Origin of the sequence: Plantactinospora mayteni (assembly GCF_016862935.1) — a bacterium.
In the GTDB taxonomy this organism is placed as follows: Bacteria; Actinomycetota; Actinomycetes; order Mycobacteriales; family Micromonosporaceae; genus Plantactinospora; species Plantactinospora mayteni.
On the sequence record NZ_BONX01000045.1, the window covers coordinates 1 to 57,671 of the forward strand.

34 protein-coding genes (1 of these 34 running past the window's edge) are annotated in these 57,671 nt (G+C 71.8%); 13 read left to right on the top strand and 21 right to left on the bottom strand.

What is annotated here, in order from left to right; genetic code table 11:
• The first annotated feature begins 8 nt into the window (after nt 1–8).
• Entirely contained in the window at nt 9–2,060 is a 2,052-nt protein-coding gene (locus tag Pma05_RS29815; protein WP_239313395.1) for a TOMM precursor leader peptide-binding protein, read from the top strand.
• 131 nt (nt 2,061–2,191) lie between these two features.
• Here the strand turns inward: Pma05_RS29815 and Pma05_RS29820 are convergent, their stop codons facing one another.
• Nucleotides 2,192–2,383, bottom strand: a complete 192-nt coding sequence (locus Pma05_RS29820) for a thiazolylpeptide-type bacteriocin (RefSeq protein WP_203860818.1) — start codon at nt 2,381–2,383, stop codon at nt 2,192–2,194.
• Between the two features lie 152 nt (nt 2,384–2,535).
• Between Pma05_RS29820 and Pma05_RS29825 the strand changes: the two genes are divergently transcribed.
• A complete protein-coding gene (locus Pma05_RS29825) occupies nt 2,536–3,834 on the top strand; it encodes an amidohydrolase (protein ID WP_203860819.1) in 1,299 nt (432 codons plus the stop codon).
• Nucleotides 3,835–3,915: 81 nt separating this feature from the next.
• Here Pma05_RS29825 and Pma05_RS29830 read toward each other — a convergent pair whose 3' ends face one another.
• The 4 genes from Pma05_RS29830 to Pma05_RS29845 all read right to left on the bottom strand — a co-directional run bounded on the left by Pma05_RS29830 (nt 3,916) and on the right by Pma05_RS29845 (nt 11,347).
• Nucleotides 3,916–5,799, bottom strand: a complete 1,884-nt coding sequence (locus tag Pma05_RS29830) for a copper resistance CopC/CopD family protein (RefSeq protein WP_203860820.1) — start codon at nt 5,797–5,799, stop codon at nt 3,916–3,918.
• A 201-nt stretch (nt 5,800–6,000) separates the two neighbouring features.
• Complete coding sequence (locus Pma05_RS29835; protein WP_203860821.1) at nt 6,001–7,371, bottom strand: multicopper oxidase domain-containing protein; 1,371 nt, start codon at nt 7,369–7,371, stop codon at nt 6,001–6,003.
• Between the two features lie 144 nt (nt 7,372–7,515).
• Entirely contained in the window at nt 7,516–9,819 is a 2,304-nt protein-coding gene (locus Pma05_RS29840) for a YncE family protein (protein WP_203860822.1), read from the bottom strand.
• Nucleotides 9,820–10,270: 451 nt separating this feature from the next.
• A complete protein-coding gene (locus tag Pma05_RS29845; protein WP_203860823.1) occupies nt 10,271–11,347 on the bottom strand; it encodes a radical SAM protein in 1,077 nt (358 codons plus the stop codon).
• A gap of 396 nt (nt 11,348–11,743) precedes the next feature.
• Here Pma05_RS29845 and Pma05_RS29850 point away from each other — a divergent pair, with 396 nt between their 5' ends.
• Both Pma05_RS29850 and Pma05_RS29855 read left to right on the top strand, forming a co-directional pair.
• Nucleotides 11,744–13,582, top strand: a complete 1,839-nt coding sequence (locus Pma05_RS29850; RefSeq protein WP_203860824.1) for an ABC transporter ATP-binding protein — start codon at nt 11,744–11,746, stop codon at nt 13,580–13,582.
• A complete protein-coding gene (locus Pma05_RS29855) occupies nt 13,575–15,416 on the top strand; it encodes an ABC transporter ATP-binding protein (protein WP_203860825.1) in 1,842 nt (613 codons plus the stop codon). The genes Pma05_RS29850 and Pma05_RS29855 overlap by 8 nt, the downstream gene beginning before the upstream one ends.
• Here the strand turns inward: Pma05_RS29855 and Pma05_RS29860 are convergent.
• Nucleotides 15,404–18,049 (bottom strand): helix-turn-helix transcriptional regulator, encoded by a 2,646-nt coding sequence (locus Pma05_RS29860; RefSeq protein WP_203860826.1) that lies wholly within the window; start codon nt 18,047–18,049, stop codon nt 15,404–15,406. The genes Pma05_RS29855 and Pma05_RS29860 overlap by 13 nt on opposite strands.
• 874 nt (nt 18,050–18,923) lie before the next feature.
• On the opposite strand from Pma05_RS29860, the gene Pma05_RS29865 reads away from it, so the two are divergent.
• The gene (locus Pma05_RS29865; RefSeq protein WP_239313348.1) at nt 18,924–19,316 is read left to right on the top strand and encodes a hypothetical protein; all 393 of its coding nucleotides are present in this window, start codon (nt 18,924–18,926) and stop codon (nt 19,314–19,316) included.
• An 11-nt stretch (nt 19,317–19,327) separates the two neighbouring features.
• Nucleotides 19,328–21,811 carry a DUF4132 domain-containing protein gene (locus tag Pma05_RS29870; protein WP_203860827.1) on the top strand — a complete coding sequence of 828 codons (2,484 nt, stop codon included), beginning with the start codon at nt 19,328–19,330 and terminating at the stop codon, nt 21,809–21,811.
• A 30-nt stretch (nt 21,812–21,841) separates the two neighbouring features.
• Here the strand turns inward: Pma05_RS29870 and menC are convergent, their stop codons facing one another.
• From menC to Pma05_RS29885, 3 genes are all read right to left on the bottom strand, one after another.
• Nucleotides 21,842–22,948, bottom strand: a complete 1,107-nt coding sequence (gene menC / locus Pma05_RS29875; protein ID WP_203860828.1) for an o-succinylbenzoate synthase — start codon at nt 22,946–22,948, stop codon at nt 21,842–21,844.
• On the bottom strand, nt 22,945–23,826 hold the full coding sequence (locus tag Pma05_RS29880; RefSeq protein ID WP_239313350.1) for a GNAT family N-acetyltransferase: 882 nt from the start codon (nt 23,824–23,826) through the stop codon (nt 22,945–22,947). Before Pma05_RS29880 ends, menC begins: the two co-directional genes overlap by 4 nt.
• A gap of 227 nt (nt 23,827–24,053) precedes the next feature.
• On the bottom strand, nt 24,054–24,893 hold the full coding sequence (locus Pma05_RS29885; RefSeq protein ID WP_203860829.1) for a M55 family metallopeptidase: 840 nt from the start codon (nt 24,891–24,893) through the stop codon (nt 24,054–24,056).
• Between the two features lie 127 nt (nt 24,894–25,020).
• Between Pma05_RS29885 and Pma05_RS29890 the strand changes: the two genes are divergently transcribed.
• The gene (locus Pma05_RS29890; protein ID WP_203860830.1) at nt 25,021–26,016 is read left to right on the top strand and encodes a LuxR C-terminal-related transcriptional regulator; all 996 of its coding nucleotides are present in this window, start codon (nt 25,021–25,023) and stop codon (nt 26,014–26,016) included.
• Nucleotides 26,017–26,177: 161 nt separating this feature from the next.
• On the opposite strand, the gene Pma05_RS29895 is transcribed toward Pma05_RS29890, so the two are convergent.
• The 3 genes from Pma05_RS29895 to Pma05_RS29905 form a co-directional block, all read right to left on the bottom strand.
• Entirely contained in the window at nt 26,178–29,963 is a 3,786-nt protein-coding gene (locus Pma05_RS29895) for a S8 family serine peptidase (protein WP_203860831.1), read from the bottom strand.
• Nucleotides 29,964–30,269: 306 nt separating this feature from the next.
• A complete protein-coding gene (locus Pma05_RS29900; protein WP_203860832.1) occupies nt 30,270–30,785 on the bottom strand; it encodes an HAD domain-containing protein in 516 nt (171 codons plus the stop codon).
• Nucleotides 30,786–30,877: 92 nt separating this feature from the next.
• Nucleotides 30,878–31,276 carry a nuclear transport factor 2 family protein gene (locus Pma05_RS29905; RefSeq protein WP_203860833.1) on the bottom strand — a complete coding sequence of 133 codons (399 nt, stop codon included), beginning with the start codon at nt 31,274–31,276 and terminating at the stop codon, nt 30,878–30,880.
• Between the two features lie 120 nt (nt 31,277–31,396).
• Here Pma05_RS29905 and Pma05_RS29910 point away from each other — a divergent pair, with 120 nt between their 5' ends.
• Nucleotides 31,397–32,056, top strand: coding sequence for a hypothetical protein (locus Pma05_RS29910; RefSeq protein WP_203860834.1), 660 nt, complete (start codon nt 31,397–31,399; stop codon nt 32,054–32,056).
• Nucleotides 32,057–32,103: 47 nt separating this feature from the next.
• Here the strand turns inward: Pma05_RS29910 and Pma05_RS29915 are convergent, their stop codons facing one another.
• On the bottom strand, nt 32,104–33,054 hold the full coding sequence (locus Pma05_RS29915; RefSeq protein ID WP_203860835.1) for a helix-turn-helix transcriptional regulator: 951 nt from the start codon (nt 33,052–33,054) through the stop codon (nt 32,104–32,106).
• Nucleotides 33,055–33,116: 62 nt separating this feature from the next.
• Between Pma05_RS29915 and Pma05_RS29920 the strand changes: the two genes are divergently transcribed.
• On the top strand, nt 33,117–34,271 hold the full coding sequence (locus Pma05_RS29920) for an epoxide hydrolase family protein (protein ID WP_203860836.1): 1,155 nt from the start codon (nt 33,117–33,119) through the stop codon (nt 34,269–34,271).
• 158 nt (nt 34,272–34,429) lie between these two features.
• On the opposite strand, the gene Pma05_RS29925 is transcribed toward Pma05_RS29920, so the two are convergent.
• On the bottom strand, nt 34,430–35,296 hold the full coding sequence (locus Pma05_RS29925; protein WP_203860837.1) for an AfsR/SARP family transcriptional regulator: 867 nt from the start codon (nt 35,294–35,296) through the stop codon (nt 34,430–34,432).
• Nucleotides 35,297–35,445: 149 nt separating this feature from the next.
• On the opposite strand from Pma05_RS29925, the gene Pma05_RS29930 reads away from it, so the two are divergent.
• Nucleotides 35,446–38,472 (top strand): AfsR/SARP family transcriptional regulator, encoded by a 3,027-nt coding sequence (locus Pma05_RS29930; RefSeq protein WP_203860838.1) that lies wholly within the window; start codon nt 35,446–35,448, stop codon nt 38,470–38,472.
• A gap of 6 nt (nt 38,473–38,478) precedes the next feature.
• On the opposite strand, the gene Pma05_RS29935 is transcribed toward Pma05_RS29930, so the two are convergent.
• The 3 genes from Pma05_RS29935 to Pma05_RS29945 all read right to left on the bottom strand — a co-directional run bounded on the left by Pma05_RS29935 (nt 38,479) and on the right by Pma05_RS29945 (nt 49,419).
• Nucleotides 38,479–44,694, bottom strand: a complete 6,216-nt coding sequence (locus Pma05_RS29935) for an RHS repeat-associated core domain-containing protein (protein WP_203860839.1) — start codon at nt 44,692–44,694, stop codon at nt 38,479–38,481.
• 228 nt (nt 44,695–44,922) lie between these two features.
• Nucleotides 44,923–47,562 (bottom strand): proprotein convertase P-domain-containing protein, encoded by a 2,640-nt coding sequence (locus Pma05_RS29940; protein ID WP_203860840.1) that lies wholly within the window; start codon nt 47,560–47,562, stop codon nt 44,923–44,925.
• Between the two features lie 243 nt (nt 47,563–47,805).
• Entirely contained in the window at nt 47,806–49,419 is a 1,614-nt protein-coding gene (locus tag Pma05_RS29945; protein ID WP_239313352.1) for an FAD-binding oxidoreductase, read from the bottom strand.
• Between the two features lie 544 nt (nt 49,420–49,963).
• On the opposite strand from Pma05_RS29945, the gene Pma05_RS29950 reads away from it, so the two are divergent.
• Complete coding sequence (locus Pma05_RS29950) at nt 49,964–50,683, top strand: hypothetical protein (protein ID WP_239313354.1); 720 nt, start codon at nt 49,964–49,966, stop codon at nt 50,681–50,683.
• Nucleotides 50,684–51,081: 398 nt separating this feature from the next.
• Here Pma05_RS29950 and Pma05_RS29955 read toward each other — a convergent pair whose 3' ends face one another.
• The 3 genes from Pma05_RS29955 to Pma05_RS29965 form a co-directional block, all read right to left on the bottom strand.
• A complete protein-coding gene (locus Pma05_RS29955) occupies nt 51,082–51,285 on the bottom strand; it encodes a DUF397 domain-containing protein (RefSeq protein WP_203860841.1) in 204 nt (67 codons plus the stop codon).
• Between the two features lie 90 nt (nt 51,286–51,375).
• Nucleotides 51,376–51,816: a hypothetical protein gene (locus tag Pma05_RS29960; protein ID WP_239313356.1), complete on the bottom strand. Its 441-nt coding sequence runs from the start codon at nt 51,814–51,816 to the stop codon at nt 51,376–51,378.
• A 41-nt stretch (nt 51,817–51,857) separates the two neighbouring features.
• Nucleotides 51,858–53,111 carry a helix-turn-helix domain-containing protein gene (locus tag Pma05_RS29965; RefSeq protein WP_203860843.1) on the bottom strand — a complete coding sequence of 418 codons (1,254 nt, stop codon included), beginning with the start codon at nt 53,109–53,111 and terminating at the stop codon, nt 51,858–51,860.
• 400 nt (nt 53,112–53,511) lie between these two features.
• On the opposite strand from Pma05_RS29965, the gene Pma05_RS29970 reads away from it, so the two are divergent.
• Complete coding sequence (locus Pma05_RS29970) at nt 53,512–53,910, top strand: hypothetical protein (protein WP_203860844.1); 399 nt, start codon at nt 53,512–53,514, stop codon at nt 53,908–53,910.
• Between the two features lie 1,664 nt (nt 53,911–55,574).
• On the top strand, nt 55,575–57,020 hold the full coding sequence (murC, locus tag Pma05_RS29975; RefSeq protein WP_203860845.1) for a UDP-N-acetylmuramate--L-alanine ligase: 1,446 nt from the start codon (nt 55,575–55,577) through the stop codon (nt 57,018–57,020).
• Between the two features lie 3 nt (nt 57,021–57,023).
• Here the strand turns inward: murC and Pma05_RS29980 are convergent, their stop codons facing one another.
• Nucleotides 57,024–57,671: the final stretch of a UDP-N-acetylmuramoyl-tripeptide--D-alanyl-D-alanine ligase gene (locus Pma05_RS29980; RefSeq protein ID WP_239313358.1), read on the bottom strand. It continues 759 nt past the right edge of the window; the window shows 648 of its 1,407 coding nt (coding positions 760–1,407); its start codon lies off the right edge, out of view — the gene reads right to left on this strand; the stop codon is at nt 57,024–57,026.

Here is a 57,671-nt window from a genome sequence, read left to right on the forward strand (position 1 = left end):
TGACCACAGTGGCCGGCGGCACCGGGGCGGCGACCACCGACCGGGACGGTCCGCTCACCCGGGCCGTGCGTGAGCTGGCCCGCTCGCTGCTCGACCGGTACGACCGGGCGGTACCGTCGGCCGGCACCCGGCTGCGCCGGCCGGCGGTGGTGTCCCTCGGCGCGGCCAACGTGCTGGACCGGCCCGACCCGGTCCGCCGGGACGCGAACGTGCACCTGACCGCCCGGGCGGTCCTGGTCGGTCCGTGGGGCGGCGGCGACGCGGAGGCGGCTGCCTGCGGGCACTGTCTCGGGCGGCGCTGGCAACGGCTGCGGGGCCGGTCCGAGCGGGAGGCGCTGGAGGTCGGCTCGGAGATCCGGGGCGCCGTGGACTGGCCGATCCTCACCGGCCACCTGCTCGACGCGGTCTGGTCGCTCTGCCAGGCGGTCCTGACCACGTCGGGCAGCCCGAGGATTCCGACCGACCCGGGGCAGCATCGCCCCGGCGGTGGTGCGCTGCCGTACGTCGGGGTCCCGGCCGGTCGGTCGGCACCGGACGGGCTCCCGACCCGTCCGGTGCCGGCGGACGCCGCCCTGCCCCGGGTGTCCCGGCTGGACCTCGCCACCCTGCGGGTGGCCACCCATCCGCTGCTCGCCGACCCGCTCTGCCCGAGCTGCGGCCGGCCGTCGCCCGACCTCGACGGCGACCGGAGGCTGGTGTTGTCGAGTCGGGCCAAGCCGGATCGCGCGACGTTCCGCACCGTCGGGTTGGCGGAGTTCGCGTTGCCCGGTACGGCGCTGGTCAACCCGGTCTGCGGAATGCTGGGCGCCGGAACCGTGGCCAACGTGACCTCGCCGACCACGGCACCGGTCACCGGCAGCGCCTTCGTCCGGGGCTATGCCGGGCTGGTCGACGTCTCCTGGAGCGGGCAGGGCAACTCGTTCCGGTCCAGCCACACCCTGGCGCTGCTGGAGGGCCTGGAGCGGTACGCCGGGACCCACCGGCGCCGAGCCGACCCGGTGGTGGTCGACTCCTACCGCAACCTCGCCGACGACGCGTTGAACCCGGTCGACGTCGGCCACTATCCGGCGGAGACCTATCGGACCGACCCGCTGGCCACCGCCTTCTCCCCGGACCGGCCGATGCCCTGGGTGTGGGGCTACTCGCTCCGGGACGACCGGCCGGTCCTGGTGCCGAGGCGCCTGTGCCACTACAGCAGCGGTACGCCCGACGACGGCTTCGTCTTCGCCACCTCCAGCGGCTGCGCCCTCGGCGGCTGCCTGGAGGAGGCCGTCCTGCACGGGCTGCTCGAACTCGTCGAACGGGACGCGTTCCTGCTCGGCTGGTACGGCGGCGCGCGGCTGCCCGAGATCGACCTCGCCTCGTGCCGCAGCCCCCGGATCCGTGCCATGGTCGACCGGGCCCACCTGCACGGCTACGACGTACGCGCCTACGACAACCGGGTCGACCTCGCGGTGCCGGTGGTGACCGGGCTGGCGGCGCGCCGGGACGGCGGTCCGGGTGCGCTCTCGTTCGCCGCCGGGGCCAGCCTCGATCCGGAGGGGGCGGTCGAGGCCGCGCTCGCGGAGGTGCTGACCTACATCCCGCACCTGCCCCGGCAGGTCCGCCGCCGCGAGGCCGAACTCGACGCGATGGCCGAGGACTACCACCTGGTCCGGCAGCTCGCCGACCATTCCGCGCTCTTCGGCCTGCCCCGGATGCGCGAGCACGCCGCCGCGTACCTCGGGCCACGGGAGGCGGCCGGAATGGCGGAACTCTATCCGGAGGGGGTGCTGCCCGGCGGCACCGACCTGCTGGCCGATCTGCGCTACTGCCAGCAGGAACTGGTCCGCGCGGGTTTCGACGTGATCGTCGTGGACCAGACCACGCCGGAGCAGCACCGGATGGGCCTGTACTGCGTCTGCGCCATCGTGCCGGGCCTGCTGCCCATCGACTTCGGCTGGCGGCGGCAGCGGGCGCTACGGATGCCCCGGCTGCGTACCGCGTACCGGCGGGCCGGCTGGCGGTCGACCGACCTGGCGGAGGCGGAGTTGCACCGCGTACCGCATCCGTTCCCTTGAGCGGGGGTGAGGGCGGGGACGGTGCCGGGGGCGGTCGGGCGGGCCCGATGGGTGGGCGCGGGGTCGGCGCGACGAAACCGGGGTGGCCGGCCGGACCAGGCCGGCACGACCACCCCGGGCGATACCGAGTGTCAGGCGCTGCAACTCGTCGTCGAGGTGGTGCTGCTGCACGTGCTGGTCGTGCCGGAGGACGAGCAGGAGGCGAGGATCGCCTCCGAGGCGTCCGCGTAGTCGGAGACGGAGAACGTCTCCGACTCCAGCTCCAGCAGCTCCTCGGCGAGGGAGGCGAGATCGCCCTGCGACTGGCCGAATTCGTTGACCATGGATCCTCCTTGGCGGATAGTGCCGGCACGGATGGTGCCGGCGAAAAGCGGCGGCACGATCGGTGCCACCCCCATCCCACCGGACGGCGCTCACGAGCCGGTCGTCGTCCGGCTGTCAATCCGCTCACCACTGTTGTCAGCGCCCCGGCACGATGAGCGCTGATCCGTCCGTGGCGCACCGGGCCGCCGCGATCCTCGCCGACTCCCGACCGGTGACCACCCAGGCCGCGGCGCTCTATCTCGACCTGCACGCCCACCCGGAACTCTCCGGCGCCGAGCGGCGCACCGCCGGGCAGTTGGCGGCCTGGCTGGCGCACGACCGGCTGCGGGTGGTCCGGGACGTCGGCGGGCACGGCGTGGTCGGAGTACTGGAGAACGGGCCGGGGCCGTCGGTCCTGCTGCGGGCCGAACTCGACGCCCTCCCGGTGGCCGAGCGGACCGGACTGCCGTACGCCAGCACCGTGACCGGGATCGACCCGGACGGCCGCCCGGTGCCGGTCGCGCACGCCTGCGGCCACGACCTGCATCTGGCGGCGCTGGCCGGTGCCGCCCGACTGCTGGCCGGCGCGCGGGACCGCTGGCGGGGAACCCTCCTGGTCGTCGGGCAGCCGGCCGAGGAGACGCTGTACGGTGCCCGGGCGATGCTCGACGACGGGCTGTACCAGCGGTTCGGACGGCCGGACGCGGTTCTGGCCCAGCACACCGCGCCCATTCCGGCTGGGATGGTGGCGCACGGTGCCGGTGCCATGCTCGCGGGCAGCAGGACGTTCGAGGTGGTCATCCATGGCCGGGGCGGGCACGTGGCGACCCCTCACCTGACCGTCGACCCGATCGCCGCCGCCGCCGGGGTGATCCTGCGCAGCCAGGCGATCGTGGCCCGGGAGGCGGCCCCCGGGGAACCGGCGGTGGTCTCGGTCGGCTCGGTACGGGCCGGCAGCCGGAGCAACATCGTGCCGGACGAGGCCCGACTCGACGTCACGCTGCGGGCGCTCCGGCCGGACCTGCTGGACCGGCTCGCCGCCGCGCTGGACCGGATCGTGCGCGCGGAGTGCGCGGCGGCCGGCTGTACCGAGCCGCCCGAACTCCGGGTCGTGGCGGAGTCGCCGGTCACCGAACCGGACCCCGCCCTCACCGCGGCCGTACGCGCCGGTCACGAGGAACTCCTGGGGACGTCCCGGGTCACGACCTGGCCGCCGTCGCTGGCCACCGAGGACTTCCCGTACTTCGCGACCGACGGCGTCCCCGTCGCGTACTGGATGCTCGGGTCGGTGGGGCCACGGCAGTGGTCCGCCGGTCGGGCCGGTGGGGAGCGGGGCGCGGGACCGGCGGTGATCCCGGGGAACCACTCGCCCCGGTTCGCCCCGCAGCTCGCCGGTACCCTGTCGACCGGGATCGCCGCCCTGGTCACCGCCGCGCTGACCCGACTCGGGCCGGGGGCGCCACCGGACTGACCGCGATCACCGCTCGATCGGCCCGGGTCAGAGTGCTCGTCGACGAACCTGGTGACCGCTGTCGGGCCGGGGCGACCCCGGTCAGGCCGAGACCTCCAGCTCGGTACGCACCGTTGTCTGGTCCACATCGGACGTCCGTACGGTGATGCCCACCTCCCAGCGGCCGGGCAGCGGCAGCGTGACGGTACCGAGGTAGTGGCCCGGCCCGGCGTTCGTCAACGGCACGGTGAGTGGACCGAGGTCCTTTGTGGGCAACCGCAGTGACACCCGAAGTTCCGGTACCGCCTTGGCGCGGCCGGTCGGGTCCAGCACCGAGACGTGCACGGTCGCCGGGCCGACCCGACGCGGCAGCATGTCCACCGCCAGCAGGCCGGTGGCGGCAGCTCCGGAGCCGGTGTCGAACGGGATCATCCCCCGGGGCGCCGGGGCGCCGCCGGTCTGGCCACCGGCGGTAACCGGCCGACCGTCGCCGACCGTCGCGGCGGACCCGTCGACGACTCCGGCCGGACCGCGCTGGCGGGCCTCGTACACCACCTTGGCCGGCGGCGTGGCGACCAGTGCCGCGGTCAGACCCAGTACGGCCAGCCCGAGACCGCCTTCCATCGACACCCGACGTCGGAAGTGGTAGAGCTGGTGCGCGTCGGGCCCGCCCGGGTTGCCCCGCCGCCGGCCGGGCCCGGCCACGGGATACTGCCGGTGCACCCACGAACGGGCGAGACCGCCCAGGGCGAGCAGCAGGAAGACGACGCTCACCTTCGCCAGCAGCAGCCGGCCGTAGGAGGTCTCCAGCAGCGCCGGGAGGGTCCCGACCTGGCGCCAGAGCTGGAACAGGCCGGTGACGACGAGCAGCGCCACGCTGATCACCGCGCTGCGGGAGAAGGCCGGAACGGCGGTCCGCATCGCGGCGAGGTCCCGAGCCGGCAACAGCGCCCCGACGAGCACCGCCAGGCCGCCGAGCCAGACGGACATCGCGACCAGGTGGACCACGTCGGCGGCGAGCGCCAGCGCGGTGAACTCCCCGGCGGCGCTGTGGTTGGCCAACCCCCACGTCGCGGCCAGGGCGGCACCGGCGCAGAGGACCGCGACCGGCGGCAGCCATCGGGTACGTCGGTCCCGGTCCTCGTCCCGGGCGGCCGGCCGGCGCAGCAGCAGTACCAGCGCGGGTGCCAGCAGGAGCAGCAGCCCCACCCGGGCCAGCAGGGCCACGCCGAGCCGGGTGTCTCCGGTGGCGGCCAGCAGGTCGGGGTCGAACGCACGACCCAACGGCAGGTCCGCCGAGTATGGTCCGTAGCCGAGGAAGGCACCGACAGCGCCCGCCAGCGAGGCTGCCCAACCGGTCCAGAGCAGGCGGCGTACGCCGCGTCGGGCGGCACCGGCCGGCCAGCCGTGACTGACGAAGAAGGCGGCGCCGACCAGCAGCGCCAGGGCCAGGAAGGCGACCCACCGGACGATGCCGTACACCGGGCCGGTGGCGGAACCGGACGACCGCGCCGCCGGCGGTCCACTCGGCGCGGTGCCGCCGAGCCCGGCGCTGCCGACCGTGAACGTGTACGCGCCGCTCACCGGATGACTGTCCGCGGAGACGACGCGCCAGGAGACGGCGTAGCCACCGTCGGGCAGCTCGGCACGCAGCCGTACGTCGACCGTGGTCCCGTCCCCGGATGGATGGCCCGGCTCATCGGTGGCCACGAGTTCGCCCCCGGAGTCGTACAGCCGGAACCCGTCCTTCGGTACGCTGACCGGCTCGGTGAACTGTAGTTGCAGCCGCTGCGGCGACCGCTGGTAGACCTGCCCGTCGGCCGGGGTGGACCGGATCAGGTCGGCGTGCGCCCAGGCCGGTGTCGGGGCGGCGAGCCAGGCCAGCACGGTGCCGACCAGGCCGGCCAGCACGGTGGCCACCAGCCTGGCCAGCCTGCCCCGGGTGCTGGGCACGGCGGTGGGTGGACGGAGCGGATGACGGGTCATCGGGTGTCCTTCCATAGTGGAGGGCGCGGGTGGTACCGGCCCGGTCGGGCGTTGGCCGGAACAGGGCCGGTACGCGGAGCCGTCGGGCCGGCCGCGCCGAGGTAGGTCGGGCGGCCGGACCCGACATCCGGTCGGGCGACCACGGCCACGCTCCGTCGAGCCGGATCACGGTCGCGGTGAGACCGGATGTTCCGATGGAGGTCAGGCGGTTACGTTGACGACCGTCACCAGGCCGATCATCCCGTCCGGTCCTTCGGAGTGCGAGAAGATGTGGCAGTGCAGCAGCCACTTCCCGACTTCCTTCGGCTGGAAGATGATGTCGAAGGTCTGCCCCGGCGCCACGGTCAGCGTGTCCGCCGCGTACGGCGTGCCGAGCTTGGCGCCGTCCTGGGCGACCACCTGGAATGACATGCCGTGCAGGTGCATCGGATGCATCTGCTCCGGGCCGGTGCCGACCAGTCGGATGTGCACCCGTTGGCCGACCCGCGCGGCCAGTGGCGCCGTCGCCGGGTACGACTTCCCGTTCAGGGTGAAGCCGTTGGAACCGTCCCCGATGGTCAGGGTGTAGTGCCGGTCGGCGGTGATGTCACCCAGGGTCGGCGTGACCAGCAGGGCGCCGTACAGGCCCTTGCCGACCTGGTTGCCGCCCATGTGCGAGTGGTACCAGTGGGTGCCGGTGGTCTTGACCGTCCACTCGTAGGTGTAGGTCTCCCCCGGCATGATGTGCGGCTGGGTGATGTCCGGGACCCCGTCCTGCGGGTTCGGCAGTTCCATGCCGTGCCAGTGCACCGCGGTGTGCTCCGGCAGGTTGTTCTGCACGATGAACCGGAGCCGGTCCCCCTCGTTGACCTTGAGAGTGGGGCCGGGGACGATGCCGTTGAACGCGTACGCCGGCCGTACCACCCCGGCCGACACCTCCAGGTCGAGCGGTGCCATGCAGAGTTTGAACACCTTCACCCCGCCGACCAACTCGAAGGTCGCCAGCCGGGTGCCGTCGCCCTGTTCGGCGCCGACCGTCGGGTTCTGGCACGGCGCGCCGCCCGGCGGCGGTCCGGTGGGGGTCGCGGTCGGGGGCGTGGTGGGACCGACCGTCGGCGTGGCGGTGGGGCCGACCGTCGGGCTCGGGCCCGGCGTGGTGGGTCTGGGTGTGGTCGGGGTCGGCGCGGCGGTGGTCGGCGGCGCGGTGCCCGCGTTGATGGTGCCGAGCATGTACGGATGGTTGCCGCAGAAATAGGAGTACGACCGGGCCGCGCTGACCGTCACGGTGAAGGTCGCGCCGGGCGGCATGTCCGGAGACGTGAAGTCGCCCCGGATCATGTGCACCGTTCCGTCGGTCTCCTGGTTGACGAAGGTCACCGTGTCGCCGGGGGCCACGTTGAGCACCTCCGGGCTGAACGCGAAGTTCCGGATCGCGACCGTGTGGTTGGCTGCCATCGCCATCCTCGGGGCGAAGATCGCCGCGCCGGCCGCGACGACCGCGAGCACCAGCAACACCGCCAGGACGAGCCGGCGTACCGGTGGAGACGTACTCCTCAACACCTGCCGGACGCCCGGCAAGCTCAGGTCGGACATGGGGTCTCTCCTCATCTACCCTGGTGAGAGCGCGCGGCATCGCGGACAGCCGACGCTGGCTGTCCGGCAGCACGCGATGTCGTCCGCCATGCGGGAGGGACCGTCCGCTTTACGGTCCCTCCCGCACCCTTGCGGCGGCCCCGGCTAGGAACAGATACCGGTGTTGATGGGGTTGAGCTGTGCGCAGGTGAGCTGGTTGGCCATGCTGGCCGGGGTGTTCTGGACCCAGCCGTTGTAGACGATCGGGAATGCGAAGACGCCCTGGCCACCCAGGCCGTTGTAGCTGGTCACGGTGTCGTCGGTGACCGTCCCCGGCGCGGAGTTCAGCACCATCCGGCCGACGATCGTCGCGTCGATCGGATTCCCGTCACCGTTCGGGTCGCCGTCGACCACCGACAGCGCGTTGGAGAACTTGCTCGACACGTACGCGTAGTAGCCGCCGCCCTGCTTGGCCCCGAAGTTGATGCCGTGGCAGCCGGAGTCGCAGGCCAGGGTCTTGACGACCTTGTCCGTCTCGGTGTCGATCACCATGATGTTGCTGGTCAGCGTGTTGGCCACCAGGACGTACTGGCCGTCCGGACTGACCGGGATCTGGATCGGCAGCCCACCGAACGGCCCACTGGTGGCACCGCTGACCGGGTCGTAGGTGTCCCACAGGTCGATCGCCTTGTAGCCGACCGTGCTCCCGCTGTCGGATCGGCAGGCGGGCCCGGCCAGCGAGATGCAGGAGACGCTCTGGCCGAGGAAGTTCGCCACGTAGTACTTCGAGCTGTCCGGCATCATGCCGGTCGCGATCGGCAACTCCTCGGTCTGCATCTTGGTGATCCCGCCGGTGGGCACGTTCACCACCGTCGAATCGTGATGGTTGACGTTCGGGGTCACCATCGTCTGGCCGTCCGCGCTCATCCAGTGCGCGTGCGGGTGCGCGGGGGTCTGGCCCGGGCCCTGCACCAGGATTCTCCGGTCGATCGCCGTTCCGCCGGGGCTCAACTCGACCACGGCGTTGCCGGCGTTGATCGCCACGTGCAGTTGGTCGGTGTCGGTCCGGGTCATCACGTGCGACGGGTCCGGGCCGACCTGGATGGTCCGGACCAACTGCCCGGTCGTCCGGTTGAACACCGTGAGCCGGTCGGAGAACCACTCCGTCTGGTAGATGTACTGGCCGTCCTTGTCGCTCCACATGTTGTGCGGGTTGTTCATGTTGATCTGCGGCAGCGCGACCTTCCGGGCCACCGTCCAGTTCTGCACGTCGACCCTGGTGGCCGCGCCCGACTTGGTCTTGCCGGCGTACTTCTCCATCTGGGTGTCGATCCAGACCTCGCCGACCCCGGGTACCGCCGGCCGCTGGGTCAACGCGGGCAGGGTCACCCCTTCACCGAACTTGCTCTCGTAGAAGGCGTCCAGCAGCGGGACCAGTACGGGTTGGCCGCTGCCGTCGTACATCAGGATCGGCGCCGGTGGGTACGACGGGTTCCACTGCTGTTCCTCGGTGTTGCTGTAGTTCTGCCAGTTGGTCGGCGAGGTGATCCGGAAGAACTTCTGCACCAACTGCTGCACCACGTCCGAGGAACTGGGTACCACCAGCCCGCCCTTGACCGCGACGTTCAACCGCTTTCCGAAGTCGAGACCGGGCGTCAACGGATCGTCGACCACCACCGCCCCGAGCATGTACGGGTGGATCTTGCACGCCCAGGCGTACAGCCCCGGCTCGACCAGCGACGTCTCGACGTCACCGATGAAGGCGCTGCCCTGGTCGAACGCCTGCGCGCCGACCGGCCAGATGAGACTGGTCACCGAGTGCGCGGAGGCCGCGTCCGGCGCCGCGACCTTGAACTTCGCCTTCGGGGTCAGGCTCAGGTCACGAGGTGCCAACTCCTCCAGATCCGCCAGGGTGTCCATCAGGCTGAGCCCGACGGGCAGGCTCGACAGCGGTATCGCCTCGCTCGAACTTCGGGTACCGAGCTGTTGCCGCAGTTGTTCGACCTGCGCCTTGGCCTGCTGGACGGTGGGGTTGAGGAAGCCGAGCAACCCACCCGCGTCGTCGATCGCGTCGGTGAGCTGATCCAGGTTGAGCAGGGTGGTGAGGTCGACGCCGAGGCTGCCCAGCAGCGGCGCCTCGCCGTCGATGATGGGCAGGTTGACCAGTTCGCCGAGGTTGCCGTTGAGCAGTGGGACGGAGTCGAGCGGCAGGTCGAGCAGCCTCGTCCGAGGCGTCACCGCGACGCCCAGCGAGTTCGTTCCGAACAGCGTCGTGCCGGTGTCGAACCAGGCGCCCTGGTTGTCGGTGAGGTCGAACATGACGGGAATGCCGACGCCGACCGGGGTGGCCCGCGCCGACACCGGTACGCCGAGACCGGCGACGACCAGCGTCGGCACCAGCAGCCAGGACCAGCGTTTCCGGGTGGCCTCTCTCCGTGCGGCGCGCACACCGTCAGGTGGGGGATGCATCTGGGCTCCTCCTAGGCAGACAAGAGACATCTGCGGCGGTGGACACGCCGATGCGAATGCGAACCCCACCACCGCAGTCGCCGGGGGACCGACGGTGGCCGGCCTGTCCGTTCGTCCGGCCACATTGCCAGCAGGCCAGTTCGCAGTTACGCCACTTCGCCGAAAGCGCGAAATACTCGATTAACGAAACTCTTCAATGGCTTGGGCGCGAATGTGCGCGGGACGTAACACCGAGGATCGCGCCGCCAAAGATCGCGACAGACACCACGGAGATCACGACCGTGGCCGAGACGCGGCGCCGAATCGGGCCGCCGCGAACCCACGTTACCCGGCCCGGTCGCCAGTGAGCTTCTTCAACCTCTCCTTGCGGTCTGACGGACCGCAGGGTCGGACGCGGTGCGTGAGCGCCGCGCGGTTCAGGTCGAGAAGGGTTCGGTGCCCAGGGAGGTGCTCAACCGCGGGCCGGGCGCAGCACGAGCTGCCGCGGTGCCTGCGCCGGGTCGAAGACCGGGCGACGGTCGATCCGGGCACGAACCTCGTCGGAGCCGAACCGGTAGTCGATACGGCGCACCACCTCGGCCCAGTCCGTCCTGGTACGGATGCCACGGATGCACTCCTGCACCCACGGGTCGTCCCACCGGCTGCGGGAACGTTCCCACAGGACGTACGGGTCCTCGGTCAGCAGGCTGCCGACCGTGCCCTCGTAGATCGGCATCGCCCGTACCCTGCCGTCCGGCTCGATCTCCAGGGGCCGGAAGTCGGGGTGGCTGGCGATGTAGTCGGGGTGCATCTGCACGCCGAAGTTGTCCGTGGTGCTGACGGTGACCGTCGCCGGTGCGGCTTGGGTGAGCCGCTGCCTCGTCCCCTCGTCGACCAGTGCCGCGACCTGCTCGTCGCTCAGCATCTCGTGCTCGCCGTACGACACCCGGCTGGCCAGGCCGGTGGGCACCACCGCGCCGAACGCCACCTCGCTCAGGTGTGGGAACCGTGGCGCGACCGAGGCGCACATCTCGTCGAGCTGGTGGTAGTTGCTCCGGACCACCACGTTGTCGATGCCGAAGCGCAGCGGCGACTCCCCGGCCGCGACCCGCCGGGCGCACTCCGCGTCGAGCAGGGCCAGCGCGGCCATGCACCGGTCGAAGGAACCGGCCCGGCCACGGATCCGGTCGTGCACCTCCGCCGTCGCGCCGTCGACGCTGACCACGATCTTGGCGACGATGGGGGCCAGATCCCGTACGGTCTGCTCCGGCAGTGACCATCCGCTGGTGTAGAGGAAGACCCGTACGCCCGCCGCCGCGAACCGTTCCACCACCTCCACGATGCGCGGCAGGGTGAGCGGTTCACCCCCGCAGAGCGTGATCATGATCGGCCGGAAGGTGATCAGCGCGTCCGCCACCTTCAGCATCTCCTCGTGGCTGAGGTTCTGCGGACGGCGCCGGCCCGACTCGGTGTAGCAGTGCGAGCAGCGCAGTGGACAGGCGAACGTGACGTCCCAGATGAGGACGTTGGGACCTGCGTCGACATTCATGGGACGGGTCTCCCGACAGGATCGGCAGTTCGGTCGCCGGAACTGTACGGGCGCCGAACCGCCCCGGGCATCGGCGACGACTACGCAAGGCCCACGACCGGATACGCAGGCCGGGAGCCCCGACGACGTGCGCGTACCGGCCGGCTGTCGGTGGTTCCGGCCGCGCGGTTGCGTACCCGACTACCGATTCCCCGGTGCGCCGGGGCACCTAGCGTTCTGGCGTGGCGGCCGCCACGGTTCACTGCCCGTCGCCAGTAGAGGAGGTGGATCATGCGCGCTTACCCGCCGGTCGACGCCTCGTAAGAGGGCAGCTACCTGATGGCGGTGGCCACCCCGCGCGGGTGGCCACCGCGGGGCTGGACGACCGAAACCGTCGACGTCGCAAGGAGTGTGCCCGTGTCGACCTCACCGACAGCCGGCGTGACCCGGCGCCCCGGCAGCGTGTCGGCGCTCGTCCGTGAGCTGCCGCGCGTCAGCACCCCGCTCACCGTGGCGCTCGTCGCGCTCGTCGCCGCGCAGGTGGCCGGCGTCGTACTGCTGCCACTGGCGATCGGGCGCCTGGTCGTGGCGCTGACCGCCGACGGGGGCCCGGCGGCGTCCCGGGAGGCGTGGACCGGGCTCACCATGCTGGCGCTGGCGCTCGTCCTGGACATCGCCCTGGAGCCGATCCGGGCGATGGTCACCGCGAAGCTGAGTACCGCGGTCGACGGCAGCCTGGCCCAACGCACCGTCGAGGGTGCACTGCGCCCGGCCGGGGTCGCGCACCTGGACGACCCGGACGTCGCCGACCAGATCGAGCAGGCGCGCGGGGTCGGGATCGGCGCGCACGCCCCCGGGCAGGCCGTCAACGCGCTGGCCTACCTGGTCCCGCTCCGCCTCACCGGGTTGGCGTCCGCGGTCCTGCTCGGCTGGGCCGGGCAGTGGTGGATGCCGGTCGTCCTCGGTGCCGCCTGGTTCGTCACCGGCCGCTGGCAGGAGAAGGAGATGGCCCGCGCCGTCGTCGCCAACACCGCCAGGACCGTCCAGCTCCGGCACGCGGCGTACCTGCGCGACATCGCGGTCACCGCGCCGTCGGCCAAGGAGCTGCGCCTGTTCGGCCTGCACCACTGGCTCGTCGAACGCTTCACCCGGGAATGGTGGGACGGCATCGTCGAGATGCGCCGAAAGACCACCGACGGCCGGCGACACCTGGCGGCGAGCGCGCTGCTGCTGGCGGCACACGTCGTGGTGGTGGTGCCGCTGGCGTACGGGGCCAGCAACGGCGAGCCGTCGGTCGGGCACCTGACAATCGCCCTCCAGGCGCTGCTCGGGCTCTTCGCCCTGGGGTTCACCGGCGACCTGCAACGGCGGCTGCACCTGGCCAGTGCGGCGGTACCGCCGGCGCTCGCCGTGAGTGCGCTCGGCACCCCGGTGACCGAGGTCGCCGGGCCGGCCGCGACCGGGCTGCCACACCGCGAGATCCGCTTCGAGCGGGTCTCCTTCGGATATCCCGGCGCCCGCCGCCCGGTCGTCGACAACCTGGACCTCGTCATTCCGGCCGGGTCATCGCTGGCGATCGTCGGGGACAACGGCGCCGGCAAGAGCACCATCACCAAACTGCTGGCCGGGCTCTACCGGCCGGACGCCGGCCTGATCCGCGTCGACGGGCGGGACCTGCACGACTACGACCTCGCCAGTTGGCGCCGGCAACTGGCCGTGGTGTTCCAGGACTTCGGGCGGTACCCGTTCTCGGTGCGCGACAACATCGCCTTCGGCGCGGTCGAGGCGACCGCCACCAGCGACGGGGTGGTCGAGGCGGCCCGGCTCGGTGGCTTCCTCGGCGTCGAGCAGGGGCTGGCGGACGGCTGGGACACCCCACTGACCAGCGCTTACACGGGTGGGACGGAGCTGTCCGGCGGGCAGTGGCAGCGGCTGGCGCTGAGCCGGGCGCTCTATGCGGTGCGGCAGGGTGCCAAGGTCCTCGTCCTGGACGAGCCCACCGCGCACCTGGACATCGAGGCGGAGTACGAACTCTACGCACGGTTCCTGGAGATCACCGCCGGCATCACCACGATCCTGGTGTCGCACCGGTTCGCCACCGTCCGGCTCGCCGAGCGGATCGCCGTGGTGCAGGGCGGCCGGGTGAGCGAGTACGGCAGCCACGACGAGTTGCTCGCGGCCGACGGCCGGTACGCCCAGATGTTCCGGGTGCAGTCCGCGCCCTTCACCGATTCCGCAGGAGGCCGTCGTGGGTAGCTGGCTGAGCGCCGCCCGCCTGGTGGTGGGCGTCGCGGTCCGGGCGGACCCGCGACGCGCGGTGCTGGTCCTGGTGCTCGTCCCGCTGTTCAACATCATCGCGGCGGCGCAGGCGCTGGGGCTGCGCAGCATGGTCGACGGCGCGGTCGCCCGGCAGCTCACCGAGGCGCTGACCGGTGGACTCGTCCTCGTCCTCGTCACCGTCTTCGTGCACCAGGCGAGCGCGGTCGCCACCGACCTGCGGCAGGTACTCCAGCAGCGGGTCGGGCTCGAGTTCGACCGCCGCCTGATGGCCCTGTGCTCCGGGCCCGCCCACGTCAGCCACTACCACGACCCCGAGTTCCTCGACACGGCCGAGCTGGTGAGGCAGCGCCGGACCGAATTCGGCGGCGCGTTCGCGGCGCTGGTCGAGAACGCCGGCCTGCTGGCCCGGTTCGTGGCCGCGGTGGTGCTGATGGCCCTGGTCAGTCCGATGCTGGCCCTGCTGCCGGTGTTCATCCTGCCGCTGGCCCTCGCCATCCGCTGGCAGGCGACCATCGTCGCCGCGGCCGAGGTGGCCGGCGCCGAGGCCGACCGCCAGCGTGCCGCCCTGCTCACCCTGGCCACCGATCCGGCCGCCGCCCCCGAGGTCCGGCTCTACCGGCTGGGCGGCGAGATCGCCACCCGGCACCGGGCGGCCTTCGCCGTCTCGGCACGCCGTCGGGAAGCGGCCCGGGCTCGTGGCGCCGTCGCGATGGCGGCCGGTTGGCTGCTGTTCTGCGTCGCGCTCGTGGCCGGGCTGTACCTCGTCACCCGGTCCGTGCTCTCCGGCACCGCCTCGGCCGGCGAGGCCGTCCTGGTGCTGCTGCTCGGCACCCGGCTGGTCGGCGCCACCACCGGGCTGAGCTTCCTGATCGGCTGGCTGCGCCGTTCGCTGCACACCGTGGCGCTCTACCAGCGGCTGGCCGGATATCCGCACCCGGGTGCCGCCGGCGGACGGAGCCAGGAGCTGCCCGAGCGCGGCGACCTGGTCCTCGACGGCGTCACTTTCCGGTACCCCGGCGAGGCGACGCCGGCGCTGGGCCCGATCGACCTCCGGCTGCCCGCCGGGGCCACCGTCGCGGTCGTCGGTGACAACGGTGCCGGCAAGTCCACCCTGGTCGCGCTGCTGGCGGGTCTCTACCCGCCGTCGACCGGGCGGGTCACGTTCGGCGGGCAGGACCTGGCGCAGGTGGATCCGGAGCTGTGGCGGAGCCGGGTCACCGCGACCTTCCAGGACTTCTGCCGGTTCGAGCTGCTGGCCAGGGAGTCGGTCGGGGTCGGCCGGCTCGGCGCGATCGACGACCGGGAGGCGGTCGGCAGCGCACTGGAATCGGCGGGCGCCGCCACCATCGTGGCCGAACTGCCCGCCGGCCTCGACAGCCGGCTCGGCCGGACGTTCCCGGACGGTACCGATCTGTCGTCCGGGCAGTGGCAGAAGCTCGCGCTCGCCCGGGGCCGGATGCGGACCGCGCCCACGGTGGTGCTGCTCGACGAGCCGGCGGCGAGCCTCGACCCGGACAGCGAAGCCGAACTGCTGCGCAGGTATCTCGCGCCGAACGGGTCGACCGCCGACGCACCGATCACCGTCGTCGTGTCGCACCGGCTCACCACGGTACGCGACGCGGACCTGATCGTGGTGCTGCACGAGGGCCGGATAGTCGAGTACGGCCCGCACGCCGAGCTGCTCGACCGGGCCGGCCGCTACGCGGAGATGTACGCGCTGCACGCCGCCGCGTACGCCGACGGGCCGGCGGTGCTCTCGGCCGCGGCGGCCCGGGGCGAGGTGGCGGCAGGTTCGGGTCAGACCAGGTAGGTGTCCGGGGCGGTCGGCATCCCCGGACCGTCCTGCACCGCACGGCTGAACCAGTCCGACCGCAGTTCACGACGGGAACCGATGCCGAGTTTCCGGTACACCCGGGCCAGATGGCTCTCCACGGTCCTGGCCGACACGACCAGCCGGGTCGCGATCTCCCGATTGGGTAGCCCGGTGGCGGCCAGGGCCGCGACCTCGTTCTCCCGGGCCGTCAGGGTCGGCGACGCCAGGTTCGGTGCGGGCAGACCGAGGGCAGTGCGGAGCCGACCGGCCAGCGCGACAGCCCCGGCGTAGTCCTGGTCGCGCCCGGACAACACCCTCGTGGCGGCCTCGGCCAGCCGCCACGCCCGCCGGTGCAGCCCCATCTCGGTGAGCCGGGTGGCCTGTTCGAGCAGGCCCGCACGGTCGCGGTCGAGCAACGCCAGTTCGCCGCGCGCCTCGGTCACCAGCCGGCCCGCCTCGACGTACCGGAGGCAGTGCGCGACCCGGTCGGCCAGCGCGACCGGCCGGTCGGCGGGTGGCAGCCGCGCCGCCCAGGTCAGGTACTGCAACTCGACGCTCCAGCAACTCGCCGCGTGTGCCGCCGCCACCGCCTCCTCGAACCGCCGCCCGGCGGACCGGGTGTCGCCCCGGGCGGCGGCGATGGCCCCGGCGGCCCACGGCCCGAGCCCCGGCAGCACCGCCAGCCGATCCGGGGGGTCCAGGTCCAGCACCCGCTGCGCCTCGGCCGGCTGCCCGGTCGCGGCGAGCGACACGGCGAGCCACGCCGACGCCTCCGAGCGGAACGGCCGGAACCCGACGGCCTGTTGCGCCAGTGCCTCGCGCAGCGGCTCGACGGCGCCGGGGTACTCGCCCCGGAGCAGCCGCGCGTATCCGACCAGCAGCGGCCAGTCGACGGCGCGCAGCCGGGTCCCGGGTATCGCCCCCGGTGGCCTCGGCCAGCGACCGAGGATCGGATCGGTGGCCGGCAGCGGCGCGCTGCCGTCCCGCCAGAGCCCGATCAGGGACAGCACCGCCGCGGCCAGGCCCGCCGTGTCCGGGGCCCGGACGCCGCCGGCATCCGCCAGCACCGCCGTACCGGCCGCAGCCGCCTCGTCGGTGCGGCCGACCAGGGCCAGCGCCAGGGTACGGGCGATCCGGCACCGTAGTGCGGACGAGCCGCCGGCGGAACCGGTGCCGGAGAGCCGGTCGGCGGCCCGGATGGCGTCGGCCGGGCGCTGGCCGACCAGCAGGACCAGCGCGTCGGCGCCGTCGACGGCGTCGAGGACCTCGGGTGCGGAGAGCGACGCGACGGCCCGGAGCGCCCGCAGGTCGGCGTGGGCCGACGCCGGGTCACGCTCCGTTGCGCAGCGGTGCAGGGCGAGCGCCGCCGAGAGTACGACGCGTCCGGTGGCCGAATGCTCGGACGCGGTCGCCTGGTGCAGTATCGACTGCGCCTCGCGGCCGGCACCCAGCTCGGCGAGCGCGTCGGCCAGTACGACGGTGGCGCGGGCGGACCGGTCCCGGCCGAACGCGACCCGGGCCAGCCGGAGCGCCTGCTCCGGACTGTGCGGGGACACCTGGCGGGCGGTATCCGTCAACACCGTGGCGGCGACCGGCGCACCCGCGGCCAGTTGCCAGCGGGCGACCGTGACCGGATCCGGTGTGCTACGACCGACCTCGCGCGCCGCCGCGACGAGCGCCGACGCGACCCGACGCCGCCGGGCCGGTGACACCTGCGTCCAGACGATCGCCTGGAGCAACGGGTGGCCGAATCCCACCGACACCCCGTCCTCGGTGTCCGTGGTACGCAACAGGTCCAGATCCTCCAGCTCCTCGACGGCATCCGGCGCGACCCGGTCGATCAGCTCGATCGGCAGGTCGTCGCTCACGGCGACCGCCGCCAGCGCGTCCCGGTGGGTCGGGGTGAGCCGGTTGGGTTCGGGCAGGAACAGCTCGACCAGATGCGGTGGCACGTCGAGCGGACCACGCCACCACCACAGACCCCGATCGTGCACCAGTCGACCGGTCTCGGTGCCGTGCCGGACCAGTTCGGTCGCCAGCCTCGGGTTGCCGCCGGTCCACTGGTAGACGAGCTGCACGGTGGTCGAGGCCACCGGGTGACCGAGCATCGCGTGCATCAGGGTCGCCGTCTCCGTCGGGTCCAGCGGTGGCAGGTCGACCCGACGCAGATGCCGGTCCTTCCACAGCGCCACTACGGCGTCGGGCGTCGCCACGTCCGCCCGGGTGGTGACCATCAGCCGGATCTGACCGTCGTGCGCGAGGCCGAGCAGGGTACTCGCCGACCGGTCGTCCATCCAGTGCGCGTCCTCCACGACCAGCAGGGGCGTACGCGATCGTCCACGTCGTACCAGTTCGGCGCGGATCCTGCCCGGGACGAGGGCCGGGTCGCCGGTGACCGGAAAGAGCTGCCAGAACGGCCCGAACGGAATCGGACGTCCCGCCTCGGTGGCGGTGGTACGGGTCACCGCGTAACGGTCGGCCGACAGTTGCCGGGTCACGAGTTCGACGAGCGTCGTACGGCCGGTCCCCCGCTGCCCCACCAGCACGGCGCCCCGGTCGGTGGTCACCGCGGTGAGGATCTGCTGGACCAGCCCGGATCGTGCGACCAGCGGTGTCCGGATGCGGTCCACGGATTGCCCCCTCCCTGCCGCGGACACCGACATCTCGCCAGATGTCGGCTGTGCCGTTCCGGAATGCGGTTCGGCTACACCGCCTGCGGATACTCCCGGACCGTTCCGAGGATTATTCCGGCGACATATCCGAATCGCGGTCAATCGACGCCCCCACGCCGACCGATCGATTCGACCCCCTGGATCTCGCCGCGCAGAAATGCCGCATTCGGATCCTTTCCAGCATCACGAGCGCTCACTCAATGCCGTTGGATTGGCCGACAATGCCAGGCGCGACTGGATCGCGACTGAACGCGGCCTGGATGGCCGGCACGCACCGATCCGACGGGCCGCGCCGACAACGCGCATGCCATGCGGCACGATCCCTTCTCTCGGCCGGATCAACATGATCAACGACAGTTGGGGGCCGCGCAAGAACCGACCGACTCCGCAAATGCGTCATGCGCCCCTGAACTGATCCGTTCCGATCGCACAAAGTGGGCCGGAGCCAGTTTCACGTGCATGCCACGCTCGCCGTACCGTTCGGAACCCGGTCGCGGATGCTGACGTGCGGTTTTGCCCGGCGTCGAGAAAATCGTAGCGGTCATCCTGATGGCTGGGATGCTGTCTGTCGGATACCCAGCGGGCAGGGCCCGTACGGTGGGCCACCCGCCCAGGTGGGGCGGCCCGCAGGGCTGGACCGTCGGCGACAGCGCGAGGTCGCCGTGCGTCGCCGGCCGCTCGTCGGACGCTCGCCGGCCGCACGTCGGACGCGGTCCTGCCGGCCGCACGTCGGACGCTCGCCGGACGCGGTCCTGCCGGACGCTCGTCGGACGCGGTTCTGCGGGCCGCACGGTCGACGCCGTGTCGGGGGGCGGCCCTAGACTGCGACGCCATGGCGATGGTGAGTTTCGTCGACGAGACGACCGCGGGCGAGCGCAGTGCCGCATGGCACCTGGAGATCTTCGAGGAGCGCCTGCCGCTGCGGGAGGTGATCCGCCGCCGCGTCTTCCAGGAGGTCGCCGAGCACAACGCGAAGGGCGGCGACCTCTTCCGCGGCCTGGTGCAGCCGACCGACACCGAGCGGACGCTCAACGGTTTCAAGTTCAGGCAGCCACGCCGGATCGACCCGCAGGAGCAGGCCGACCGGGCGCTGGAGGCGTTCTCCCGCAACGGTTTCATCGTGCTCGTCGACGACCGGCAGGTCGACGAGCTGGACGCGGTCGTGGAGCTGACCCGCGGGACGCGGATCACCTTCCTCAAGCTCGTGCCGCTGGTCGGCGGATGATGTCGACGCCAGTGATTTTCCCCGAGTGCGGCGGGCGGATGGCCGAACTCGCCCGGCGCGGCGACGTCGAGGGCCTCGCCGACGAGACGATGGCGTTCACCGCCGTCTACACCGGGCACTGGGGTCACGAGAGCCGGCACGTGACCGACGCGCTCGGCCTCGTCGCGCCGGAACGCAAGCCCGAGCTGCTGATGGCGATCCTCGAGCGTTGCTGCCGGGTCACCGATACCGGGCAGCGCCGGGTCACCAACGACCTGTTGCAGATCCTGGTCAGGCCGTACACCAAGATCGCGACACCGGAGTCGGCAGCCGTCGCGCTCGCCTTCGGCGCCCGGCACACCGCCTACTTCGATGCCAAGGAGCAGCGGCGGATGGCCGAACTCCTGCTCGACGCCGGGCGGCCGCTGCCACCGGAGGTCGTCGCCGTGATGCGCCGTACGGTCGCGCACGGCTACTGGAGCTCGGCCGAGGCACTCAAGTCGTTGCTGGTCAAGCTCGACGTACCCGCGCTCAATCCGGGCGAGGCGTGGGCCGACCAGGCCCTGGCCGACGTCGCGTCGCTCGACCCGGAGGAGGCCCGCCACTGGTACGAGCTGTTCCGGCACGCGGCGACCGCCACCAGCGCCAAACCGTCGCAGAGGTGGGAGACGGCCGCTCGCGGGCTGCTCGACGAGCTGGCCGAGCCCGGTGACCGGCTCCGGGGCTGGCTCACGCTGGTCGGCCGACCGCGCACCATCCGCCTCAACCGCACCCAGTGGGAGCACGACGTCACCGAGTCGTTCGACCAGTTCAACACGACGCCGCTGCGTGGACTGGTCTGGATGGTCTCCTTCCTGCCCGACCACCCCGAAACGGCACGGGTGCTCGGCGCGCTCGTCGAGACGGCACTGCGCAAGGTCGCCGGGCTCGGCCCACGCAACCCCAAGATCGCCAACGCCGCGGTCTACGCGTTGTCCCGGGTACCGACCGAGGAGGCGCTCGCCCAGATCGCCCGGCTCGCCGCCCGGGTCACCTTCAAGGGCACGCTCAAGGAACTGAACGCGGCCCTCGACACCCGGGCGGCGGCGCTGGGCCTGACCCGGGACGAGGTCGAGGAACTCGCCGTCCCGGCGTACGGGCTGACCGAGGTGGGCCGGCGGGTCGAACACTTCGGCGACGCCTCGGCGACGCTGGACGCCAGCTCCGGGACGGTCACGGTCACCTGGCGCAGCAGCGCCGGGAAGGTCGTCAAGTCGGTCCCCGCCTCGGTGCGGTCCGGACACCCCGAGCAACTCGCCGAGTTCAAAGCCGCCGTCAAGGACGTCGAGAAGATGCTCTCGGCCCAGGCGGAACGACTCGACCGCCAGTTCCTCGCTGAGCGGGTCTGGCCGTTCGACGCCTGGCGTACCCGCTATCTCGACCACCCTCTGGTCGGTACGCTGGCCCGCCGGCTGATCTGGCTCGTCGACGACGTGCCCTGCGCCTACCGGGACGGCGCGCTGCACACCCACGAAGGCAAGGAGATCACGGGCGGTGAGACCGTCCGGCTGTGGCACCCGATCGGCCGCGAGGTGGCCGAGGTGCTCGCCTGGCGCGGATGGCTGGAGGCCAACCGGGTGACCCAGCCGTTCAAGCAGGCACACCGCGAGGTCTACCTGCTGACCGCGGCCGAGGAGAACACCCGGGTCTATTCCAACCGGTACGCCGCGCACGTCCTGCGCCAGCACCAGTTCCACGCCCTGACCGCGGCTCGGGGCTGGCGTAACAAGCTGCGGATGATGGTCGACGACGCGTACGAGCCGGCCACCCGCGAGCTGCCGCAGTGGGGACTGCGCGCGGAGTTCTGGATCGAGGGCATCGGCGACGACTGGGCGGCCGACACCACCGAGTCGGGGGCATACCTGCGGATCGCCACCGATCAGGTCCGGTTCTATCCGATCACCGCACCCGAGCACTACGCGCACGCCGGTGGCGGCGGCTACGAGCAGTGGGTGCACCAGGACGCGCAGCCGACCGACCCGCTGCCACTGGCCGAGATCCCGCCGCTGGTGCTCAGCGAGATCCTCCGCGACGTGGACCTCTTCGTCGGCGTCGCCAGCGTCGGCAACGACCCGACCTGGCAGGACGGCGGTCCCGACGGACGGTTCCGGGAATACTGGGCGTCCTACAGCTTCGGCGAACTCAGCGGCACCGCGCAGACCCGCAGGGAGATGCTCGAACGCCTCGTCCCCCGGCTGGCCATCGCCGACCGGGCCGAGGTCGAGGGCCGTTTCCTCGTGGTCCGGGGCGACCTACGCACCTACCGGATCCACCTCGGCTCGGGCAACATCCTGATGAGCCCCAACGACCAATACCTGTGCATCGTGCCGAAGCAGACGACCGGCTCCGCGACCGGCGACGTCTTCCTCCCGTTCGAGGGTGACCGGGTGCTCGCCGTCATCCTCAGCAAGGCGCTCATGCTGGCGAAGGACACCCAGATCACCGACCCCACGATCACCCAACAACTGCGAGGCTGACCCCGCCGCCGGCACCACCGAGGGGCTGGCCTACCGCCGCAGTTCGTGCACCGAGCGGGTGATCTCGGCCAGGACGTCCGGCAGTGGTTCGACGCCGAGCCCGGGGCCGGTCGGGACGTCGAGGCCGCCGTCCCGCAGCACGAAGGGTTCGGTAAGGTCGGTCGCGTAGTACCGGTCGGAGGCCGAGAGGTCACCGGGCAGCGTGAAGTTGGGCAGCGCCGCCAGCGCCGCGTTGCCGGCCCGGCCCAGCCCGGCCTCCAGCATCCCGCCGCACCAGACCGGCACGCCGGAGGCGGCACAGACGTCATGGACGCGACGGGCTTCGAGGTAGCCACCGACCCGGCCGGGCTTGACGTTGACGACCTGGCAGGCGCCCAGGGCGATGGCATCGGCGGCGGCGCGGGCCGACACCACCGACTCGTCGAGGCAGATCGGAGTACGGATCCGGCGCCCCAGCTCGGCGTGTCCACGCAGGTCGTCCTCTGCCAACGGCTGCTCGATCAGCACCAGGTCGAAGTCGTCGAGGCGGGCGAGATGGCGGGCGTCCCCGAGCGCGTACGCGGCATTCGCGTCGACCTGTAGCAGCAGGTCGTCGCCGAAGCGCTCCCGGACCGCCCGTACCGGCGCGACGTCCCAACCCGGCTCGATCTTCAGCTTGATCCGGAGGTAGCCCTGGTCGAGATAGCCGGCCACCGCGTCCAGCAGTTCCGGCACCGAGTCCATGATCCCGACGGAGACACCGCTGGGCACGTGCGTCCGGACCGCGCCCAGCCCGGCGGCGAAGGACATGCCGTGAGCCCGCAGTTCGGCGTCGAGCACGGCCATCTCCAGCGCGGCCTTCGCCATCCGATGGCCCCTGGTACCGGCCAGCAGCGGCGCCACGGTGTGCGCGGTGACGGTGTCGGCGGCGAGCAGGGCGGGCACCAGGAACCGGCGCAGGACGTCCCCGGCGCCCTCGGCGTACTCGGCGGAGTAGCTGGCGTCGGCACCGGCCACGCACTCGCCCCAGCCCTCGGCCTCGGCGGTGACCACCCGCACCAGCAGTGCCGACCGCTCGTACTCGATGCTCAGGGAGGTCCGGAACGGGGCCACCAGTGGCATGGCGACCTGCCACAACGTGACGGTTTCGATCCTCATCCCCGCTCCCCCCGGTCCACCACGTAGCCGCCTGCCGTCCGGTCGAAGTCGACCAGCCGGGCACCGGCGTCCAGCAGCGCGCCGAGTACGTCCCGCAGCGCCGACCGCCAGGCCCGGGCGGTGGCGGGATCCCGTCGCCGCAGCTCCTCGATGTTCGGCGGCACCGCCACCAGTACCCGGTCCGCGTCGACCGCCCGGTGGCGTGGCCGGTCGCCCTCGGCGGCCAGCATCGCCGGCGGCGGTGGCCCGGGATCGGGCGGCAGTCCCTCGTCGCAGGCCCGCCGGACCCGCTCGGCCAGCAGTTCCCAGCGCAGCATCAGCCGATCGGTGGGGTCGTCGCCGTTCAACCCGTCCGTCATCCGGCCGTAGTGGTCGACCAGGTAGGTGTGCGATCCGCCGCCGAGCTTGTGCAGGTTGAAGTGGGCGTTACGGGCCACCAGGGGGTCGAAGGTCCAACTGATCTCGGTGGCGCCCTGTTCGAGCGCGCCGGCCCGCTGGTCCAGCTTGAGCGCGAAGCCGATGTCACGACCACGGACCGACTCGCGCACTCCGGCGATGTGGCTGTACAACCCGAGTCGACCGGGCGGGCTCCAGAAGCCGATGCAGGCCCCGACCAACCGTCCGGGGTCGGCCGTCTCGAACGCGCCGGCCACCAGGCTGCCCGCGTCGACGAGGGAGCGGATGACGTCGGCCGCGAGCGGCAGGTGGCCGGCCGGGCTCCGCCACACCTCCTCGAGGAGCCGCTCGCAGGCGACGGTGTCCGCCAGCGACACCAGCGGGCGTACCCGTACCCCGGCCCGGGTCGCGGCCCGGGTCGCGGTCAGCCGGGCGGCGGCCAACTGCCCGGGGTCGTGGCTGGCGCCGAGGTCACGGCTCATTCACGACGCCCCTCTCGTGATCGGAAGGTCCCGGATCGCCGGCTCCGGACGCGCGGGGCGCCGTCAACCCACCCGCGCCTGCCGCTGATCATGTCGTGCCGGCTTTCCGTCCTGGGGTGATCGTGACATGGAACACATCGACGATGTTCGTCACCCTGTCCGGCGGCGAGGAAACCCTGACCGGCCGAGCGCGGACCCGTGCACAGCGGATCCAACAGGCGAACGGATCAGCCGGGCTTGATCTGGGCGAGCTGCACCAGGAGCTGGACCACCCGGTACGCCTCAGCCATGTCGCGGCCGGTGAAGGTGAGCGTGCGGGCGCCGGCCGACCGGGTGACGCCGGGGACCAGGGTGGCAAGGTCCACGGTGTACGGACCGTAGAGGTCGAGTTCGATCCGTACCGGAGTGGGGGTCGGCACGGGGCGGATTCGCCGGCGTCCCCGGACGGCCTCGGCGGCGCCCCGGCGGATCCGGTCCCGGGCCTCCTCCGGATGCAACGTCACCGCCGCCGCCTGGCCGAGCGCCTGCTTGACCTCGACGGTCACCGCCGCCGGCACCAGGTCCCGCAGTTCCGCGCAGGCCGCGTCGTCCCCGCTGAGCAGCACCACCGGTACGCCGTAGTGCCCGGCCACGGCCGCGTTCAGCCCGATCTCCCCCACCGACCGCCCGTCGAGCCGCACGTCGAGTACGGCGTCGCTGATCGTGTGCGCCAGCACGGCCGGCCCGGCACCGGCCCGGGCGTGGTACCCGACGAAGAGCAGCGCCTCCACCCCGGCTTCGAGCCCGGCCACCATGCCCAGCGGGCGCGGCTTGCCCCGGATCAGCCGGGCCCGCCGGTCGAGTTCCTCGGGCAGCAGGTTGCGGAACGGACCGTGCGAGTCCGCGACCGAGACCTCGGCGTCGGGCTCGGCGTCCAGCACGCCGGCGACCGCCGCGTTCACCTCGGCCGTCATCAGCGCCCGTCCGCGTTCGTAGTCGTAGCCACCCGGGTTCGTCTCGGTGGGGTGCACGATCCCGCAGACGCCCTCCAGATCGGCGGAGATCAACATCTTGGGTCGACTCGTCATCACCCCACCGTAGTGAGACCGCGCCGACGAAGATCAGCCGGTGGCCCTCCGCCATCACGCCGGCCAACGGGCCACCTGGCGGCTTCGTAGAGTCTTCGGAGTCGCCGGGGAGTAGGGAGGGGCGGGCATGTTCGACGACACCGGGCTGCTGCGACCGCAGGAGGAGCAGGCGTACCGGCTGCTGCTGCGCCTCTCCGCGGCCCGCCCCGCCGACCTCGCCGGGCTGGCCGAGGTACCGCTCGAGGAGGCCGCCGCACTGTTGGAGGGCCTGCGGAGCAAGGGGCTGGCCATGGCACGCCCCGGCCCGGATCCGGTCTTCGAACCGCTGCCGCCGGACGTCGCGCTCGGCAACACCCTGCTGCGCCGGCAGGAGTCGCTGGAGACCGCCCGCCAGGCGGTGGCCGCGCTGACCGAGGAGTACCGGACCAGTGCCCGGCGCCGCGACGCCGACCATCTGGTGGAGGTGGTCGTCGGCGCGGGTGCGTTGCGCGACCGGCTGCGCGACCTCCAGGATTCGGCCCGCGAGGAGATCCTCTGGTTCTGCCGGGCCAATCCGCTGGCCATGTCCGGTTCGGAGAACGCCGAGGAGTCCGGGGCGCTGGCCCGTGGGGTGCGCTACCGGGCGATCTACGAGCGAGCGCTGCTGGAGGCACCCGGCGAGCTGGAGAGCATCGCGGAGAGCGTACGCGCCGGTGAGGAGGCCCGTACCCTGCCGACGTTGCCGGTCCGGATCGCCATCGCCGACCGGTCGACCGCGATCTGCCCGCTGGTACCCGACGACGAGCGCGACGTCGGGGAGCCGACCGCCGCCCTGGTCCGGCGCAGCGAGCTGCTGGACGCGCTGCTGGCGCTCTTCGAGAGCCACTGGGACCGGGCGACCCCGATCCGCTGGGACGCCGACCGGTGCCAACTCTCGGACGCCGCGCCCGACGACGCCCTGGACGACGGCGAGCGCTTCCTGCTGTCGCTCTTCGTGGCCGGCTTTCCCGACAAGTCGATCGCGTCGCAGCTCGGCGTCAGCCGGCGCACCGTGCAGCGTCGACTGGAGCGGTTGATGACGCTGGCGTCGGTGGACACCCGCACCGGCCTGGCATTCCAGGCCGCCCGCCGTAACTGGCTCTGACGGAACGCACGGCAACCGTCAGGACGGCGGCAACGCGTCGGGACGGTGCCCGGACGGCAACGGTCGAGGCAGTGCCAGCCGCACCCGGTCGGGGCGGTTGGGGGCGGACGGCGCCGGTCCGAGCGGGACGGTGGTGCTGCGCCGTCCCGCCCGGCATCCGCTCAGCGCAGGCCGTACGCCCGGATCACGGTCTGGGTGACCGCGTTGCCGGACCGGTCGGTGGCCCGGACCCGCAGCGACACCGTGCCCTTCCCGGCCGGGACGCTCGCCCGGTAGGCGTTGCCGTGCCCGGTCACCTGGACCGGCCGCCAGGTGGCGCCCTCGTCGAAGGAGACCTCGGCGGTCAGCCTGGTCCCCGACGCGGTGGCGTGCCCGTCCTGGTGCCGGACGGTCAGCCCGACGGTGTGCTGCCGTCCGGTGGCCCGGCCGGTCAGGTCCACCGGCGCGGCGTAGTCGACCTGCAACAGCGGCAGCGGCCGTGCCTCGTCACCGGACCGCTGCCCGGACCGGAACTGCCACACCGTCTCGGTACGGGTGCCCCAGACCCACTCCTCGCCACCGCGCTCGGTGGTCAGGGCCAGCCGGTAGTCGGCCTCGGGCCCGGTGGTGGTCACGTCCTGCCGGGCGTCGGGCAGCTCGGCCAGCAGCTTCCCGTCCCGCCACAGCGTGGCACCGGCCCGGGACGCCTCGCCGATCGTGTAGTGCCCCTCGGGATCGACGAACTCGGGTACCCGCAGCGCGAGTGTGTTGCCGGTGCGGGTGGAGACCAGCTCCGGTATCCCGCGCGGCGCGGCCGGGCGGACCACCGGGGCGAGCCAGGTCTCCTCGGCGCTACGGGCACGGTAGCTGGTGGGCCGTTCGGCCATCCCGCTTTCGAGCGGGCCCATCTCGTTCCACGGCCACTCGTGGCTCACCCGGTGCTGCCAGACCGAGTCGCCGGTGGTCACCCACTCCTCGCGCTCCTTCGGGGTGGCCACGAACCGGGACGTGTCGTTCCATGCATAGGTCTGCCAGGGGCGCCATCCGAACCGCTGCTCCTTCGCCCAGGGGAATCCGCCGTTGTCGGCGTACCGGGTGGTGATCCGTGTCGAGTTGGCCGGGGTCACCCGGTAGACGATCCGATCCGGGATCCGGTTCCGCTCGACGTGCTGCACGTCGTAGAGATAGGGACTGGAGGTGGTGAGGGTCAGGTCCAGCGTCGCCCGGCCCCGCAGCGCCCGGGCGATCAGCCGCTGGCCGTCGTCGTTCGCCACCGCCAGCATCGGGATCGGCTCCCGGTCGCCTAGCGGCGACCACACGGTCCACGCCGACCAGTCCGCCGGACGTACCATCAGGGTCACCGCGGCGCCGGCCCGGGCCGCCGCCGCGGTCACCTCGCTCTCGCTCGGCGCCTCCTCGCCGTCCGGCTCGTTGCCCGACTCGACGAGTACCGCCGCGCCGCGTACCTTCGCCTCGGCCAGCTCCTCCGGGGTGCCCCGGCCGGCGTAGACGAGCGGGAACCGGCGGGGCCCGTCGTACGCCGGGGACTGCCCGATGAGGTTGATGTCGAGCGGACCGGAGACCCCGGCGACCTCGGCGCGCACCATCGGCGCGACGAGCTGCCACCGGGACGAGAACTCGTACTCCCCGCTGGTCAACTTCCGGGTCGGGGTGACGTTGACCTGCTGGACCGTGCTGAAGTGCATGGTGCCGTGGCTGATCCGGCGACCGGTGCCGGTCACCCGGTGCGAGTAGTAGCTCAGCACCGCCTGCTGCTCGGCCGGCTTCGGCGTCTCGATCCGGATCGGGGTGCCCTTGCGGGCGTCGAGCAGCACCTCCAGGTCCCGGTCGACCCGCAGTTCGGGGTCGGTGATCAGGGTGGCCTGCTCGTCGAGTACGCCGCCGTCCTCGATCAGCGCGTGCAGTAGATAGCTACCCTCGCCGACCTCGATGCTCTTGCTCTCCCCCGCCCACAGGAAGTTCAGGTTGTCCCAGCGGTAGCTGTCGCCCATCAGCGCGAGGACCGGCACCGTCACCGGCTGGCCGGCCCGGCCGACCGCCCGGAGGGTGACCCGGTGCCGGGGGCCGTCCAGGGTGATTCCCAGCGCCGTGCTGGCGAGCACGCCACCCGGACCGGTAGCGGTGATCCAGCCCCCGAAGAGTCCCCGGTCCAGTTTCGCCAGGTCGACGGTGACCGGTACGTCCACCGACCCGCCGGCCGGCACGGTGACCGTCCGGGAGCCGGTCGTCACGGCGTCGGTCTCCGGTACCTCGGTGACGACGTTCTCCAACTCGACGGCGAGGGTGAGCGTGACCGGCGCCGGCCCGTCGTTGGTGTACGTGACGACCTTGCCGACCGGCGCCGCCGCCGTACCAGTCCGGGCGGTGGCGGCGGAGTCCGGATCGGTGTGCAGGCCGAAGTCGACCTGGCCGCTGGCGTACACCCGCTGGCCGACCGCCCGGGCGACGTCGACCCGGCCGGTACCTTCGTCGAAGACCGACAACTCCGGGTTGGTCCGGGCGGTGCTGACCAGTGCGTCCTTCAGCCGCGCCGCCGTCCAGTCCGGGTGCGCCTGGGCCAGCAGCGCGGCGGCGCCGGCCACGTGTGGCGTCGCCATCGAGGTGCCGGAGGCGGCGGTGTACCGGTCGTCGACCGGCCGGCCCATGCTGGTACCCGCGGCCCGGGCGGCCACGATACCCACCCCGGGGGCGGTGATCTCCGGCTTCAGTCCCTCGTCGCCGAGTCGAGGACCCCGGCTGGAGAAGTCGGCGAGCGACTCGTCCCGGTCCACCGCGCCGACGGTCAGCGCGGAGCTGGCCGCGCCCGGCGTACCGACGGTGTAGTTGGCGCCCTGGTTGCCGGCGGCCACCACGAAGAGGGTGCTGGTGTCGCTGGTGATCCGGTTCAGCGCCTGGCTGAGCGGGTCGGTGCCGTCGGTCGGCCCGCCGCCGAGGCTCAGGTTGACCACCGCCGCGCCCTGTTCGGCGGCCCACTCCATCCCGGCGATGATCCAGGAGTCGTAGCCGCTGCCGTCGTCGCCGAGCACCTTGCCGGCCAGCAGGCTCGCGCCGGGTGCCACCCCCTTGCGGGTACCGCCGGATCCGGCGCCGGTGCCGGCCACGGTCGCCGCCACGTGGGTACCGTGTCCATGGTGGTCGGTGGTGTCCGGGCTGCCGCTGAAGTTCCGGGCCAGCGTCACCTTGCCGGTCAGGTCGGGGTGGGTCTGGTCGACCCCGGTGTCGAGTACCGCCACCTTCACCCCGGCACCGTCCAGGCCCGCCTGCCAGGCGGCCGGCGCGCCGATCTGGGCGACGCTGCGGTCCAGTACCGGCCGCACCCGGCCGTCCAACCAGATCTGGCTGATCCCGCCGCCGAGGGCGGGGGCGGCGGCGGTGCGGGGCGCGCCGGCGGCGCCGGCCGGGCTGACCGTCTGCCAGAATCCGGCCAGCGAGTCCTTCCCGGCCGTCAACGCGGCGCCGCCGATGCTGGTCAGCGGCCGGGCGTTGGTCGTACCGGCCAGGGTGCGGGCGGTGTCGGCGGGGTTCTGGTAGCGGACGATCAACGGCAGGCTGGCCGCGGCGCCGTCGGCGTACCCGTCGGCGATCAGCTCCTGCACGTCGAACAGGTCGGCGTCCAGGGTGCCTGCCGAGACGTACGGCACGACGTCGCTGGGCAGCACCCGCAGTCCGCCGTCCACTTCCATGGTGTGGAAGGTGATCCGTTCCCGTCCGGCCGCCGGGCGGACCGACGCCGCGTACCGGCCATCGCCGGCCGACGAGACCTCGACGACGTCGCCGGTGATCAGGGTGACCCGCGACCCGGCAGCGGCCACGCCGAGCGCGGCCAGCGACCCGGTGGCCCGGGGTACCGAGGGCGGGGGCGCGGCGGTCGCCGGTGGGGGCCCGGCGGCGATGAGCGCGAGTACGGCGGCCAGACCGGCAGCGGCACGACGCAGCGGAGATGACATGGCGGGGTCTCCTTCGACTCTCGCGAAGACGCCGTCAACGGCGACAGTCGGAGTCTGTGGCCGGAGCATTTCCTTGGTCATCAACCTGTGGTGCCGCAGAGGCGACATGGCGCCAAGTGGACATCCGGCGGCCACCGTGGGTATCCCCGATGTCCGGTCCACGTGAAGTTGGGCATCGTCCAGGATTGTCGGCACCGACGGTGGCACCGTCCGGATGTGGTTGGCACCAGCCTCGTTTCGAGTGAGGGTGGCCGGTCGACACCGCGACGGTCGGCCGCGGCTCAGCCGCGAATGAACTGCACGTCGTCACCCTGCGAGCCAGCGGCGGATCAGTGCGAAGTCCGCCTCGGTAAGGCCCAGGTAGGGGTCGACGCGATGCAGCAGGGCCCTCCCTGGGTAGTGGGCCGCAACCCACGCCTGGTCGGCGTCGGTAATCTCGTCGTCCAGCCAGAGGAACGGACGTCCGGCCGCCCACCAGGTCAGGAACGCCGTCTTCCAGTGCAGGCCGTACTGCGGGCTGTCGTCCGAGTCGGGCCAGTCGACGACCGGGAGTTCCGGGAGCCCGAGCCGCGGCGAGACGACCTCGTTCGCCTCCGCCATCCAGGTCGTCGCCCAGACGAGCTGACATCCCAATGCCAGCAGCATCCGCCCGTCCTCCGGGCGGAGCCTGTCCAGGAGCGGATTGCCGCACACGTCGTCCGGGGAAGTCGAGCGCACCGAACCCAAAGAACGCTCAGGGCCGGCTGGACGTGCGGCGAACGTGATCAGCGGCCCGTCCACGTCGAGAAAGACGAGTGGCCGGCCGGCAGGCCCCGAACTCATGGGCCGAACCTACAACCACCACTCACCGTCAGGTGGTGCGACGACGCGGACGTGATATTCGGTCGAGGGCCGCACCGGCATCGGCCGGCGCCTCAGCCGAACAGGCTCTCGGGCGGCAGCAGGCGCCCTTCTTTGACGTGCGAGTAGTCGCGGGCCTCGGCAACCAGACCCGCTTCGTCGAAGCGCAGCAGCGTACAGCCGGAAATGGTGAGCGGCTCGCCGTTCGGATAGGTCACCGCCCAGTACTCCACGGTCGCCAGCTCGCCATCGACCTGTGGCTCGCCGAACCAGACCTCGGCCGGCCGGGTCTCCTCGTCGAAGCACTCCTGGACATAGCCGCGCAGTCCCGCGCGCCCCCGATAGGGACGGAACATCGACGCCCAATGGTCGGCCTCCTCGGCCTGTAGCGCGACGATCCCGTCGACGTCCTTGGCCGGCCAGCCCTCCGCCCAGACTGCCGCCCACCGTCTGGCCGCGTCACGCACGTTCACGATCGGTCCCCTCCCACGACATATGCCAGCGAGAGTTCTAGCACACGCGTACGACCAGTTGCCGCCGATCAAAGCGGCGCGAGCCTGTCGGCCGGCTCGCGCACCAGCTAGGTTGTCCGGGTGAAGATCCAGGTCATGGAGGGTGCGCTCGTCGAGCTGCCGGCTGCGGGGGCCACCGGCATGCATCGCCGCGCCTTCGGCGAGTTCGTCGGTCCTCGGGGCGAACTGGCCTCGTACGCGTTCGGCTGGACCACCGGGTCGGAGCCACACGTCGGCGCGCTGTCGATCGGGATCGGCGTCGGCAATCCGGGCGGCGGCACGTTCCACGCTCGGGTGTTCGCGCACGAGGAGGGCCACGCGTTCTCCCTCACGGACGAGCCGTTCGCGCAGGTACCGCAGGGCGGCCCAGACCTGACGGCGGACCAGGCTCGCGCCCACGAAGATCTGCCGTTCGTGTGGTGGGTGGCGGACCAGGTCATGGAGCGTGATCGACGCGCGCGGTGGATGCGGCACTGGCTGCTGGGCACCCACTGCATCCAGACGGTCGAGGTCTTCGAGCATCGCGAGCCTGTCCTGCTGGTGGTGAACGACGCCGACGGCGGGCTCTGGCAACTGGTCGGCACCACCGACGCCAGCAGTACCGGCAAGATCGGACACCTTCACCACGCGATTGACGAAGATCCGACGTTGATCGATGTCCTCGACCTGCCGCCCGGCCACAGCGCGGGCCGAAGCCGCATCGGCGGACGGTGGACTCGGGACCGCAGACACCGTGCCTGAGCCGCCGAGCACCCGGTGCGATGCCGTTGGGTCGAGTTGCCTGGCGGTCAGCCGACGCTGTCGGCGAGGCGGGTGGCGAGGGCGCGGATGCGCGTGACCAGTTCGGGTGGTTCGTGCACGGTGAAGGGGAGGTCGAACAGGCCGAGATAGACGGCCAGTTCGTCGAGGGAGTTCGACCCGGTGTGCAGGAGACAGGTCTGCGGGTCGACGGCCTCGATGACGCCGACCGTCGGGAGGATCTGCTCGGCGGCCACCTCGGCGGGTACGTGCAGCGTGACGTGCGCCTGGTATCGGTAGGCCGCGGTCGAGACGCCGTGCGACAGATACCCGGCGAGGTCGCGGTCGGGTGCCGCGCGCGGGGTGAAGCGGGGACCCACCGGGACGCGCGGGGCCAGGCGGTCGATCCGGTACGTGCGCCAGTCGGCCCGCTCGACGTCCCAGCCGATGAGGTACCAGCGTCGGCCGGTGTGTACGAGCCGATGGGGCTCTGCCGTGCGGATTGACGTCGTACCGTCGTGGCTGCGGTAGTCGAAGCGGAGCCGGTGGTGGTCGCGGCAGGCCGCGGCGACGGCGGTCAGGGTTTCGGGGTCGACGGTCGGGCCGGTGGCGGGGACGGTCACGGTGACCGAGTGCAGCAGGTTCACCCGGCGTCGCAGCCGCGCCGGGAGGACCTGTTCGAGCTTGACGAGCGCGCGTACCGAGCTTTCCTCGATGCCGGCGACCGTGCCGCTGGCGGCGGCGCGCAGCCCGATGGCGACGGCGATCGCCTCGTCGTCGTCCAAGAGCAGCGGTGGGAGGTTCGCTCCGGCGCCGAGCCGGTAGCCGGGCACGCCCGGCGTGGAATGCACCGGATAGCCGAGGGTACGCAGCTTGTCGACGTCGCGCCGGACGGTCCGTACGTCGACTCCGAGCCGGTCGGCCAGGTCAGCGCCGGTCCAGTCGCGGGGTGTCTGTAGCAGGGACAGCAGTCGGAGCAGCCGCGCCGAGGTTTCCAACACCCGCCGAATTCTGCCAGCCGGCTAGGACAGAAGCTGTCCTAGCTGCCCCCTACGTTGCACTCATGACCGAAGACATCACCCCGTTCCGGATCGACGTTCCGCAGGAGCAACTCGACGACCTGCGCGATCGGCTCGCCCGGACTCGCTGGCCCGTCGCGCTGCCCGGCGACGACTGGGACACCGGCGTACCCACCACCTGGCTGCGGGAGCTGGTCGACTACTGGCGCAGCGGCTACGACTGGCGCGCGGCCGAGGCACGGCTCAACGAGTTCCCGCAGTTCACCACCATGATCGACGGGCAGCGAATCCACCTCGTGCACGTACGCTCCCCGGAACCGGACGCATTCCCGCTGGTCCTGACCCACGGCTGGCCCGGCTCGGTGGTGGAGTTCCTCGACCTGATCGGACCGCTGACCGACCCACGCGCGTACGGCGGTGACCCGGCCGACGCGTTCCACGTGGTCATCCCGGCGCTGCCCGGGTTCGGCTTCTCCGGGCCGACCACCGATGCCGGGTGGGACACCGATCGTATCGCCCGGGCCTGGGCCGAGCTGATGCACCGGCTGGGCTACCAGCGCTACGGGGCGCACGGCGGCGACATCGGTGCCGCGGTCAGCCCACAACTGGGCCGGGTCGCGCCGGACCGCGTCGCCGGGGTGCACGTCAACGGCGGCCCCGGCCCGCTGCCGCCACTGCCGCTGAGCGACGAGGAACTGGCCAGCCTGTCCGACGTCGAACGGGATCGGATCGGCCGGATCGAGGCGTTCATGCAGGAGGAGTTCGGCTACATCGCCATCCAGTCCACCCGCCCCCAGACTCTCGCGTACGGCGTGACCGACTCGCCGGTCGGCCAGCTCGGCTGGCTGATGGACAAGTTCCGGGAGTGGACGCATCCCCGACCGGTCCTGCCCGACAAGATCGTCGACCGGGACATGCTGTTGACGAACGCCATGATCTACTGGCTGACCGGTACGGCCGGCACGGCGGCGTACGTCGGCTATGCCCAGGAATCCGGGTGGGGCGCCAGCAAACCGAACTCCGGCGTGCCCACCGCGGCGATCGTCTTCGCCCACGACGTCGGAATTCGGCGCTACGCCGAACAGGAGAACACCATCACCCGGTGGGTCGACGTCGACCAGGGCGGCCACTTCGCCGCGCTGGAGGAACCCGAGGCGCTGACCGCCGACATCCGGGAGTTCTTCCGCGACCTTCGCTGACCCTGGAGCGGAAGCCGGAAGCCGGAAGCCGGAAGCCGGGAGCGGAAGCCGGTAGCCGGGAGCGGAAGCCGGGAGCGGAAGCCGGGAGCGAGAGCTGGGGGCGGAAGGCATTCGGTGGCCTGGACTGATCCGGCGGTCCGGGCCACCGGGCGCCGGAGTCACCCCCGCTCTGCGGAGCCGGCGGACTCCCAGCGGCGCACGATCCGGGCCGGCGGGCGCATCGGGTGCCGGTGCGGTAGCTGCTCCGGCGGATTCCGGGTGGCCCGCGACGCCGTGACGGGAAGCTTGCGTTGCAGGATCGCGCGATGCAGGGCGGCCAGCTCGGCGCCCGGCTCCATCCCGTACCCGCTGATCAGCGCGACCCGCGCGCTCCGGTACGCGGCGAGCGAACCCGCCAGGTCACCACCCCGATAGCAGGCCACCATGAGCTGTCCCCAGGCCCGCTCCCGATGCGGATGGTCGCCGAGGAACTCGTGCAGCATCGCCCGAGCCGCCTCGTATTCCCCGAGCTTGACCAGCACGTCCGCGTACTCCTCGGTGGCGGCGAACCGTTCCGCCTCCAGTACCGCGGCGCGGGCGGCCAGCGGCCCTCCCTGCGGCACGTCCTGCAACGGTGCTCCCCGCCAGTACCCCAGGGCACGGTGCAGGTGGCCGCCCGCGCCCACGAGATCGCCGCCCTGGACCGCCCGCCGTCCCTCGGTCAGGGCGGCCTGGAAGCTGGTCGCGTCGACGGTGAACCGCACCCGGGGCGGTGGCACGAGCCGCCATCCGGAGCCGTCGCGTACCAGGTCCGCGCGGTTGGCCAACCACGCCCGCAGCCCGGACAGGTAGGTACGCAGGTTGGCCGGGGCCGACCGGGGTGCCGCCCGTCCCCACAGCTCGGCCACCAACCTGGTACGCGACACGGCACCGCCGTCGAGCAGCATCAGGGCGAGGATTCGCCGCCGGTTGCCGACCGGCGCCGCCACCTGCTCCCCGTCCTGACGGATGTCCAACGGCCCCAACAGGCCGACCGCGAGGTCCATCGCGACCGCTCCTCCCCCGCTCCCGTGGAGCACCGTCTACTCAGGATCACACTTCGCTGTGGAAGAGGCGTGGAAGGTGTGTGGATGATGCGTCGGTAACATCAACAGGCTCCACTGTCGCGGCGGCGGGCTACGGGGTGGGAGGGTGGATGCTGCTGGTTTCGGTGCTGGGGCCGGTGCGAGTGCTGCGGGACGGCGTACCGGTCCGGCTGGGGCCGCGACAGGTCGAGGTGCTGTCGATCCTCCTGCTCAACCGGGATACTTCCGTGCCGGCCAGCCGGATGGTGGAGCTGCTCTGGGGCGACGCGGTCCCGCCCGGCGCACCGGCCACGCTGCGCAGTCACGTGTCACACGTACGCCGGGCGCTGCAACCGGACTCCCCCGGCGCCGCCGAGATCGTCAGTGGCGCCGGCAACCCCGCCGGCCGGGGATACCGGCTGGGCCTGGCCCCTGAGCAGATCGACGCACACCGGTTCGAGCGGGAACACACGCGGGCCCGGCAACTGCTGCGGGCCGGCGACGCCGAGGAGACGAGCCGGGCCGTCACCGTGCTGCACGACGCCCTGGGGCTCTGGCGTGGCCCGGCCTACGCCGACGTGGCCGACCGCCCGTTCGCGCTGAACGAGGTCGCCCGGCTCACCGCACTGCACCGGTCGGCCCGGCTCGCCCACGCCGAGGCGCTCGCCTCGCTCGGCAGGTACGGCGAGGTGGTCATCGCGCTCTCCGGTGCGGTGGCCGAGGAGCCGTACGACGAGAGGCTGCGCCGGCTGCTCGCCGTCGCCCTCTACGCCGAGCAGCGGGTGGACGAGGCCGCCCAGCTCTGCCGGACCGGCCTGGTCCTGCTGCGCGAGCGCGGCATCGACGCCCCCGACCTCCAGCGGTTGCAGCGCCGCATCCTGCAACGTGACGTCCCGCTGCACCAACCGCCGACACCGCCGACACCGCCGACCCTCCGCTCACCGGTCTCCGGGGTACGCCCGGACCAGCCGCTGCACCAACGGCCGACACCGCCGACCGGGGCGGCCGGCACCGCGTCAGCCGGACCACATGGCGCCGTCAGCGGACCACCGCCGGCCCCCGTTGCCGACCCGCCAGCCCCGGCCAGCCCACCCAGCACAGCCGTCGGCGCCGGGGAGCCGACCCCCGCCGGACGGGGTGCGCCGCATCTGCTGCCGCCGGACCCGGCGCGCTTCGTCGGCCGCGAGGCGGAGCTGGACGACATCCGGCGCCGGCTGGACGACCTGGTCGACCGGGCCGAGACCATGGTCGTCACCGGGCCGCCGGGGGTGGGCAAGTCCAGCCTGGCGATCCGGGCCGGGCACGCGGTGGCGGACCGGTTTCCCGACGGCCAGTTGTACGTCAACCTGCGCGGCTTCGACCAGACCGGCTCGGCGCTCGGCCCCGGTGAGGCGATCCGGGGTTTCCTCGACGCGCTGGGCGTACCGCAGCAGCAGTTTCCGGTCACCGAGGCGGCCCAGGCCGGCCTCTACCGGGCGAGGCTGGCCGGCCGGCGGGTGCTGGTGGTGCTGGACAACGCCCGCGACGCCGACCAGGTACGCCCGCTGCTGGTCGGCTCGCCGGGCTGCGCCGTACTCGTCACCAGCCGCAACCAGCTCGCCGACCTGGTCACCACCGAGGGAGCGCATCCACTCGGCCTGGATCTGCTCTCCGAGCCGGAGGCGCGGCAGTTGCTGGCCCGCCGCCTCGGCGACGGGCGGGTGGCCGACGAACCCGAGGCAGTGGCGGAGATCGTCAGCCGGTCCAGCCGGCTCCCGCTGGCGCTGGCGATCGTGGCCGCCCGGGCGGCCGGCAACCCGCGCTTCCCGCTGGAATCCTTCGCCGACGAGCTACGCCACGCCGACCAGGGTCTGGACGGGTTCCGGGCGGCCAGCCCGGCCACCAACATCCGTACCGTCTTCTCCTGGTCCTACCGCACCCTGAGCCCGGCGGCGGCGCGGCTGTTCCGGCTGCTCGCCCTGCCTCCCGGTCCCAGCATCACCGTGCCGGCGGCGGCCAGCCTCGCCGCCGAGCCGGCCGACCGGCTCCGCCCGGTCCTCGCCGAACTGGCCGCCGCGCACCTGGTCGCCGAGGTGTTCCCCGGCCGGTACGCCTGCCACGACCTGTTGCGGGCGTACGCCATCGAGCTGGCCGGCGACGACCCGGAACACGAACGACAGGCCGCCGAACGCCGGCTGCTCGACCACTACCTGCACACGGCTCGCGCCGCCGACCGGCTGATCTGGCCGCAGCGGGACCCGATCGCCAACGCGCCGCCCGGCGACGGGGTGGCCGCCGAGCGGCTCGCCGACCAGCAGGCGGCGCTGGCCTGGTTCGCCGCCGAGCACGCCGTACTGCTGGACGTGGTCGCCCGGGCCGTCGAGACCGGATTCGACGCGCCGGCCTGGCAGCTCGCCTGGACCCTGGTGAACTTCTTCGACCATCGTGGACACTGGGACGACTGGTTGGCCACCGTCGGGCGGGTGATGCCGGCGCTCGACCGCCTCGGTGACCGCTCTGCCCAGGCGCACGCCCACCGCCTCCTCGGTGGGGCGTACGTACGGTTGCGGCGCCACGACGACGCGCGGGCGGCGTACCGGCGGGCGCTGGACCTCTTCGACGAACTCGGTGACACCGTCGGCGAGGCGTTCACCCACCGCAGCCTCGGCTGGCTGGCCGAACGGCAGGGCGACCCGGCGAGCGCGCTCCGCAGCGACCTGCGCGCGCTGCGGCTGTTCCAGCAGGTGGGCCATTTGGACGGCCAGGCCAGCGCGCTCAACTCGGTCGGCTGGTGCCAGGCGCTGCTCGGCCGCTACCGGGAGGCGATCGAGCACTGCGAACAGGCCCTGCTGCTGCACCGCAAGAGCGGCAACCGGGGCGGCGAGGCGAGCGCCCTGGACAGCCTCGGCTACGCCCACCACCTGCTCGGCGACCACGGGCCGGCGATCGGCTACCTGCGGCAGGCGGTCGAGCTGTGCCGGGAACTCGGCCAGTGGACCCAGGAGGCGGAATCCCTGCACCGCCTCGGCGACGCGCACCACGCCACCGGGGCCGTACCCGATGCCCACCTGGCCTGGCGGGCGGCGCTGACCATCTTCGACCGGCTGGGCCGCCCCGAGGCCGCGACGGTCCGCGGCAAGCTCGACCACGGCCCCGGGGCCGCGCCATCGACGGGTTGACAAGGGTCACTTGTAGTACCCGCCGCCGAACAGGTTGGCGTCCATCTCGAACGGGTTGTAGCAGGCGCCGGGGTCGGTGCACTGTTGCCCACCCAGCTTGCGCGGGCCGAAGACCTGGAACGCCCGCTTCGACAGTTTGTCCATCTTGTCGTAGAGGGCGGCGAACCAGATCGGCCCGAACAGGGCCCACTGGGTGGCGTGCCGGACCTCGTGCGCGAGAAGCAGCTTGTCCTTGAGCGCGTCCTTGGTGGGCCGCTTGGTCAGGAAGATGTTCCCGTGGGTGTACTCCCGATCCTTGAACGTCCACTTCGCGCCGCCGCAGACCCAGAGCCCGCCGTTGACCTGGGAGCAGGAGGCGCCGGCCGCGGCCGCCTCCCCTCTGGCGGCGAGGGTGACGCCGGCGTTCTGCCGGGCCCGCCAGGTGGCGAACTCCTTGCCGAGCACCGTCTGCACCAGTTCGCCGAGCGAGGTGATGAAGTTCGCCAGGGTCTGGATCCGGGCCTGGAGTCCCTTCTTGGCCTGGCTGCTCAGCGAGGACGCGCCCAGCTCCTTGTAGATGTCGTCGACCTCGGCGTTGATGATCGACGCGATCTTGTTGAGTTCGGTGCGGACCTCCTTGCTGTAGGGGTCCTTCTTGAGCAGGTCGACCAGCTTCGTCAGGATGTCGTACAGCGCGTCCGGGTCACGGAACGCCTGCTTCATCAGCTTCTTCAGCTCGGCCTGGAGCTGCTTCTGCTGCTCCTTCTTCGTCTTGCGCCCGTCCGGGTCGCTGAACGAGGTCGGATTGTTCTCCGCGTACGCGTAGCCCTGGAGTTGTTGCGGATCCTCGACGTCGGTGACCGGGTCGGCGGAGATGAACCGGCCGATCGCCGGGTCGTATTCGCGGGCCCCGAGATGGGTCAGCCCGGTCGACGCGTCGCGCTGCCCGCCGACGAAGCCCCGCTCGTCCGGCCACGTCGGGGTCGCGCCGCGCGGCGCCCCGAACGGCAGGTGCCGGCGCACGGTCACGGCCAGCGACGCCGCGTCGATCGCCAGATCCGCGGTGCCGTGCAGGTCGGTGGCGACCCAGGTCAACCCGGCCGGGGTACGCACCGCGACCGTCTCGCCGCCGAACCGGTACGAGCGGGTGCCGGTGACCGCACCGGTGCCCGAGTCGGCGCGCAGCTCCATCCCGTCCAGGTAGAGGGTGGTGCCGCCGGGGTCGCGGCGGAGCAGCCGGTTGCCGTCGGCGTCGTAGACGAAGCTGGTCACCGCGCTGCCGGCCGTCACCGTGGCCAGGTGCCCCTCGGCGTCCCAGGTCAACGCCTGGCCGGGCCGCGCGGTGGTGTTCCCGGCGGCGTCGTAGGAGTAGGAGTCCGTACCCGGGCCGCCCGGACCGGTCCGGGTCACCGTGCGTACCGTGTGCGGCTGCGCCGTGCCGGCGGCCGGATAGCCGTAGCTGGCCGCGCTGTCGCCGCCGGCGGCGTGCCGCACCTCGGAGAGCCGGTTCCCGGCCGCGTCGTAGCTGTAGTCGTGCCAGTACGGTGCCGGGCCGCCCAGCGCCGACGTGCTCGGTGCGGCGGCGCAGCCACCGGTCGGTGTCCAGGCCGTCACCAGCCGGCGCAGGTGGTCGTAGCGGAAGCACTGGGTGTCTGCCGCGCCGCCCGCCGGGGTGTCGGTGACCGAGCGCAGGTTGCCGGCCGGGTCGTAGTCGTAGCGCCGGTCCGCGACCGACGGCTGGCTCGCCGACTCCCGGGTCACCTGGGCCCGCACCACCCGCCGGGTCGCCGGGTCGTAGCCGAACGTCTGCCACACCTGTGCCCCGGCCGCGCCGAACGTCTGCTCCAGCGGCTCCGACAGCTCGGTGTAGCGGGACCCGGTGACGTAGCCGGCCAGTCCGGTCAGGGTCGAGGAGAGCCCGAGCGGGGTGTAGCCGAGGGTCAGCGTCTCGTCGGGCAGCCCGCCGAGGGTGGTCCGGCCCTCCACGAACGGCATCCGCACCGTGCCGACCTGGCCGGCGTCGTTGTAGGTGAGCCGGTTCTGGTAGCGCCCGGCCAGTCCGTTCTCCACCGCCGGGATCGTCACGGCGGTGCCGGTCGGCCGGCCCGCCTGGTCGTAGCCGAGTACCTCGGTGGTGTACGCGTGGCCGTCGAGGTAGCGGGTGCTGGTCGCCGGCAGGCCCACCCCGCCCGGGGCGGTGTCGTAGCTCCACGACGCCAGCCGGCTCCCGTCGAGACTGCCCGCGTACGCCCCGATCTTGCGGCCGGCGTCGTCGTAGTCGTACGCGACGGTCTGGCCGCGTCCGTCGGTGGTGGAGACCAGCCGGTCGTCCTCGTCGTAGACGTAGTTGGTGGTGCCGGCGTCCGGGTCCTCGGTGCTGGTCTTCCGGCCCCGCAGGTCGTAGCCGTACCGCCAGACGTTACCGGCCGGGTCGGTCACCGAGGAGAGCTGCCCGGCCCGGGTGTACGTGTAGCGGGTGGCGTCGTACGCCCCGGTCGGCGCCCCGCCCGAATACTGGCGCAGCTCGACCATCTTCCCCTCCACGTCGAGGATCCGGGTCGTCGCCGTCTCCCCGTCCGGCGGGTCGACCGAGACCCGGTCCCCGGCGTACGTCGTCGTGCTGCGCCACTGCTCCACCCCGTACGACCGCAGCGCTTCCACGGTCGGCCGGCTCGCCCCGTCGTAGCCGTACGTCGTCGCCGCCGGTACCGCCTCGTCGGCCGCCGAGGCAAGGGTGCCGGCCGGCGGGGACGAGTGGTAGTAGGGGGCGTTCTTCCGGGCCACCCGGCCCTGCGAGTCGTAGAGGACGTCGGTGACGATCCGACCCCCGGACGGCGACGGGTCCTGGGTCTGCCGCTCTCGCAGCAGCCCGTCCAGCAACAGATAGCTGGTGGTGTAGCCACCGTCGCCGCGCAGCGTGGCGGTGCTCACCACGCTCGGCCCGCCGGTGCTCACCTGGTACGCGTACCGCCGGGTGGCGGTGGCGCAGGAGGTACGCGGCCGACCCGGCTCCCACACGCAGGTCAGCCGACCCAGCGCGTCGTAGCTGGCGTCGGTACGCCGGCCGGCCGCGTCGACCTGGGCGACCGGCTGGGCCCGGGCCGGATCGAGGACGGTGGTCTCGGTGTGCCCGAGCGGGTTGGTCCGGACCAGCTGGGTCACCGGCCCGCCGCTGGCCGGGGTGAAGGTGGTGGTCGACCGGTTGCCGCCGGAGTCGAGGGTCTCCACCGCCCGGCCGTGGCTGTCGTAGCTCGCCCGGACGTTGGTGACGAACGCCTGCCCGCTGGCGCCCCAGGAGGCGGTCTTGTCGTGCCGGGTGGCGTGGCCGGCGGCCGGGATCGTGCCGGTCGTCGCGGCACCGTCGTAGTAGAGCCGCTCGTCGGAGATCAGGTCGGCCGGATACCGGGGGATGGAGTCGCAGGAGCGGCTCAGCTTCAGCAGCCGGGACGGCAGGTTCGTCAGGTGCCGGTCCGGGCTGGTCGCGTAGGTGGTCTGGGTGCACCGGTCGTCGGTGCTGTCGGCAACGTCGCCGAGGTCGTTCACCTGCCGGATCCGCCCCTGCGCGTCGAAGCTGCGGTGCTCCTCGGCGAGCCGGGTTCCGCCGCCGGCCAGCGCCGCCCGCTTGCGGATCACCGCGATGTCGAGCTGGTACGCCTGCAACGGGTCGTTGCCGGTGCGGGCCCGGGTGGCCAACGGCGCGGTCAGGTAGGGGTCGTTGATCGTGCTGGTCACCATCGGGCCGCCGACACCGTCGTGGACGGTCGTCTCCCGGGTGAAGCCGGACAGCCGGGGATGGTCCTCGACCTGGGCACCCGTCGAGTCGGTGACCCGCACGTCGCGCCGCCCGCCGCCGGAGAGCCGGTCGTCGTCCATGCCGCGCAGGAACAGGTGCTCGGTGAGGCCCTGCACGCCGGCCGACGCGTTGCCGGTGCGTACCCGCACCTTCTGGTAGCCGCGCCAGTGGTTCCAGTCCCGCCGGTTCGTCGGGGTGGCCTCGGAGTCGTCGTAGTGCCAGGCGGCGCCGCCGACGTACTCGTACTGGGTGAGCCGGGTCGGGGCGCCGCCGACCAGATCGACCTCGGCGACCTGGCTGACCACGTACTTGTAGAAGACGTCCGGGCCGGCGTACGGGCTGGGCAGCCGCCCGTTCGGGTAGCACCGGCTCACGTTCTGGTCCGGGACGATGTACGGCTCGGCGCCGCACTGCGCCGCCGAGTACGAGATCTGGATCTGGCCGCCGGTCTCGGTGTTGATCCGGGCGACCCGCCACTTGTAGAGCGACGGGAAGTCCGCGTTGCCGTTGTGCCGGTTCTTCATCGACACGCCCGTGAAGGTCACCTCGGGCAGCGCGGTCGTGCCGCCGGAGCTCCCGGTCCGGGTGATGCCGTTCAGCCAGAGCGACCGGGAGGCGTCGTTCTCCTCGCCCCACGGTTCGTCCGCCGGATACGGGTCCGGGTACGACTGCCGCAGCGTCCACGAGTCGACGTCGCGCAGGGTGCCGTCGATCCGGGCCTGGGTGCTGACCGAGCCGAGCCGCTTGCTGGTCCAGAACGTCGGTGTCCAGTAGTAGGTGCAGGAACTCTGGCACTGCTGGTCCCACGGCACGTCCGGCCAGTTCGACCAGTTCCCGGAGGCGGAGGTGCAGGTCGATCCGGCGGTGCGACACCGGTCGGCCGCGGTGAGGTTCACCCGGGCGCCCGGGGTCGTGGAATAGACCGTGCCGTCCCGCTGGCCGTAGTCGATCCGGCTCAGGTGGGCCGCCCGGACGTACGGGGTGGTCTCCCCGAAGTACGGCGAGCCGTTGTAGCGCCCGTAGTTGTTGGTCTCCCGCTGGTACCAGTACGAGATCGCGTCGCCGTTGCGGTCGACGACGTAGTCGAGGTTCCACCGGTACGCCTGCTGGCACCAGGAGGTGGCCGCGCTCGACGTCCGGCACGGTTCGCCCGGGTGGTTGCCGAAGACCGGCACGGTCTGGGTCGAGTTCGTCTCCGGCCGCCCCGACGCCCAGCCGGTCGGCCGGTTCAGCCCGAAGTAGTACTGGGTGCCGTCGGGTGAGGTCAGCCGCCAGTGTTCACCGTCGTCGTCGCCGTTGTTCGCCCCGGTCAGCTTCTCGACCTTCCAGCCGCTGTCGTTCTGCGCCCGCCAGCCTCCGGTGGCGTCGTCCCGGACCAGTGCACCGCCGACGCCGGGAAGGGCCGCCGTGGCGTTGTCGGAGACCCAGCAGAGGTCGGTCGCGTTGACCGAGCCGCCGGTGTCGTCCTTGCAGGTCCGGTAGGACCGCTCGATGTAGCCGGTCGACAGGTCGAAGCCCTCGCCGACCCAGGATGGCTGGTTGTTCGAGGAGCCGGCCCGGCCATCCACACTGGACGCCGAGTAGGTGATCGCGAGTTCCGGCGTCGGGCCGGGCACCTTGGGCGCCTGGAGCGGGTAGTTCCAGGAGAAGTCGCCGGACTGGAGCCCGACCTGCCAGGTCGCCGAGGGTGCCAGCTTGGTCGCCGCGAACGAACCGGTGCTGCCCTCCGGCGCCGCCGCGACCGCGTAGACCGCGTCCGAGGTGCCGGGCAGCTCCACCTCGGCGACCAGCCGCCGGGCCGCGACCTCGTTGCGACCCGGCACGGGTACGGCGGCACCGGCGCATCCCGTCGTGCCGGGCGCCGGGTCGGCCGGTGCGGCACAGTCGGGCAGCCGGAGCAGTCGGAGGCGACTGCCGAAGCTGCCGCCGGCCGCCGCCGCGAACCCTGAATAGTCGACCTCCACGGTGGCCCGGCCCGCCGCGGTCACCCCGTCGGCGCGGCGCAACCTCAGCAGTACCCCGGTGAGACCGATCGCCCGGGCGGCGGCCTGGTCGAGCACCTCCACGCGTACCCGCTCCGGGGCCGTGCCGCTTGCCGGCGTGCCCACGCGGACCGGCAGGTCGCCGGCCTGGGCCCGGCGTGGCTCCCGCTCGGCGGACCGGCCGCTCGGCGGGGTCGGCCGGGACACCTCGGCGGCCCCCGCCGCCGGCCAGCGGACCGGGACCGGCTCCCGCGAGTCGGCCAGGGTGGCCGGGTCGGTCCCGGCGGAGCGGACCGGCACCGCCGTGACCGGCACCGACCCCATCCGCTCGACCGCCGGCCGGGCCGCCGCGCCCGACCGCTCGTCGGCAGGGGGCCGGGCCGCCGAGGCGACGCTTCCGGCGGGTACGACCAGAGGGGCTGCCACGGCCGCCACCAGGGCCGCGACCATCACCCGGATACTTGCCATGCCCGTCCTCCAGCCTCGCAAGACATCGACACCTGCAACGCTAGGCAGCCATCCGTCCATGGGCGCGCACATCGCGGCGCATACGAGCCGGGACGGCCGTCGGAGCGGGACCGGACGGCCGTGACCCCGGCGTGCACGGGGCGCGCCGGGGTCACGGGTCGGGTCAGGGTTCCGTCCACGCCCAGGTCGTCGAACTGGGCCGGTCAGGGCGGGTCGGGTTGAGTCGGGTCAGAGTGTCAGTGACCATCGGTCGAGGTAGCCGGTGTCCCCGAGCGCCATGTCCTGCACCCGCAACTGCCAGGTACCGTTGCGGGCCTCCCCGGACAGGTCCACCTGGTAGGTCCGGTCGATGTTGTCGGCCGCCTCGCCGGCCCGGTCGTGCAGCACGTAGGTGCTGCCGTCCGGCGCGACCAGGCTCACCACCAGGTCACCGATCCAGGTGTGCACGATGTGCACCTCGACGCTGCTGGTCGCCGACGCGTTGCCGGAACACGCCGACAGGCTGATCGCGCTCTGCACGGGGGACCCGTACGGGATCGCCACGTCCGTACCGTTGCTGCCGGAGCAGACCGTCGGCACGCCACCGCCGCGCAGGTCGAGCGACCACGAGTCGAGATAGCCGACGTCGAGCACGGCGGCGTCCTGCACCCGCAGCCGCCAGGTGCCGTTCGCCACCTCGCCGGAGAGGTCCACGGCGTAGACCTGGTTCAGGCTGTCGGCGTCGCCGCCGGTACGGTTGTGCAGCACGTACGCGCTGCCGTCCGGCGCGACCAGGCTCACCACCAGGTCACCGATCCAGGTGTGCACGATGCGTACCTCCACGGTGCTGGTCGCGGCGGCGTTGCCGGGGCAGCCGGAGATCGTGATCGTGCTCTCCGCGGTCGACCCGTCCGGGATCGTCAGGTCGGTGGGGTTGCTGGCCGAACAGGTCTGCGGACCGCCTCCACCGCCGCCCAGGTCGAGGCGCCACGAGTCGAGGTACCCCACGTCCTGCGCGGCGGCGTCCTGCACCCGCAGCCGCCAGGTGCCGTTCGCCGCCTCGCCGGAGAGGTCGACGCCGAACGTCTGGTCCAGGTTGTCGGCACCCTCGCCGGTACGGTTGTGCAACACGTACGCGCTGCCGTCCGGCGCGACCAGGCTCACCACCAGGTCACCCCGGTAGGTGTGCACGATGTGCACCTCGACGCTGCTGGTCGCCGACGGGGTGGCGGCACACCCGGAGATCGTGATCGTGCTCTCCACAGTGGACGAGTCCGGGATCGGTGTGTCGGTGTCGTTCGACCCGGAACAGCCCGGCGGCCCCTCCACGGTCAGCGCGTACGTCGCCGTACGGGTGGCCTCGGTGCCGGTGCCGGTGACCGTCACCGGGTAGCTGCCCGGCGGCGTCGCCGCCCCGACGCTGATCGTCAGCGTCGCCGACCCGCCCGAGGTGACCGAGGCAGGCGCGAACGAGGCCGTCGTACCGGCCGGCAGCCCGCTCGCGGTCAACGCCACCGGCTGGGGGTCGCCGGCCGTGACCGTCGTGTTCACCGTCGCCGTCAGCGAGCCGCCCGGCGGCGTCGAGCCGGCGGCCGGCGCGACCGAGACGCTGAAGTCGTGCTCCGGCGGCGCGGCGCTCTCGACGTGCAGCAGGACGTTCGGCGAGCCCGGTCCCGGGTTGGTCACCACCCCGGTGGTGCCATTGCCGACCAGGTGGTCCCGGACCTGTCGCGGGGTGAACGTCGGGTTCTGGGCGAGCACCAACGCCGCCGCGCCGGCCACGTGCGGCGACGCCATCGAGGTGCCGTCCCACGAGTCGCTGGAAGTGTTGCTGTCCATCGTCGAGGAGGTGATCGCCACCCCCGGGGCGAAGATGTCGACGCAGTTGCCGTAGTTGGAGAACGACGCCCGGGCGTCGCTGCGCCCGGAACCGCCCTGGAGACCCCCGGTCGCCGCCACGGTGATCGCGTTCGGCGCGCTGGCCGGCGAGCTGTCGCAGGCGTCGCTGGTCTCGTTGCCGGCCGCGACCGCGAAGCTCACCCCGTCAGCGATCGCGTTCTCCACCGCCGTGTTCACCGTGACCGCCGCCGGCCCACCCAGGCTCATGTTCGCTACCGCCAGCTCGCCCAGGTCATGGTCTCCGGTGACCCAGTCGATGCCGGCGATGACCTGCCCGTAGGTGCCTTCGCCCGCGCAGTCGAGCACCCGTACCGCGACCAGGGTGACTCCCTTGGCCACCCCGTACTCGCGGCCACCCGCGGTGCCGGCCACGTGCGTACCGTGGCCGTCGCAGTCGTCGGCCGTCCCGCCGTCGATGGCGTCGTAGCCGGAGATCGCCCGTCCGCCGAAGGTGCTGTGCGAGAACCGGATACCGGTGTCCACGACGTAGACCCGGACGCCGGAGGCGGTCGTCGGATAGGTGTAACTGTTGTCCAGCGCCAGCGGTCGCTGGTCGATCCGGTCCAGTCCCCAGGACGGGGTCGGCGACTGGGTGTCGCTCTTGCGCACCCGGTGGTTCTGCTCCACGTACGCCACCGACGGGTCGGCCGCGACCTGCTTGGCCATCGCGGCCGTACCGGTGAACTCGAACCCACGCACGGCGTGCCGGTACGTGCGGGCGACCTCGCCCCCGACCCGGCCGGCCACCGCGCCGGCCCGGTCGCCCACCGCACGCGCGGCCACGACGGAGTCCCGGAACACCACGAGGTAGCTGTCCGCCACCGCTGTCGCCCCACCGGCGTTGCGGATCACACCCTCGTCCGCCGAGACGGGCTTCGCGGACGCGGGTGGTGCCATCGCCGCCGCCATCACCACGGCCAGCACCGCGGCCGTCCAGGCCGGCAGCCCGCGCGTCCCCCACCGGCCAGCCGATCCGATCGGATGTCTCATGACCTGTCTCCTCCCCTCGCGCCGACACGGGCCCGCGCGGGCGGCTGCCGGCGTCCGACCCGAGATCGACTACCGGCGATGCTAGGGGACGCAACGGTCCGCTGACGGCGGGTAATCGGCCGGAACATCGCCGGTATACGCCCCATGTGCTGCCCCGTGTACGCCCGGCTCCGCGCGGGTTCCGCGCCGGTGGCCCCGGCCGGGGCTGGCCGGGGCCGCCAGGTTCAGCCAGGGCGGCCGGAGTCAGCCGGGTTGGACGGAGAGGCCGTGCCGGAACACGTTCCGGGGATCCCAGCGCGCCTTCGCCGCCCGTAGCCGCGGATAGTTGGCCCCGTAGTAGAGCGAGTGCCACGGCACGCCGGAGGTGTTCCAGGCCGGGTCGGCGAGGTCGACGTCCGGGTAGTTGATGTAGGAGCCGTCGTTGACGTCGCCGGACACCGGCACTCCGCCGGTGTCAGCGTAGACGTCGCGGTAGAACTCGCGGATCCACGCCAGGTGCCGGGCGTCCTCGGCCGGGTCGACCCAGCCCGCGAGGTAGAACAGCTTGATCACCGAGTCGCGCTGCGCGGTGGCGGTCGCCGCCGACGCTACGGTGTTGATCTGCCCACCGTAGGTGTTGAGGCTCAACGATCCGACCGGGTTGTCGTAGTCGGCGCGGGTCAGGTGGTGGTAGGCGGCGGCGATCTGCCGGTTGGTGAGCCCGCGGCGGAGGTATCCCGCCTTGGTCTTGAGGCGCCACCGCTTGCCGTCGTCGCCGTTGCCCCGCAGCGCCGAGGTCAACCACGGCAGGCTTTCCTCGGTACGGATCGGCGCCACCCCGACCCCCGCACCCAGCACGGCGATGTGCTCGTCCAGCAGTCGTGCGCCGTCGGCACCGCCGGCGACCTGGCCGACCAGCGTGTGGTTGCCGGCCGGCCGGCGGGTCAGCAACAGTTCGCCGTAGAGGCTGGCCTGCGGCGTACCGGGAGCGCGGTGCCGGACGCACCAGTCGCCGAAGTTGCGGGCCAGCCGGGCGAATCCCCGCTCGGTCATGCCCTGCCACGGCCACTGGACCGTGAAGGTCAGTACGGACCCGGGCGGCCGGGGCAGCAGCCGGCTCGGGTCGTCGCCGGTCGCACCCGGCGAGCGAAACCAGTACCGGGTGACGACTCCGAAGTTGCCGCCCCCGCCGCCGGTGTGCGCCCACCACAGTTCCCGGTTGGGGTCGTCCCGCTCACGGGTGGCGACCACGGTATGGGCCGTACCGGACTGGTCCACCGTGACGACCTCGACGGCGTAGAGGTGGTCGACGACCAGACCGTGCAACCGGGACAGCGGCCCGTACCCGCCGCCGGCGACATGCCCACCGGCGCCCACCCCCGGGCACGAGCCGCCGGGCAGGGTCACGCCCCAGCCGAGATAGAGCCGGCGGTACACCTCGCCCAGCGTCGCGCCCGCCTCGACCGCGAACGCGTTCCGCAGCGGGTCGTAGTAGACGCCGGTCATCCCGGACAGGTCAATGACCATCCGGATCTGCGGACTGTCCACGAAGTCCTCGAAGCAGTGCCCGCCGCTGCGTACCGCGATCCGCTGGCCGGCCTGCACTCCGGCCTGCACCGCGGCCCGGACCTGTTCGGTCGAGCCGACCACCCGGACCTGGTCGGGGGTACCGACGAACCGACGGTTGCCCCGGCGGACCAGATCCGGGTAACGCGGGTCGTCCGGGCCCACCGCGACCGGGCCGAACGGTGGCGGGCAGTCGCCGGCCGACACGACGGCGGCGGGCGCCGGCCGGTGGAGCTGATGGGCTGCCATCCCGGCGGCCACGGCGGCGACCGCGGTGGTACGGAGCAGGTCTCTACGGCGATGTTCGGCCATCTGGCGGGTGCCCCCCGTTCTTGTGTTGTCGACGTCTCCTCGGTGCCGTCGACGCCCCGCTTGTCGAGGTCGCCGCCAACGCTAGGGGCGGTCGACGGGCCCGGAAATCTTGCTGACCACCGCGTCCGTACGGGGGAAGGCCCTACTGTCCTGTCCGGACGAAGGCGGCGGAGGGCGCAACACCGAAACCTTTTCGGCAGCAGCGGGTGGTGCAGGTGTCGCACGACCTCAGCAGATTTTCCTCACATCGATTGCCATCGAAGCGTTGCCGAAAAGGTTTTCGTCCGCCATGGTGGGTTGTGAGTCCCAGTGACCCCACGGCCGAAGTGCCGAAGCTCTTCTCGCCCCAGGTACGACGGCGCGATCGGTCACCGACCCGGGTGTGTCCAGGCGCGGCCCAGTTCTCCCAGCGTCGGACCGTCCCGTTGCCGGCGCTCGGTCGCTGGGGTCCCACGATGCCGGAAGGTGTCACGGGCTGTGGAAAGTGCACGTTCCACATCGTCCGCCTCTGCTGCCTCCGGCCCGGCCCATGGAAGGACGAGGTATGACAACCGAACCGAAGCGGTCGACGACACGGTCGAGATGGCGTGGCTGGCGTGCCGGCCTGGCAGTGGGCGTGGTGATGGCGAGCGTCCTCACCGCAGCCCTGGTCGCCCCGCCGGCCGCCTCCGCCGCCCCGCCGAACGGGACCGTACGGGTCTTCTGGCTCAAGCCCGCCGACGTGGCGTACGACCAGCGCTACCCGGACGGCATCGCGAACGTGATGCGCGAGGCGCAACGGTACTACCGCCAGGAACTGGGCAGGACGTTCCGGCTGAACGACCCGGTCGTCGAGGTCGTCAACGGAGACCAGCGACGCACCTGGTACGAGAACACCCCGGCGTGCGGGGAGAAGTACTGGTGGACCGTGTGCAACATGCAGGCCGAGCTGAGGCGCAAGTTCGGCCTGGGAGCACCGGACAACCGCTGGATCAACGTCGGTGAGATCAGTGCGGAGGGTGACGGCGCCGGAGGCGGCGGTGGCAACGGCTGGGTCATCCTCAGCGGCCACGACGCGGACGGCGCGGCGGGCATCAACGGCAACATGAACCGCTGGTACGGCGGCATGGTGCACGAACTCGGCCACGCCCTGGGCCTGCCGGACTCCACCTACACCGACGGCACACCGATGTCGGCGTCCTTCTACAACTACCCGAACACCCACTTCAACCAGGCGCAGAAGGACCGGATCCTCAACGGCCGATACGGTGCCTTCCTCTCCTGAGCGGTGCCCTCCGTCGGGACGTCCGGGCTGCTGGTGAAGCGGCAGCGCCGGCTCGGAGCCGACCCGCCGCGAGCCCGCCCCCGGCCAGGTGCCGGAGGCGGGCTCGTCGTCGCCGTGGCGCAGGTACCCGGCGACCTGCTGGGCCGTGCCGCGTTCGGTGGTCTGGACCACGGCATCGCCGAGCGGGACCCTCTGCTGGCCGACCTAGCGGTGATCTCGATCGCACCGCACGTGGTCGACCGCACCTGTGCCCCTTCCGACGTTCCGAGCCCTGTCGACTGGATCGGCACCGAGGCGGGCGGGGGCGGCATCCCGCCACGCCGACCTGGCGGAAACCGTTGGCCACAGCACCCGCCCCGGGCTCGCCGACGCCTGGTGTTCTACCGTCCAGGATTGCCCTAGATCAGGCCGTCGAACTCACCCTTGGCCACGCCTTCACGGAACGTTGCGAACTCGGCCGGCGTGAACCGTAGGACCGGGCCGGCAAGGTCCTTCGAGTCACGCACGCCGATGACGTCACCCTTGCGGGCAACCTCGACGCACGCGCCGTTGTTCTGCGAGCGGGTGCTCTTGCGCCAGGTGACGTCTGCGAACTCGGTCATTTCAGCTCCCTTACCGCCTGACGGATCAATGATCGAGTCATTGGGGCTGAGCGCCATTGCGCCGTTTGTCCCCTGTGGAGAGGGATCCGACTAGTCACGCCGGGCTCCGACCGGCCAGACAACCGAAACCGGTAGCCGTTTGTCCTGTGCGTACTGCACCACGTCGGCGGTGCCACCATAGGCGCGCGCGGGCTCGCCGTCCCACACTGCGATGAGGTGATCGGCACTGTCTACCATGAAGCGGCTCGCGTCCATGTGTGCTTCGGATGTTGACTCTACGTGCGTTCGACTGTGCACCGCCGTGGCGCGGCTTAACAGGTTGTCGTACTGCGCTTTGGCGTCCTCGGGAAGGCCGTCACGGTACTTTTCGGCGGGAACGATCACCTCGATATGCCCGCCGCGATTCAACACGGCGGTAGCGAATATCTGATCCGCGCCGTCTGCTAAGCAGGACAACCCGACCAGTTCGGCGCCGCTGGGTGCGAGCCGTTCAAGTTCTGCCTCAACCCCTTGGGCGATCAATTCCGCCACGTCGAGGGCTAGCCCACGATGGCCGCTTACTGCTACCCGGATCAAGGTTCCTCCCGATACGTGGAATACAAGCGTTCGTCAAGCTCTGATACTGCACGCCCAGACTGTGTACCGAGCGTTTTGCGGAATGCGGCAACGGAGCGCGTAACCCGCTCTGAGTCATAGGCTTGGCCGATGTCGAATGCCTCGGCTGCCACCTTACAAGCCTCGTCGACTTTGCCGGCCTGCGCCAGTACACCGGCCCGCAAGACGTCCATGACGGCGCGCGGCTTGGGCGCCTGCTGCGGATCGTAGGATATCCGTAGTGCCTTTTCGGCGGTCTTTACGCGGCCGAGTTTTCCGGCAACCTGCGCCCGGAAACCGGCCAACTTCCGCTCATCGAACCGGAAGATCCACGGCCAGACCGGTTCATCGTTCGATGCACGATTCAGCCGCGCTTCGGCCTGGTCCAACTTTGCGAGCGCATTCCGGTCCTTGATCTGCGCGAGGGCGAGCGACTCGATAGCGTCCATCCAGATTCCGGCAATAGCCGGCGCTGAACGGGGAAGCCGATGCCGGGCGTCCGCGACGAGACGCACACTTTCGGCGGCGTCGCCACAGTTCGCGGCGAATTGGCTCATGCTCGCCTGCATGTACGCGGGCAGCAGGGGGTGTCCTGAACGTTCGGCCGCCCGCACGGCGAGCTGGTAGTGACGTCGAGCGGTCGCCCGATCTTCTACATCGACGTACAGCCACGCGGCGAGTCCGGCCGTCTCGGCGAGTACGGCGCGCAGGCGGCGGGTGTGTGCTGGTGAGTGTCCGTCGCGGCTGGCAAGTTGGCGGACAAGGGCAAGGTGAGCGCTGACCGGCGCGATGAGGCTGCGTGACGGTAGACGCTGCTCTAGCCGGCGGTATGTGGCGGACGGGATCGTCAACAGCCGCTCCTCGTCCTGCGTCTCGACGGGAACGTCTCCCTCGACGGTGCCGATCAACGCGAGCCCCGAGACGCCTGCTGCGCCCGCTAGGAACTGGCGGCGGTTCGTGTCGTCCTCCTGGTCATCGAGCAAGCCCGCGAGCGACCTCGGGACGCCCAAGCCGTCGCAAAGTGCTCGCACTGTGCGGATGCCCGGCTCCTTGCTCTGACCGTTCATCAGCCGCGAGACGTGCGGCTGTGAGACGCCGACCGCTACCGCGATGTCAGTCTGCGATGCCCCGGTCTCTCGAACGAGCATCTGAAGCACCGTCGACCAGTCACCGGACCGGAGCGCACGCCTGAACTCGGGCCGGTCGAGCATCTCCGACGGCGCCTTGATCATCAAGGCAGGCCCTTGACATGCGAATACATCGCAGGCATGGCGTGTGACACCAGTCTGGTAGCGGCTCCTAGCTTGGCGCCATGTTGGGCGTTTATGTGGTTCAACTATGCCCCCGTCTGACGTGATCGGCATACATGCAGGCATAGCGACTGCTTCCTATACCTCCACGAGTGGCCGTAACGAGCGGTGACCTGCACGCTTCGCATTGTCGCCGAGATCGCTCCAGTAGAGAACGCCTGACGGGCATCCCTGCCGACATCGGGCGGCGGCCCCCTGCTGGCTCCCACCGTCCTGTGCGGGTTCGCTCGCCGTCACGGTGGGTGGGCTGGTAGGGGGCGTTGCGCCGCTGCGGACGCACGGGGCACCGGAGCCAGGACGCAAGTGGGGAGTGGTTGAGCGAATGCAGGGACCGAACGAGCGGCTTCGACAGGCGCGGCTCGCGCGGCTATCGCCGTCGGGCTCGGGGCGGGCGATGTCGCGTCAGGAGTTGGCCGAGGCGGTCAACGCGGTGGTGTTCGCTGCCACGGGCGTGGTGATCCGGTTGAACGCGAACTACATCGGCAAGTTGGAGCTTGGTGTGCACCGCTGGCCGGCAGAGCCAACGCGGCGTGCATTTCGGGCGGTGCTCGATGCCGGGCGAGACGCCGATCTGGGGTTCTTCATCGTCTATGGAACGCGTACGGGTGCCGGCAACGCCCCGCGAGTGCAGGTGCCGGAGCGGCGCCGCTGCGGAGGCGTCGCCGCTGCCCGTCCGGTCGGTGTGGGCTGGCCGGGCAGGGACGACTGGGGGCGGCGATGACGGGGCAACAGTCAACCTTGGTGACGTCGAATGTGTCCCCGAGACACTGCTCGGTGCGGAGTCCTTTATGAATGCCCCGCCGCAGCCCGAGACCGGATCGCGTCAGGTCATCAATTTCCTCAGGTCCTCGGCCCGACCCCAGGTGCTCGCTCGCGGAGAACGCTGCCTTCTTCGCGACCAACCGCGCTCGCTTTACCGGAACCCGCCTTCTCAATCAATACCGTCGCAAACCCTTCAATTTCTCGGGCCGGAATCCTGCCCGAAGAAATTCCGGCAAGAACACTAGAAAAAGGGAAGTGGATGATCGATGATGCCGCCACCCGCCATCACTCCAGCCGAACGGCCAGCCACCGAAATACCAGCAACGAGCGGCTACAAGCCGGGTGACCGGGTTTGGGTCTATCGTGGCGGGTCCTGGCGTCCCGGGGTCGTGGAGTCCGCGACCTCGTTGGCGGTGCTGGCCACGTATCGGCCCACCGGCGCCAGAGGGACCGGTGTCGACACCGTTACCGCGCCGTGCGTGACCAGACGGACCGACACGGACACCAGCATCGATCAAACGGAATGGCCCCAGGCTCCGCGCGGCTTCGAGCCCGACTCCGCGAAATGCTCATCGCCGGCCAAACGGAGCCCTTCAAGTGAAGGTTCATCAATGTAAGTGATCACAGGTCCTTGATGCGGGCAACCACCGTCGCTACGACCCTATCGACGCCGCGACTAGGAGTTACCTCACTAAGCAATGACCGTGATGGGGTCGGCGGTCAGGTCAATCGGGCTGACCGGGAGGGGAATGGTGCGTGATGTTGGTTGGCGCTGTGATTGCCGCGTCGTTGGTCGGATTCCTCGCTGGGCTTCTGTCGTTCAAGGTCAAGGCGCGTTGGTGTCCGCACTGCGGAAGGCTCACGACCCATGTCATTTCGGAGCAGGCCGGGCGAACGCCATGAGGAGCTGTCGTGGCAGTGGAGTCGGCGATGCGTTCACTGGCGCGGGCGCGGCAAGCGTGCGCCGCTTCGGCCATCGAGGAGAGACGCGTATTCGTCGGAAGTCGGGCTTGTGTCTGGCGTGTGGTGTGCCTGGTCCGCGCGTGGAGCACGAGCAGGCATCCAAGGTGTTCATGTTCGCGTTGCGGCTGCCTCGCCGGTTGCCAGGACCGACACGGCCGGAGTTGATCGGTGCGCGGCGGGTGGGTATTCCCGGCCCGCTCGCGCAAGCGGGTTGAGGTGTTCGCTCATGCAGCCGGATCGATCGGGCAGCAACGGGTTAAGGGCCGGTGACCTCGTTTATGTTGGGCGGTCCGCGAGTGTGCAATTTGGTGGCACGTCGGCCTTTCTCTTCCGCGTGATCCGCGTCGACAACCACCCTACCTATTACGGATGGGCGTGGCTGGATGGTTACCAACTTGACGGCAGCCGCAACGCGGTGACGCGTCGGCAGATCTACGTACAGGCCGCCGGGCTCCGGCGGGTTCCGAAGGTGCCAGCCCCGTCCGGTCGTACATCGAATGTGCGCAGGCTCGATGACATGCGCGCATCGCTGCGGAATGCGCGCGTGCCTCGCGGTCGCACATGACGGCGGCTACCGCATGGAGAGGAGGTGATGCCGCCGGCATCGGCCCCGTACAGGACAACAGGTTGTTGATGGATTAAAAAAGGAGAACGGGCATCATGACCGACACTCTCACCGGTAACCCCACGCGCGACCCGTACACCGGCCCCTTCGACCTGTCCCGCCCCCACTTCGTCGGCATCGGCGGCACCGCCATGTCCGGCCTCGCCCGACTGCTCATGGAGTCGGGACACCGGGTCACCGGCAGCGACATCGCCAGTTCGGTCTCCGTGGCGACGCTGCGTCTGGCCGGGATTACCGTGCACCTCGGGCATCGCCCGGAGCACATCGTGGGCGCCTCGTGCGTCGTCTACACCACCGTCGCCGGTCACAACGCTGAGGTGACCGCTGCCCGCGAGGCCGGTATCCCGGTGGTCCACCGTGCTCAGGTCCTCGACGCGCTGAGCGCCGGGCATCGTCTGGTGGCGGTGTCCGGGTCGCACGGCAAGTCCACCACCACCGCCCTCCTCGCCACCACCCTGCGCGACCTCGGTACCGATCCGACCTATCTGATCGGCGCGAACCTGCGCCTACCCGGCTCGGGTGCCCGGCTCGGCGGCTCCGACCTGCTGATCGCGGAGGCGGACGAGTCGGACCGGTCGTTCCACTTCCTCACCCCGTGGATGGCGGTGATCAGCAACGTCACGGACGACCACCCGGAGAACTTCGTCGACCACGCCGATCTCGTCAACGCCTACACGACCTTCGCGCAGCGCATCACCTCGGGCGGGGTCCTGGTCGTCAACGCCGACGACGACGGCGCGATGGAGGTCGCCAGCCGCATCCGCGTGAACCGGCCCGACGTACGGGTGGTCCGCTACGGGCGGCACGTCACGGCGGACATTCGCCTGATTAACGTCACCGCGCGTGGGTGGGGCCTGCGGGCCGACGTGGCACTGCCCGAACGTCGTCAGGTCACCCTCGCCCTGGCGACTCCGGCAACGCATCACGCCCACAACGCGGTCGCCGCGCTGGCCTGCGCGGTCGCGCTCGGCATCGACGCCGACAACGCCGCGCGGGCAATCTCAACCTTCGCCGGCGTGCGGCGCCGGTTCGAGCACATCGACACCTACGACGGGGTGACGGTGATCGACACCTACGCCGACCACCCCGACGAGATCCACGCCGACCTGTCCGCAGCCCGCACCCTGACCCTCGCCGGGGGCAGGGTGTTGGTGGTCTTCCAGCCGTCCGGTCACGCCCGCGTGACCGCGTTCGGTGACCGCATCGGCGCCACCCTCGCGGAAGGCGCCGATCACGTCATGCTGCTCGACGTGCACGGCACCCTCCCGCCCGGTCAGGCCACCGCCGACACCGGGGCGCTCCTCCCCTCGCTGGGCGATGGCCGCTACACCCTCGCACTGAGCCGGGAGCACGCCACGTCGAGCATCGCCGCGATGGCGAAGCCCGGTGACGTGGTGGTGACCATGGGAACCGGCGACGTGACCACCTACGGGCCGGTCATCCTCGACCACCTCACCGACCGGGCGGTGCAGGTGGCCTAGCCGTCAGGCCGTAACAGCGTCGGGCTCCGTCAACTGGCGCGCGAGTTCCTGGAGCCCGACGCTGTTCGCTGCCTTCACCAACACCACATCCCCAGCCCGCAACCCGGCCCGCACCGTACCCAGCGCGCTGGCCACGTCCGGAACCCGCTCCACCGGCACGCCACCAGCCGATGCCGCCTCCGCGTACTGGCCGGCATCCGGCCCGCCGATCGCGACCAGCCAGTCCACGCCGACCTGGGCGACCCGTTCCCCGATCTCCCGGTGCGTCTGCGCCGAGTGCTCGCCCAGCTCGGCCATCTCACCCAACACCGCAACAGCACGCCGGCCATGCGGAGCGGCCATATCCGCCAACGCCTGCAACGCCGCCCGCATCGCGTCCGGGCTGGCGTTGTACGCATCGTTGATGACCGTGACCCCATCCGCCCGGGTGCTGACCTGCATCCGTCCCGGAGACAACGCGTCCGCCCTCGACAACGCCTCGGCCACCGCCCCGACCGGATGCCCCAAACCAAGCGCCACGGCGGCGGCAGCAAGCGCGTTGGACACCTGATGCGACCCGTAGAGCCGCAACCGCACCTCGGCCCGCTCACCGTCGAAGACGAGCCGGAACCCTGGACGGCCCTGCCCGTCCACCGCCACGTCCTCGGCCCG

Excerpts from the sequence above, each read along its gene's own strand:
- Pma05_RS29820 (WP_203860818.1), bottom strand. The coding sequence starts at position 2,383 with ATGGTCAACGAATTCGGCCAGTCGCAGGGCGATCTCGCCTCCCTCGCC.
- Pma05_RS29825 (WP_203860819.1), top strand. The coding sequence starts at position 2,536 with ATGAGCGCTGATCCGTCCGTGGCGCACCGGGCCGCCGCGATCCTCGCC.
- Pma05_RS29830 (WP_203860820.1), bottom strand. The coding sequence starts at position 5,799 with ATGACCCGTCATCCGCTCCGTCCACCCACCGCCGTGCCCAGCACCCGG.
- Pma05_RS29835 (WP_203860821.1), bottom strand. The coding sequence starts at position 7,371 with ATGTCCGACCTGAGCTTGCCGGGCGTCCGGCAGGTGTTGAGGAGTACG.
- Pma05_RS29840 (WP_203860822.1), bottom strand. The coding sequence starts at position 9,819 with ATGCATCCCCCACCTGACGGTGTGCGCGCCGCACGGAGAGAGGCCACC.
- Pma05_RS29845 (WP_203860823.1), bottom strand. The coding sequence starts at position 11,347 with ATGAATGTCGACGCAGGTCCCAACGTCCTCATCTGGGACGTCACGTTC.
- Pma05_RS29865 (WP_239313348.1), top strand. The coding sequence starts at position 18,924 with ATGGCGATGGTGAGTTTCGTCGACGAGACGACCGCGGGCGAGCGCAGT.
- menC (WP_203860828.1), bottom strand. The coding sequence starts at position 22,948 with ATGAGGATCGAAACCGTCACGTTGTGGCAGGTCGCCATGCCACTGGTG.
- Pma05_RS29880 (WP_239313350.1), bottom strand. The coding sequence starts at position 23,826 with ATGAGCCGTGACCTCGGCGCCAGCCACGACCCCGGGCAGTTGGCCGCC.
- Pma05_RS29885 (WP_203860829.1), bottom strand. The coding sequence starts at position 24,893 with ATGACGAGTCGACCCAAGATGTTGATCTCCGCCGATCTGGAGGGCGTC.
- Pma05_RS29890 (WP_203860830.1), top strand. The coding sequence starts at position 25,021 with ATGTTCGACGACACCGGGCTGCTGCGACCGCAGGAGGAGCAGGCGTAC.
- Pma05_RS29895 (WP_203860831.1), bottom strand. The coding sequence starts at position 29,963 with ATGTCATCTCCGCTGCGTCGTGCCGCTGCCGGTCTGGCCGCCGTACTC.
- Pma05_RS29900 (WP_203860832.1), bottom strand. The coding sequence starts at position 30,785 with ATGAGTTCGGGGCCTGCCGGCCGGCCACTCGTCTTTCTCGACGTGGAC.
- Pma05_RS29920 (WP_203860836.1), top strand. The coding sequence starts at position 33,117 with ATGACCGAAGACATCACCCCGTTCCGGATCGACGTTCCGCAGGAGCAA.
- Pma05_RS29925 (WP_203860837.1), bottom strand. The coding sequence starts at position 35,296 with ATGGACCTCGCGGTCGGCCTGTTGGGGCCGTTGGACATCCGTCAGGAC.
- Pma05_RS29930 (WP_203860838.1), top strand. The coding sequence starts at position 35,446 with ATGCTGCTGGTTTCGGTGCTGGGGCCGGTGCGAGTGCTGCGGGACGGC.
- Pma05_RS29935 (WP_203860839.1), bottom strand. The coding sequence starts at position 44,694 with ATGGCAAGTATCCGGGTGATGGTCGCGGCCCTGGTGGCGGCCGTGGCA.
- Pma05_RS29940 (WP_203860840.1), bottom strand. The coding sequence starts at position 47,562 with ATGAGACATCCGATCGGATCGGCTGGCCGGTGGGGGACGCGCGGGCTG.
- Pma05_RS29945 (WP_239313352.1), bottom strand. The coding sequence starts at position 49,419 with ATGGCCGAACATCGCCGTAGAGACCTGCTCCGTACCACCGCGGTCGCC.
- Pma05_RS29950 (WP_239313354.1), top strand. The coding sequence starts at position 49,964 with ATGACAACCGAACCGAAGCGGTCGACGACACGGTCGAGATGGCGTGGC.
- Pma05_RS29955 (WP_203860841.1), bottom strand. The coding sequence starts at position 51,285 with ATGACCGAGTTCGCAGACGTCACCTGGCGCAAGAGCACCCGCTCGCAG.
- Pma05_RS29965 (WP_203860843.1), bottom strand. The coding sequence starts at position 53,111 with ATGATCAAGGCGCCGTCGGAGATGCTCGACCGGCCCGAGTTCAGGCGT.
- Pma05_RS29970 (WP_203860844.1), top strand. The coding sequence starts at position 53,512 with ATGCAGGGACCGAACGAGCGGCTTCGACAGGCGCGGCTCGCGCGGCTA.
- murC (WP_203860845.1), top strand. The coding sequence starts at position 55,575 with ATGACCGACACTCTCACCGGTAACCCCACGCGCGACCCGTACACCGGC.